This is a genomic window from Cobetia sp. SIMBA_158 (genome assembly GCF_046566945.1).
GTDB lineage: Bacteria > Pseudomonadota > Gammaproteobacteria > Pseudomonadales > Halomonadaceae > Cobetia > Cobetia amphilecti.
In genome coordinates this window covers 115344-173014 of record NZ_JAWJYL010000006.1, presented here as the reverse complement: position 1 = coordinate 173014, position 57671 = coordinate 115344, and the positions used below count along the sequence as shown (strand labels likewise).

44 protein-coding genes and 2 tRNA genes (2 of these 46 cut by a window edge) are annotated in these 57671 nt (G+C 63.9%); 22 read left to right on the top strand and 24 right to left on the bottom strand.

Features of this window, described 5'->3' with window-relative positions:
- Together R2R70_RS11510 and R2R70_RS11505 are read left to right on the top strand one after the other, a co-directional pair.
- Nucleotides 1-1179 carry the 3' portion of a YcjX family protein gene (locus R2R70_RS11510; protein ID WP_410978041.1) on the top strand. The gene continues 309 nt to the left of window position 1, outside the view, so 1179 of the gene's 1488 nt are visible here — the last part of the coding sequence; its start codon lies beyond the left edge, outside the window; the stop codon is at nucleotides 1177-1179.
- The gene (locus R2R70_RS11505; protein WP_410978040.1) at nucleotides 1176-2381 is read left to right on the top strand and encodes a TIGR01620 family protein; all 1206 of its coding nucleotides are present in this window, start codon (nucleotides 1176-1178) and stop codon (nucleotides 2379-2381) included. The genes R2R70_RS11510 and R2R70_RS11505 overlap by 4 nt, the downstream gene beginning before the upstream one ends.
- 130 nt (nucleotides 2382-2511) lie before the next feature.
- Here the strand turns inward: R2R70_RS11505 and R2R70_RS11500 are convergent, their stop codons facing one another.
- The gene (locus tag R2R70_RS11500) at nucleotides 2512-3663 is read right to left on the bottom strand and encodes an oxidoreductase (protein WP_410978039.1); all 1152 of its coding nucleotides are present in this window, start codon (nucleotides 3661-3663) and stop codon (nucleotides 2512-2514) included.
- Nucleotides 3664-3946: 283 nt separating this feature from the next.
- Here R2R70_RS11500 and R2R70_RS11495 point away from each other — a divergent pair, with 283 nt between their 5' ends.
- The 7 genes from R2R70_RS11495 to glpQ all read left to right on the top strand — a co-directional run bounded on the left by R2R70_RS11495 (nucleotide 3947) and on the right by glpQ (nucleotide 12456).
- Nucleotides 3947-4612, top strand: a complete 666-nt coding sequence (locus tag R2R70_RS11495) for an NAD(P)-binding oxidoreductase (RefSeq protein ID WP_107335508.1) — start codon at nucleotides 3947-3949, stop codon at nucleotides 4610-4612.
- A 184-nt stretch (nucleotides 4613-4796) separates the two neighbouring features.
- The gene (locus R2R70_RS11490) at nucleotides 4797-6743 is read left to right on the top strand and encodes an exoribonuclease II (RefSeq protein WP_131431296.1); all 1947 of its coding nucleotides are present in this window, start codon (nucleotides 4797-4799) and stop codon (nucleotides 6741-6743) included.
- Nucleotides 6744-7033: 290 nt separating this feature from the next.
- Nucleotides 7034-7411 (top strand): hypothetical protein, encoded by a 378-nt coding sequence (locus tag R2R70_RS11485; RefSeq protein ID WP_043333995.1) that lies wholly within the window; start codon nucleotides 7034-7036, stop codon nucleotides 7409-7411.
- Nucleotides 7412-8133: 722 nt separating this feature from the next.
- A complete protein-coding gene (locus R2R70_RS11480; protein ID WP_043333996.1) occupies nucleotides 8134-9258 on the top strand; it encodes a glycosyltransferase family 4 protein in 1125 nt (374 codons plus the stop codon).
- On the top strand, nucleotides 9251-10093 hold the full coding sequence (locus R2R70_RS11475; RefSeq protein ID WP_410978038.1) for a DUF2334 domain-containing protein: 843 nt from the start codon (nucleotides 9251-9253) through the stop codon (nucleotides 10091-10093). The genes R2R70_RS11480 and R2R70_RS11475 overlap by 8 nt, the downstream gene beginning before the upstream one ends.
- A gap of 63 nt (nucleotides 10094-10156) precedes the next feature.
- Entirely contained in the window at nucleotides 10157-11161 is a 1005-nt protein-coding gene (locus R2R70_RS11470) for a YbhN family protein (protein WP_131431293.1), read from the top strand.
- Between the two features lie 134 nt (nucleotides 11162-11295).
- Entirely contained in the window at nucleotides 11296-12456 is a 1161-nt protein-coding gene (glpQ, locus tag R2R70_RS11465) for a glycerophosphodiester phosphodiesterase (RefSeq protein ID WP_410978037.1), read from the top strand.
- Between the two features lie 160 nt (nucleotides 12457-12616).
- Here glpQ and R2R70_RS11460 read toward each other — a convergent pair whose 3' ends face one another.
- The 10 genes from R2R70_RS11460 to sdhC all read right to left on the bottom strand — a co-directional run bounded on the left by R2R70_RS11460 (nucleotide 12617) and on the right by sdhC (nucleotide 25190).
- The gene (locus tag R2R70_RS11460; protein WP_107335512.1) at nucleotides 12617-13159 is read right to left on the bottom strand and encodes a DUF302 domain-containing protein; all 543 of its coding nucleotides are present in this window, start codon (nucleotides 13157-13159) and stop codon (nucleotides 12617-12619) included.
- A gap of 278 nt (nucleotides 13160-13437) precedes the next feature.
- Nucleotides 13438-14310 (bottom strand): succinate--CoA ligase subunit alpha, encoded by an 873-nt coding sequence (sucD, locus tag R2R70_RS11455; RefSeq protein WP_043333998.1) that lies wholly within the window; start codon nucleotides 14308-14310, stop codon nucleotides 13438-13440.
- The gene (gene sucC, locus R2R70_RS11450) at nucleotides 14310-15476 is read right to left on the bottom strand and encodes an ADP-forming succinate--CoA ligase subunit beta (protein ID WP_043333999.1); all 1167 of its coding nucleotides are present in this window, start codon (nucleotides 15474-15476) and stop codon (nucleotides 14310-14312) included. The genes sucD and sucC overlap by 1 nt, the downstream gene beginning before the upstream one ends.
- Nucleotides 15477-15584: 108 nt before the next feature.
- Nucleotides 15585-17024, bottom strand: coding sequence for a dihydrolipoyl dehydrogenase (gene lpdA / locus R2R70_RS11445; protein ID WP_043334000.1), 1440 nt, complete (start codon nucleotides 17022-17024; stop codon nucleotides 15585-15587).
- 113 nt (nucleotides 17025-17137) lie between these two features.
- Nucleotides 17138-18718 (bottom strand): 2-oxoglutarate dehydrogenase complex dihydrolipoyllysine-residue succinyltransferase, encoded by a 1581-nt coding sequence (gene odhB, locus R2R70_RS11440; RefSeq protein ID WP_131431292.1) that lies wholly within the window; start codon nucleotides 18716-18718, stop codon nucleotides 17138-17140.
- Nucleotides 18719-18769: 51 nt separating this feature from the next.
- On the bottom strand, nucleotides 18770-21604 hold the full coding sequence (locus R2R70_RS11435; RefSeq protein WP_054555372.1) for a 2-oxoglutarate dehydrogenase E1 component: 2835 nt from the start codon (nucleotides 21602-21604) through the stop codon (nucleotides 18770-18772).
- Nucleotides 21605-21831: 227 nt separating this feature from the next.
- Nucleotides 21832-22536 carry a succinate dehydrogenase iron-sulfur subunit gene (locus tag R2R70_RS11430; protein ID WP_043333105.1) on the bottom strand — a complete coding sequence of 235 codons (705 nt, stop codon included), beginning with the start codon at nucleotides 22534-22536 and terminating at the stop codon, nucleotides 21832-21834.
- A gap of 159 nt (nucleotides 22537-22695) precedes the next feature.
- A complete protein-coding gene (gene sdhA / locus R2R70_RS11425) occupies nucleotides 22696-24468 on the bottom strand; it encodes a succinate dehydrogenase flavoprotein subunit (RefSeq protein ID WP_043333106.1) in 1773 nt (590 codons plus the stop codon).
- 3 nt (nucleotides 24469-24471) lie between these two features.
- Entirely contained in the window at nucleotides 24472-24819 is a 348-nt protein-coding gene (gene sdhD / locus R2R70_RS11420; RefSeq protein ID WP_043333107.1) for a succinate dehydrogenase, hydrophobic membrane anchor protein, read from the bottom strand.
- On the bottom strand, nucleotides 24813-25190 hold the full coding sequence (sdhC, locus tag R2R70_RS11415; protein ID WP_043333108.1) for a succinate dehydrogenase, cytochrome b556 subunit: 378 nt from the start codon (nucleotides 25188-25190) through the stop codon (nucleotides 24813-24815). The genes sdhD and sdhC overlap by 7 nt, the downstream gene beginning before the upstream one ends.
- Before the next feature lie 391 nt (nucleotides 25191-25581).
- Between sdhC and gltA the strand changes: the two genes are divergently transcribed.
- Nucleotides 25582-26868: a citrate synthase gene (gltA, locus tag R2R70_RS11410; RefSeq protein ID WP_043333109.1), complete on the top strand. Its 1287-nt coding sequence runs from the start codon at nucleotides 25582-25584 to the stop codon at nucleotides 26866-26868.
- Nucleotides 26869-27137: 269 nt separating this feature from the next.
- Nucleotides 27138-28025: an NAD(P)-dependent oxidoreductase gene (locus R2R70_RS11405; protein WP_216060066.1), complete on the top strand. Its 888-nt coding sequence runs from the start codon at nucleotides 27138-27140 to the stop codon at nucleotides 28023-28025.
- 530 nt (nucleotides 28026-28555) lie between these two features.
- Here R2R70_RS11405 and R2R70_RS11400 read toward each other — a convergent pair.
- The 3 genes from R2R70_RS11400 to gltX all read right to left on the bottom strand — a co-directional run bounded on the left by R2R70_RS11400 (nucleotide 28556) and on the right by gltX (nucleotide 30416).
- Nucleotides 28556-28631, bottom strand: a tRNA-Glu gene (locus R2R70_RS11400).
- 18 nt (nucleotides 28632-28649) lie between these two features.
- Nucleotides 28650-28725: transfer RNA gene (locus tag R2R70_RS11395), tRNA-Ala, on the bottom strand.
- Nucleotides 28726-28940: 215 nt separating this feature from the next.
- Nucleotides 28941-30416: a glutamate--tRNA ligase gene (gene gltX / locus R2R70_RS11390; protein WP_043333111.1), complete on the bottom strand. Its 1476-nt coding sequence runs from the start codon at nucleotides 30414-30416 to the stop codon at nucleotides 28941-28943.
- Nucleotides 30417-30673: 257 nt separating this feature from the next.
- Between gltX and cydD the strand changes: the two genes are divergently transcribed.
- The 3 genes from cydD to R2R70_RS11375 are packed head-to-tail and all read left to right on the top strand — an operon-like array spanning nucleotide 30674 to nucleotide 35221.
- Nucleotides 30674-32512, top strand: coding sequence for a thiol reductant ABC exporter subunit CydD (cydD, locus tag R2R70_RS11385; protein WP_410978036.1), 1839 nt, complete (start codon nucleotides 30674-30676; stop codon nucleotides 32510-32512).
- Nucleotides 32509-34371 (top strand): thiol reductant ABC exporter subunit CydC, encoded by a 1863-nt coding sequence (gene cydC / locus R2R70_RS11380; protein WP_410978035.1) that lies wholly within the window; start codon nucleotides 32509-32511, stop codon nucleotides 34369-34371. Before cydD ends, cydC begins: the two co-directional genes overlap by 4 nt.
- Nucleotides 34372-34408: 37 nt before the next feature.
- Nucleotides 34409-35221: an SDR family NAD(P)-dependent oxidoreductase gene (locus tag R2R70_RS11375; RefSeq protein ID WP_410978034.1), complete on the top strand. Its 813-nt coding sequence runs from the start codon at nucleotides 34409-34411 to the stop codon at nucleotides 35219-35221.
- A 19-nt stretch (nucleotides 35222-35240) separates the two neighbouring features.
- On the opposite strand, the gene R2R70_RS11370 is transcribed toward R2R70_RS11375, so the two are convergent.
- The 3 genes from R2R70_RS11370 to R2R70_RS11360 all read right to left on the bottom strand — a co-directional run bounded on the left by R2R70_RS11370 (nucleotide 35241) and on the right by R2R70_RS11360 (nucleotide 39157).
- Nucleotides 35241-36140: a LysR family transcriptional regulator gene (locus tag R2R70_RS11370; RefSeq protein ID WP_043333112.1), complete on the bottom strand. Its 900-nt coding sequence runs from the start codon at nucleotides 36138-36140 to the stop codon at nucleotides 35241-35243.
- 440 nt (nucleotides 36141-36580) lie between these two features.
- Nucleotides 36581-37642: a magnesium/cobalt transporter CorA gene (gene corA, locus R2R70_RS11365; protein ID WP_084589333.1), complete on the bottom strand. Its 1062-nt coding sequence runs from the start codon at nucleotides 37640-37642 to the stop codon at nucleotides 36581-36583.
- A 960-nt stretch (nucleotides 37643-38602) separates the two neighbouring features.
- Entirely contained in the window at nucleotides 38603-39157 is a 555-nt protein-coding gene (locus R2R70_RS11360) for a carboxymuconolactone decarboxylase family protein (protein WP_213113502.1), read from the bottom strand.
- A 297-nt stretch (nucleotides 39158-39454) separates the two neighbouring features.
- Between R2R70_RS11360 and R2R70_RS11355 the strand changes: the two genes are divergently transcribed.
- From R2R70_RS11355 to R2R70_RS11345, 3 genes are all read left to right on the top strand, one after another.
- Complete coding sequence (locus R2R70_RS11355) at nucleotides 39455-40072, top strand: TetR/AcrR family transcriptional regulator (RefSeq protein WP_410978033.1); 618 nt, start codon at nucleotides 39455-39457, stop codon at nucleotides 40070-40072.
- A 148-nt stretch (nucleotides 40073-40220) separates the two neighbouring features.
- A complete protein-coding gene (gene dusA, locus R2R70_RS11350; RefSeq protein ID WP_052384479.1) occupies nucleotides 40221-41228 on the top strand; it encodes a tRNA dihydrouridine(20/20a) synthase DusA in 1008 nt (335 codons plus the stop codon).
- Between the two features lie 455 nt (nucleotides 41229-41683).
- Nucleotides 41684-43081 (top strand): peptide MFS transporter, encoded by a 1398-nt coding sequence (locus tag R2R70_RS11345; protein WP_107335522.1) that lies wholly within the window; start codon nucleotides 41684-41686, stop codon nucleotides 43079-43081.
- A gap of 128 nt (nucleotides 43082-43209) precedes the next feature.
- On the opposite strand, the gene R2R70_RS11340 is transcribed toward R2R70_RS11345, so the two are convergent.
- On the bottom strand, nucleotides 43210-44235 hold the full coding sequence (locus tag R2R70_RS11340) for a succinylglutamate desuccinylase/aspartoacylase family protein (RefSeq protein WP_215823831.1): 1026 nt from the start codon (nucleotides 44233-44235) through the stop codon (nucleotides 43210-43212).
- Nucleotides 44236-44468: 233 nt separating this feature from the next.
- Here R2R70_RS11340 and R2R70_RS11335 point away from each other — a divergent pair, with 233 nt between their 5' ends.
- From R2R70_RS11335 to R2R70_RS11320, 4 genes are all read left to right on the top strand, one after another.
- Nucleotides 44469-45239 carry a sulfite exporter TauE/SafE family protein gene (locus R2R70_RS11335; protein ID WP_234368262.1) on the top strand — a complete coding sequence of 257 codons (771 nt, stop codon included), beginning with the start codon at nucleotides 44469-44471 and terminating at the stop codon, nucleotides 45237-45239.
- A gap of 114 nt (nucleotides 45240-45353) precedes the next feature.
- Complete coding sequence (locus R2R70_RS11330; protein ID WP_410978032.1) at nucleotides 45354-45695, top strand: DOPA 4,5-dioxygenase family protein; 342 nt, start codon at nucleotides 45354-45356, stop codon at nucleotides 45693-45695.
- A gap of 96 nt (nucleotides 45696-45791) precedes the next feature.
- Nucleotides 45792-46283 (top strand): CreA family protein, encoded by a 492-nt coding sequence (locus R2R70_RS11325; protein ID WP_410978031.1) that lies wholly within the window; start codon nucleotides 45792-45794, stop codon nucleotides 46281-46283.
- 162 nt (nucleotides 46284-46445) lie between these two features.
- Nucleotides 46446-46937, top strand: coding sequence for a pyridoxamine 5'-phosphate oxidase family protein (locus tag R2R70_RS11320; RefSeq protein ID WP_054555360.1), 492 nt, complete (start codon nucleotides 46446-46448; stop codon nucleotides 46935-46937).
- Nucleotides 46938-47111: 174 nt separating this feature from the next.
- On the opposite strand, the gene adhP is transcribed toward R2R70_RS11320, so the two are convergent.
- Both adhP and R2R70_RS11310 read right to left on the bottom strand, forming a co-directional pair.
- Nucleotides 47112-48140, bottom strand: coding sequence for an alcohol dehydrogenase AdhP (adhP, locus tag R2R70_RS11315; RefSeq protein ID WP_410978030.1), 1029 nt, complete (start codon nucleotides 48138-48140; stop codon nucleotides 47112-47114).
- A gap of 295 nt (nucleotides 48141-48435) precedes the next feature.
- Entirely contained in the window at nucleotides 48436-49956 is a 1521-nt protein-coding gene (locus R2R70_RS11310; RefSeq protein WP_043333120.1) for an aldehyde dehydrogenase family protein, read from the bottom strand.
- Between the two features lie 414 nt (nucleotides 49957-50370).
- On the opposite strand from R2R70_RS11310, the gene R2R70_RS11305 reads away from it, so the two are divergent.
- The gene (locus R2R70_RS11305) at nucleotides 50371-51174 is read left to right on the top strand and encodes a response regulator (RefSeq protein WP_410978029.1); all 804 of its coding nucleotides are present in this window, start codon (nucleotides 50371-50373) and stop codon (nucleotides 51172-51174) included.
- A gap of 89 nt (nucleotides 51175-51263) precedes the next feature.
- Here the strand turns inward: R2R70_RS11305 and R2R70_RS11300 are convergent, their stop codons facing one another.
- The 4 genes from R2R70_RS11300 to recD all read right to left on the bottom strand — a co-directional run.
- Nucleotides 51264-52580, bottom strand: a complete 1317-nt coding sequence (locus R2R70_RS11300; RefSeq protein WP_234368263.1) for an Nramp family divalent metal transporter — start codon at nucleotides 52578-52580, stop codon at nucleotides 51264-51266.
- A 275-nt stretch (nucleotides 52581-52855) separates the two neighbouring features.
- Nucleotides 52856-54364, bottom strand: a complete 1509-nt coding sequence (locus R2R70_RS11295) for a hybrid sensor histidine kinase/response regulator (protein ID WP_410978028.1) — start codon at nucleotides 54362-54364, stop codon at nucleotides 52856-52858.
- Nucleotides 54354-55544 carry a nitric oxide-sensing protein NosP gene (gene nosP, locus R2R70_RS11290; RefSeq protein ID WP_410978064.1) on the bottom strand — a complete coding sequence of 397 codons (1191 nt, stop codon included), beginning with the start codon at nucleotides 55542-55544 and terminating at the stop codon, nucleotides 54354-54356. The genes R2R70_RS11295 and nosP overlap by 11 nt, the downstream gene beginning before the upstream one ends.
- Before the next feature lie 113 nt (nucleotides 55545-55657).
- Nucleotides 55658-57671: the 3' portion of an exodeoxyribonuclease V subunit alpha gene (recD, locus tag R2R70_RS11285; protein ID WP_410978027.1), read on the bottom strand. 152 nt of this gene lie beyond the right edge of the window; the window shows 2014 of its 2166 coding nt (coding positions 153-2166); its start codon lies beyond the right edge, outside the window — the gene reads right to left on this strand; its stop codon occupies nucleotides 55658-55660.

The window sequence follows — 57671 nt, the reverse complement described above, 5'->3', positions numbered from 1 at the left end:
CATTCGCCGCATGGCCCCGAATGGCCGACGCCGACCCGCAGCATCAGCGAGCTGCGCCTCAAGATCGGCTTTCGCCCCACCTCGCGCGCAGCGCGCATGCTCGACAGCCAGCGCGCCACCCTGACGCTGGACCTGATCGACTACCCCGGCGAATGGCTGCTGGACCTGCCGATGCTGGAGCAGGACTTCAGCGGCTGGAGCAGCGAGTGCGAGACCCAGCTGGCCGACGGGCGTGGCGACTGGGCGCATGACTGGATGGAAGCCATCGAGGGCCTGACACCGGACAGCGAGGTGGATGAAGACCGCCTCGCCGAGATCGCGAGCCTCTATACCGACTATCTGCACGCCGCGCGCCGCAAGGGTGGCTTCGTCGACCTGACACCGGGCCGTTTCCTGCTGCCCGGCGAGCTGGACGAGGCGCCGGTGCTGCAGTTCTTCCCACTGCCGGGGCTCGGTGACTGGACACCCGACGCGCTGGCCGCCCTGCCGGAAGCCAGCTTGTATCGCACCCTCGCACGCCGCTTCGATCACTATCGCCGCCGCGTGGTGCGCCCCTTCTATCACGACCACTTCCGGCGCTTTGACCGCCAGATCGTACTGATCGACGTGCTGGGTGCGCTGAATGCCGGCCCGGCGCCCTTCCGCGACCTGAGCCGTGCGCTGGACAAGCTGTTCGACAGCTTCGCCTATGGCCGCCGCCACCTGCTGGCGCGCCTGATGGATCGCCGCATCGACCGCCTGGCCATCGCCGCCACCAAGGCCGACCACGTCACGCCAGAGCAGCATGGCGCGATGCGCGACCTGCTCGAGCAGCTGCTGGCGGACCCACTCAAGCGCCTGCGCTATCGCGATGTGCCGCTCAAGGCCTTCACCATCGCCGCCATCCGCGCCAGCGAGGCGCGCGAGGTAGTCGAGAATGGTCAGCGTCATCCGGCGCTGGCGGGACAGCTGCTCGCTGAGCACGAGGGAGCGGGCGACTCGGACACGCAAGGCGCAGGCCGCGAGTCCGTGCTGCTGTTCCCGGGCGAGGTGCCCTCACGGCTGCCCGACCCGAATTTCTGGGCCGAAAGTCGCTTCGACTTCCCCCACTTCGCGCCGCCGAAGATCGATGGCAATGCGCCACCTCACATTCGCATGGACGCCGTGCTCGACTGGCTGCTGGGAGACCACCTGAAATGACCACCGAATCCCGCCATCCGCGCCCGGGCAAACGCTTCACGAGCTCCGATTCGGCGCAGGCCGATGCCGCCTCTACCACTTATGCCGAGCGCCCCACCGAGAGCGCGTCAGAGAGCGCGGCAGAGGCCCTGCGCGGCGCGCGTCACTTCTCGCCGGAGATGGAAAGCCAGCCCCTGGCCGCGGCCGAGCCGGAACCCGCCACGCCGGGACTCGATGCGACGCTAAGCGCCCGGCCACGTCATCGCGGCCTAAAATGGCTGCTGCTCGGCACCCTGACACTCGGGGGTGTCGAGGCCGGTCATGCGCTCTATCAGGCGGCCATGGGCGGCGACCTGATCGCCGGTGCCTGGGGCCTGCTGGGCCTTGGCGCCATCGGACTCGGCGCCCGCGCGCTGGGCAAGGAGCTCTTCAGGCTGCGTCACCTGCGCAAGCACGTCGCGCTGCGCGCCGAGCTGGAAGAACATCAGCAGGATGACTTTGGCCAGGAGAGCTTTGGTCAAAGGGGTTTTGGCCAGAAAAGCTTTGGCCAGCGCGGTGATGCGCTGCCCACGCCTGACGAGGACTCGGGCAAGGCAGGCGGCAAAGCCGGCAGCCAGCAGGAAGACCTGCTCGAACAGCTGCGTCGCCAGATGAAGCTCGGCGATGATGATGCCGGCGTGCGCGCCTGGCGCGCCGCCTGTGAAGCGCATCACTCCCCGTCGGAGCGCCGCGAGCTGTTCGCCTTCCACGTGCTGGGGCCGCGGGACCGTGAGGCGCGGCGTCTGATCTCGCGCATGAGTGGCGAGACGGCGGTGATGGTGGCGGTCTCGCCGCTGACCTGGGTCGACATGAGTCTGGTGGCCTGGCGCGGGCTGCGCATGATGGAGCGCCTGTCGCGCCTCTACGGGCTGGAGCTGGGCTATGCCAGCCGCCTGCGGCTGTTCAAGGAGGTGCTGGCCTCGATGGCCTTCGCCGGTGCCAGCGAACTGGCCGCCGAGGCCAGCATGGACCTGTTGTCGATGAATCTGGCCGGCCGCCTCTCCACCAAGGCCGGTCAGGGGCTGGGCAGTGGCCTGATGAACGCACGTCTCGGCCTGCGAGCCATGCGCCTGCTGCGCCCCATCCCCTTCCATGCCGAGGAGGTGCCGCGCATCGGTGAGCTGCGCGCGGAGCTGTTCTCGCGCATGCGCAAGGCCGACAAGGGCGAGGACGACGCAGCCTGAGCAGGCCGCGACCTCCCCTGCCACTGCCTTGAAAACAAGACGCGCGCCTCTGATTGCTGGCCATTCGGCCTTCAGGGCGCGCGTCTTTCGTGAGTCATCTCACCTTCGATGGTTTTAGTCTTCGATGGTTTCAGCCTTCGCTGGCGATGCCGGCCTCCAGCCATTTCATCACGCGCAGCGCCTCATGGGGCGAGGTCGGATTGCCGCCCTGGCCACGAATGCAGTCGCGCAGCCCCGCATACCAAGCCGGATAGTCACCATCGCGGCCCTGATGAGTGCCGCCCACCAACACCTGCTCGCCTTCGGCGCCGTCCGGGTCGGCCTCCAGCACGGTCAGCATTCCGGGACGCGCATCCCGCCCCCACTGGCGCGCCTGGCGCTCCTGCGGGTCACGCGAGGGCCAGTCACCAGCCTTGAGGCAATCTTCCTGAGGGTCGAGCCCGAACACCACATAGCTGCCACGGGTACCGTGCGCGGCGAAGCGTGCCGTCGGCGCCGCCGTCAGTGCACTGGCGTGCAGCTCCACCACCAGACCGGGGTGCCCTGGATGGTGGGCGTAATCGAGCACGGCGTGGAAGAAATCATCGGTCACCGCGCCTTCGCGCTGGGCGCGACGCGTGAGCTGGATGGCGTTCGGTTCGCCGAACAGGCACAGCGCCTGATCCAGCAGGTGCGGGCCGAGGTCATACCACAGGCCGCTGCCGGGCAGTGCCTGCTCACGCCAGCGGTTCGGCACCGTCGGACGGAAGCGGTCGAAGTGGGATTCCAGATGCGCGATGCGCCCCAGCGTGCCGTCGTTGATCAATTCCGCCAGCGTCAGGAAGTCGGCATCGAAGCGCCGATTGTGAAATACCGCCAGCACCCGTCCGGCCTGCTCGGCCTGGCGGGTCAGGGCCTCGCCTTCTTCAAGCGTCACCGTGAAGGGCTTGTCGACGACCACATGCTTGCCCGCCGCCAGCGCCGCAGAGGCCAGCGGGGCGTGGGTCTCGTTGGGCGTCGCGATGATGATCAGATCGATGTCGTCGCGCGCAAGCAAGGCCTCAGGGGTGGCCTCCACCTCCAGCTGTGGACGCTCGGCCCTGACGACCTCGGGCCGCGAGGTGGACAGCGCCACCAACGCCAGCCCGTCCGTGGCCTCGATCAAGGGCGCGTGGAAGGTGCGCACCGCCATGCCATAACCGATCAGCCCGACCCGGATAGCACTCTCGGAGGGGAAGGCGGCGCCGTGCCATGCGGCGGTGTCGCTGTGATCATCAGTGTCGGGGTGGGCTATGCGGCTCATCGGGCATCCTTGTCGTTGGCGCAATCTTGAGGGAGTCGTGCCTGGCAGCGCCATCCTAGCAAGGCTCCCGTGCCACAGACAGAGATGACAGCCGCCTTTAATGCTTGTCCATCGCAGACTTCATCCCGCGAGCGAGTCGCCGCGTAATGTCCGCGATTGAACGGTCCCCTTGAAGTCACGTGGCTCAGCCCGCAGACCTTGCTGTACCAGGAGAGGCGTGGCAGTGAGTAGCAATATCACTCGCCAGCCGCCTCGCCATTTGATTCGCGAAGGAGCAGACAGCATGCGCAAGACGCTCATCATCGGTGCCAACGGCAAGATCGGTCGTCAACTCTGCGAGAAGGCTCAGGCCGCCGGCGAACCCGTCGTGGCGATGATCCGCTCGACCGAGCAGCAGAGCTGGTTCCATGAACGCAGCATCCCGACGGTTCTGGGCGATCTGGAAGGCGAGATGCGCCAGGCCTTCTATGGCTGCGATCAGGCGGTGTTCGTCGCGGGCTCCGGCCCGAATACCGGCCCGGACAAGACACTGACCATCGACCTGCATGGTGCGATGCGCACCGCGGAGCTGGCTGCCGAATTCGGGCTGTCGCGCGTGATCCAGGTCAGCTCGATCCGCTCCGAGACACCGCTGGCCGGTCCGGCGGCGATGCGCCCCTACTTCGCGGCCAAGAAGGCCGCTGACCTGTGTCTCGCCGAGAGTGGCCTGCGTCATGTCATCGTCAAGCCTGGCCGCCTCACCAACGAGGGCGGCAGCGGCAAGCTGACCCAGAATGCTGATGACTCCGACGAGATGCAGGTCTCGCGCGCCAATGTCGCCGAGTTCCTGCTTGGCTTGATCAAGGCCCGCGAGATCGGTGGCCGTCATCGCAAGGCGCCCATCTTCACCCTGTTCGACGGTGATACGCCGGTTTCGGGTCTGCTGAACGCCACGACGACCGCCGACTGAGTGCGCGCCTGAGCCTGTGGCAAAGTGCACAGGCAGGCCGCTTTCGCCAGGCTCGCCCACGCTTGACCTGCCACTCATCCACGCCTGCGCGCAGCCCGCGCGGGCGTTGGGCAATCTGGTAGCTTTCCCCCCATGCTCCATGTCCGTATAGTGAGCCACTGACCCCGCCAACAGAACTTCCGAAATGCTGCAGAACAATTCGCTGCTGGCGCAGCTGAAAGATCAAATCCGCCAGGAAATTCCCCGTGTCACGGGGGTGATCAAAGGCACCGACAAGGGCTTCGGCTTCCTCGAATGCGAGGACGGCGAGTCTTACTTCGTGCCGCCACCCGCCATGAAGCAGGTACTGCACGGCGATACCGTCGAAGCGACCGTCAAGGTGGAAGGTGAGAAGAAGTCCGTACAGCCGGAAGTGCTGATTGAGACGGGTGTCGATCGCTTCGTCGCTCGTGTCGGCAAGCGTGATGGCCGCCTGAACGTGATGCCGGATCACCCCTCCATCAACACGCGCATGAAAGCGCGCGTGAAGCGTGGCATCAATGAGGAAGCCCTCAATGATGGCGACTGGGTCGTGGCACGTCTGCTGCGTCACCCGATGCGCAAGGACGACCGCAGCTTCTTTGCCCAGATCGAGGAAGTCATCGCCACCGTGGACAACCCGCGTGTGCCGTGGCGCGTCACCCTGGCGCGTCACGCGCTGGAACAGGCCTCTCCGGAGGGCGGCACTGACTGGCCGCTGCTCGAGGAAGGCCTGACTCGCGAAGACATGACCCACGTGCCCTTCTTCACCATCGATGGTGAGAAGACCCGTGACATGGATGACGCCCTGCACATCGTCGAGCGCCCGGAAGGCGGCTGGACCCTGAGCATCGCCATCGCGGACCCGACCGCCTACGTGCCGGAAGGCAGCCGTGTCGACGAAGAGGCGCGCACGCGCTCCTTCACCGTCTACCTGCCGAGCCAGAACGTCACCATGCTGCCGGAAATCCTGGCCGACGACCTGTGCTCGCTGAAGGAAGGTGAAGACCGTCCGACGCTGATGTGCATCGTCGACATCGATACCGATGGCGTGATCGGCGAGCCGAAGTTCTTCGCGGCCACCATGCGCTCCCACCACCGCCTGACCTACGACAACGTCTCCGACTGGATCGAAGGCCAGCAAGGCAGCTGGAAGCCGGAAACCGAAGAGCTGGCCGAAGGTCTGCGTCAGCTGGAAGCCTTCACCCAGGCGCGTATCGCCTGGCGTGCACGCAATTCCCAGGTCTTCCGCGAGCGTCCGGACTTCGAGTTCGAGCTGGATGAGGAAGGCAATGTGCTCAACGTACGTGCCGACCACCGCCGCATCAGCAATCGCATGATCGAAGAATCCATGATCACCGCGAACCTGAGCTGCGCACGTCTGCTCTCCAAGCACATCGGTCACGGTATCTTCAACGTGCACCAGGGCTTCGCACCGGAGAAGTACGACGACACCATCGAGTTCCTGGCTGGTCAGAACATCACCGCCACGCCGGAACAGCTGGGCAGCCTGGAAGGCTACCGCCTGATCCGTCAGGAGCTGGACAGCCGCGAAGACACCTGGCTGGACGTGCGCATGCGTCGCTTCCAGGGTTACACCGTGATGTCCGCTCAGCCGGGACCGCACTTCGGCCTGGGGCTGGAAGCCTACGCGACCTGGACCTCGCCGATCCGCAAGTACGGCGACATGGTTAACCACCGCTTGATCAAGCGCGTGATTCTCGGCCAGGACGTGCCGGCGGAAGCCACCGAGCAGCTGACCGAGCACCTCAGCGAACGTCGTCGTCTCAACCGCATGGCCGAGCGCGATGTGAAGGACTGGCTCTACGTGCGCTACCTGACCAAGGCCGCCGAAGAACAGCAGGTCTTCACTGGCGAGATCATCGACATCCGTCGTGGCGGCATGCGTGTGCGTCTGGAAGAGAATGGCGCCAGCGTCTTCATTCCGGCACCGCTGATCCACAGCGATCGCAAGAAGGTCGCGATCGATGACAAGGAAGGCCGCGTGCGCATCGAAGACGAGCTGCGTTACTCACTGGGCGACATCATCAAGGTCTCCTTGACCGAAGCCCGTGAAGAGCGTCGTTCACTGGTAGGTCGTCCGGCCGAATAAGCCGCGACCCACCACTGCCGTATGTAACTGCCTTGTCATCACGGGCAATTGCCACGGCCATCTACGCCCCGGAGCGCTCTGCGCCCGGGGCGTTTTCGTTCTTGTGCATTACGTATACGCATCGTGTGCCAAGCGTGAAAAATTGTAATTTTGTGAAACAGAAGCTCACGCTATACTCCTCACATCGACACACGACATCTGCTTTCACTGCTGCAGCGTTACTGGATTGACCCAAGCGCGAATGACTGAAGCCTGTCCCTGATGAAGTTCGTCCATGCGAGGACCCGGAAATGAAAACTCATCGCTCCACTGCAGCGACTTCACTGCGTCACCTGGCCGAGCATGCCGCCATCGTTCGTCACCCGGCCATGAGCTACGCCCGTGTCGACGCCGGAGCAGACAGCAGCTCAGGCAGAAGCTCGGAAGGCAGCTCCACCTCTCCGGAGCGCCAGCGTGAGATTCAACGTGAAGCGATGGAACATGTCGCGATGCTGCTGGAACGTGATCGTCGCCGCACCCGCAACCGTCTGCTGCTGGCCGCCGGCCTGCTGCTGAGCCTTGTACTGCTCGCCAGCCAGCGCCCAGCCGAGCCGGAAGCCGCCTTCTCGCAGGAGCTTGGCCAGGCCATGCCCAGCGCCCTGCACCTGTCCCAGCACGGACTGGCGTGAAGACGCCCGATCTCCCTCCATCAGGACAGATAACGATGCCAGGACCCCATGCAACACCAGGCACGGATGCCAGACATGACTGAGTCGATCCACTGCTAGACCCTGCAATGCCCGCTCCGGCGACCCTCCCCCCTGTCGCCCCCTGTATTCCTGTAGTGCACGCACTTGCCCTGTCCGGTGGCTCCGGACAGGGTCTTTTTTTGCCTGTCGTATGGCTTCTCTTGCGCAGCACTGACCAGAGGCTAGCTGCCGCACTCCCTGCTGGACCATCGCCAGCATGGCGTGGCTTCTCTCCTCCCCTGGCAGTAAACCTGATGCCAGGAGCCTGATGCCAGGGGCGTGATGCCAGGAGCTTGATGACAAATGTCCGAGACCGGGAGCGCATCGCACCAACATTGTTCCCTGTTGTCACACAGACCAGTCATCTCCTGATGTAACGTCATTGCCAGCCGCAGTGTGGAACATCGCGTGGCGAGGCGTCTCGTCACGCGCGACACCGCATGTCATGCCTCGTGCCCTTGGTTTCACGTCGGGTTCCCCCCATGACTTGACCAGAGGCTCGTTCGTCATTGCCACTGGCTTGCTGGAATCTGCGTGCTCGATTTCGTTTTCCTCGAACATCCTGAAGCACCCTTAAGCACGACAAGGCAGCCATGGCGGGCAGTGACGTCGGGATTCATCTTCATCGCGCACGACCGGTAAAGCGGTCTTGAGGAGTCCGTGTGCATATCGCTGACATGACCATGTTCCATGCCCCCTCCAGTGGCGGGGTCAGAACCTACCTGGAAGCCAAGCGACGACGTCTGCGGACGCGGCCCGATGTTCGTCACAGCCTGCTGGTCCCCGGCGAGACCACCAGTGTCAGTGATGACCTCTACAGCGTGCCGGCACCGCCCATTCCCTTCGGCAACGGCTATCGCTTCCCCCTGCGCCGAGGCGGCTGGGTCAGCACGCTGCTGGCACTGCAGCCGGATGTCATCGAGGCCGGCGACCCCTACGTCACGGCGTGGGCGGCACTCGATGCCGGTCGCAAGCTCGATGTCCCGGTGCTGGGCTTCTATCACTCGGACCTGCCGCGCCTGATCACCAATCGCCTGGGCGAGTGGTCAGGGGCCAACGTCGATCGCTACGTCAAACGCCTCTATCGCCACTTCGATCGCGTGCTGGCCCCCAGCCAGGTGATGGCCGACCGGCTCGACCGGCTCGGCGTCGACAATGTCCATATCCAGCCACTCGGTGTCGATCTTTCCACCTTCCACCCTGACTGCCGCGATGAGAGCCTGCGCCGCGAGCTTGGCCTGGAAGACCACGTGCGCCTGCTGGCCTTCGCCGGCCGCGGCTCACGCGAGAAGAATCTGGATGAGCTGCTGGAGGCCGCTCGCCTGCTCGGCCCTGACTACCATCTGCTGTTGATCGGCTCGGGCATGCCGCGGCATCTGCCCGACAATGTCAGCGTGACCGGGCATTTCTGCAGCAGCACCGAAGTGGCGCGTCTGGTGGCCTCGGTCGATGTGCTGCTGCATGCCGGCACCCAGGAAACCTTCGGTCTGGTGGTACTGGAAGCCATGGCCTGCGGCACGCCGGTGGTGGCGGCACGCGCCGGCGCGCTGGCCGAGAATGTGCCACTGGGCTGCGGTCAGCTGTGCAACCCGCACTCGCCGCATGCCATGGCGCGTGCCGTGCAGGAAGTCTTCGCCAATGACCCCGCCGCACTGGGTCGCCAGGCGCGGCGGCATGTCGAGAAGCACCATGCCTGGGACCGTGTCGTGGATGGCTTGCTCGGGCATTATCACGCGGTCACCGGGACTCGCATGCAACCGGTACTCGAGGAGGTGACCCATGGCTGAGTCGCCGGCTGCCAAGCAGCACTTTCTGCTGGTCCTGCATGATGTCGCGCCCGAGACCTGGACCGACTACCGGGACTTCGTCGCCGAGGTGGATGCCCTCTGCCAGGCACGCCTGAACCACCCCTGCCCGATCACCTGGCTGGTGGTGCCTGACTTCCATCATCGCAGCGCCCTGGAAGACGCTCCGGAATTCATCACCCTGCTGGACTCTCGCCGCCAACAGGGGGACGAGCTTGCCCTGCATGGCTTCCATCACTGCGATGACGCGCCAGCCCCCCGCACCCCGCGTGATTACCTGATGCGCCGCGTGCTGACCTGGGAGGGCGAGTTCTACCCCCTCGATGAGGCCGAAGCCAGACGACGCCTGCTGGAAGGCGCCGCACTCTTCAAGCGTCTCGGCTGGCCACTGGACGGCTTCGTGGCCCCTGCCTGGCTGATGAGTGACGGCACTCGCAAGGCGCTGAAGTCCCTCGACTTCCGCTACACCAGCGACCCCCAGCATCTCTATCGACTACCTGACTTCACGGTCATCGATGCGCCCGGACTCGTGTGGAGCGCACGCTCAGCGCCACGCCGCCTGATGTCGCAGTGGGTGACGCAGCGCAAGCTGAGCCGCGAGCAACAGGCGCCGGTGTTGCGTCTGGGCCTGCATCCGGTCGACATGCGTCATGCACGCTCATGCCAGTATTGGCTGACGCTGGTCGAGCGCCTGCTCGATGAAGGGCGCCAGCCGATGACCAAGATCGGCTGGCTGACGCAGCAGGGGCTGCTAACCCCCGCCACGTCTGACACGACGCAACTGAACTCGCACCAGGCGGCTCACAGTGCTGCCTGATACCCACCTACCGGATGAGTCCCGTCGTATGGGCCTTGTGACAACCCGCTGCGGGAATCTGCCATGAATCGTGCCCTCTGGTTACTGGGTGCTGGCCTTGTGATGGTCATCGCGATACCGCTGGTGCTGGGTGGCAGCGGACTGGGTGGCCAGTTGCGCCAGTTCCCCCTCGACACCTTCCTCTTGATGCTGGGCATGATCGTGATGTGCTGGAACCTGAACGCCGGCCGGTTGCGTCTGCTGCTGGCCGGGCGTGGCGGTCACCTGGGGCAACGGCGCGCCGTCGGCATGGTGATGGCGACCGAGTTCGCCATCAGCGCCACCCCCGGCGGCAGTGGCGGTCCGCTTACCCTGATGGGGCTGCTGTCACGTCAGGGAGTGCGCCCGGCGCAGGCCACGGCGGTATTCGCGGTCGATCAGATCACCGACATGCTGTTCTTCCTCTCGGCACTGGCCAGCATCGGCCTCTACGCCCTCTCGCATACCATCGACCTGCGCCTGGGGTGGATGCTGGCCGTGCCGGCGCTGTTGCTGATCATCGGCTTTGGCCTGCTGGCCGCGCTGGGCAAGCACCATCGGCGCCTGCTCAAGACCAGCGGACGCCTGCTGCGCTGGCTCAAGGTACGCCATCGCTCACGCGTCAAGCTGGCGCGGGGCCTGATCCACTTCCGCCATGCGCTGGTCGAGACGCTCGCCCTGCCGCGCCTGACGCTGAGCCTGATCTTCCTGCTCTGCTGTGCCCATTGGCTGCTGCGCTACTCGATCCTCTATCTGGCCGTGTCCGGACTGGGGCAGGACATCGACTGGAGCTGGACCTTCATCGTGCAGATGCTCTCGCTGGCAGCGGGCCAGCTGACGCTGCTGCCCGGCGGTGCCGGAGGCGCGGAGCTGTCCTCCACTGCCCTGCTCAGCCCGATGATCGGCGCCGCCAGTGCCGCGGCGGCAGTAGTGATCTGGCGAGCGGTGACCTTCTATTTCTACCTGATCGCCGGCGCCCCGGTGTTCTTCGTGATGGCGGGACGCAGCATGCTGGGAAGCTTGCTCAAGCGTCGCTCGGCAGCCACATGACGGGGCAACCGAGCAGCGCTGCAGGCTTCATCATGAAAAACACTTGATCATCGCCATATGAATAAGACTTTGTTATGTTGGCAGGCGGCTTTATTGAACGGCCATACAATAACCACAGCTCAAGGTGATCTCACATGCCGCATCCTTCCCAGCGTCACCCGACTTCCGCCCGCATTCGCCGTCCGCTGGCCATGATGGGCGTGGTCGGCTCGCTGCTGGCCACCTCGACCTCAGCGGCACTCGCTGATGACAGGCCCCTGCGCAGCATCGACCCCGGCCATGGCACCGACAAGGTCGTGGTCGCCCACCGAGGTGCCTCTGGCTACCTGCCGGAGCACACCCTCGCGGCCAAGGCGATGGCCTACGCCCAAGGCGCTGACTTCCTCGAGCAGGATGTGGTGATGAGCAAGGATGACCAGCTGGTGGTGCTGCACGACCGCTTCCTGGACCGTGTGACCAATGTCGCCGAGGTCTTCCCCGAGCGTGCGCGTGATGATGGCCGCTACTATGCCATCGACTTCACGCTGGACGAGCTGCGCCAGCTGTCGTTCAGCGAGGGGTTCACCGTCAAGGATGGCGAGCAGGTCGCCGACTACCCTGAGCGCTTCCCGCTGGGCAAGTCGCACTTCGGACTGCACACCCTGAGTGAAGAGATCGAGATGGTTCAGGGCCTGAATCACTCCACCGGACGCGATGTCGGCCTGTATGTGGAGATCAAGGCGCCCTGGTTCCACCAGTCGGAAGGCAAGCAGGTCTCGCGAGCCGTGCTCGAGACCCTCAAGCACTACGGCTACGTCGCGCAGAATGACAATGCCGTCGTGCAGGTCTTCGATCCCAATGGCCTCAAGCGCATCCACGACACGCTGCAGCCCGAACTGGAGATGGACCTGCGTCTGGTGCAGCTGATGGGCGAGACCAGCTGGGACATGACCTTCCAGCCGGATGCGGAGGGCAAGCTTGAGCCCTACGACTATGACTGGATGTATCAGGAAGGCGGCATGCAGCGCATCGCCACCTACGCCGATGGCATCGGGCCGTGGAAGCCGATGGTGATCGAGGACAGCTCGACCCGGGGCGACATCAAGGTCACACCAATGGTCGAGGAAGCCCATGCGCAGGGCCTGATCGTGATGCCCTACACCTTCCGCCTCGATGAAGGCCGCATCCCCGACTGGGCCAGCGATTACGATGACATGCTGCGCGCCTTCTTCGTCGACGCCAGGGTCGATGGTGTCTTCACTGACTACCCTGACCGCGCCGTGCAGTGGCTGAAGCAGCACGGTGATGCTCTGTAAGCGGCCCTTCAAGCCAGGCAGTCCTTGGCAGGGGAACATCAAAAAGCCGGACTCCGTGAGGAGTCCGGCTTTCTCGTCCTGCCTGTTTCTCGTCCTGCCTGATCGTCAGCGCTCGCTGTCAGTTCACGATATCAGCATCGACACGTGATGAGCGCTGCCTTCATTGACCCGCCGCTTCGGCGGCCAGCCCCTTGAGCAGCCCGGCGATCTTGTCCAGCGGCAGCTTGCAGTCGCCCAGATCATGACGATTGGCCATGTACTGCGGGTCATTCCACTCGATCACGCTGCCGCCCTCCACGGCGCGAATCAGCATCTTCTGCGGCAGGTCCAGGGCGGCCGCCCCGTTGCACTGCATCAACAGGGTCCCCACCTTGGGATTGCCGAAGATGACGGTATGCGTCGCGGGCAGCTCCATGCCGACCTTCTCGGCACCTGCCTCATGATCGATGACGCTGAACAGCGTCAGCCCCTTGGCCTTGAGCGCCGTCTCGAGACGCGCCTGAACGGAGGCGACATCATCACGACTGGTCACCGACTCGATGCCCTTGGCAGGCACCTGCATGCTCGCTGAAGCTTCAGGGGCGGAGGCTGCCGCCGCGCCGGAATCTGCACTGGCAGACAGCGGCATGCCAGCAGCCAACGGCAGGGACAGCAACGCCAGCAGGCGCGCGGAGCGCGTAAGGGCGGGGAATGACTTGAGCATGGAACATCCTTATCAGTGAGTCGTGTTGCGCCGTGGGGCATCTGCACGTGTCGCTTGGTCAGGTGCCAATGAACAGTCATCAGATTAGCAACTGCTTGATATGAACGCACCTGCCCCGCCTGCATCAGCCGAAACACCTCTCCCCTCGCCTACGCCACCGGCTGCGCTTGGGAGTGACTGGTGGCGGCCAGAAACGAAAAAAGGGCAGGCCCTGTGGGCCTGCCCTTTCGGTGACATGCGATCCGCTTGACGCCGATCGCTGTCAGGAGATCAATGGCTTACCAGCCAGTGACTTCCTTGATGGCATCGCCGATCTGCGCGAGTGAACGCACAGTCTTGACGCCAGCTGCTTCCAGAGCCGCGAACTTCTCGTCGGCAGTACCCTTGCCGCCGGAGATGATGGCGCCTGCATGGCCCATGCGCTTGCCCGGAGGCGCAGTCACACCAGCGATGTAGGAGACGACCGGCTTGGTGACGTTCGCCTTGATGTAGGCAGCGGCTTCTTCTTCAGCAGAACCGCCGATCTCGCCGATCATGACGATGGCTTCGGTCTTCGGGTCCTTCTCGAACATCTCGAGGATGTCGATGAAGTTGGAACCCGGGATCGGGTCGCCGCCGATGCCGACACAGCTGGACTGACCGAAACCGTGGTCAGTGGTCTGCTTGACGGCTTCGTAGGTCAGGGTGCCGGAACGAGACACGATACCGACCTTGCCCGGCTGGTGGATGTGACCCGGCATGATACCGATCTTGCACTCACCCGGAGTGATGACACCCGGGCAGTTCGGACCGATGACGCGCGCGCCCAGCTCGTCGCACTTGACCTTGACTTCCAGCATGTCGAGAGTCGGCACGCCTTCGGTGATGCAGACGATCAGCTTGATGCCTGCATTGGCCGCTTCAAGGATGGAATCCTTGCAGAACGGTGCCGGCACGTAGATGACGGACGCTTCAGCGCCAGTCTCGGCAACGGCTTCGGCGACGGTGTTGAACACCGGCAGGCCCAGGTGAGTCTGACCACCCTTGCCCGGCGTCACGCCACCGACCATCTTGGTGCCGTAGGCGATGGCTTGTTCAGAGTGGAAGGTACCCTGGCCGCCAGTGAAGCCCTGGCAGATCACCTTGGTGTTCTTGTCGATCAAAATGCTCATTACTTGCCCTCCGCAGCTTTGACAACCTGCTGCGCCGCGTCAGTCAGGCTGGTAGCAGCGATGATGTTCAGACCGCTTTCGGCCAGCTTCTTGGCGCCGAGTTCAGCGTTGTTACCTTCCAGACGCACCACGACCGGCACGTTGACACCGACCTGCTCGACGGCACCGATGATGCCTTCGGCGATCATGTCACAACGCACTATGCCGCCGAAGATGTTCACCAGAACAGCTTTGACGTTGTCGTCGGACAGGATGATCTTGAATGCTTCTGCAACGCGTTCCTTGGTAGCACCGCCACCCACGTCGAGGAAGTTGGCCGGCTTGCCGCCAGACAGGTTGACGATGTCCATGGTGCCCATCGCCAGGCCTGCGCCGTTGACCATGCAGCCGATGTTGCCGTCGAGGGCAACGTAGTTCAGTTCGAACTTGGCAGCATGCGCTTCACGCTCGTCTTCCTGAGACGGATCGTGCATCGCCTGCAGGTCCGGGTGACGGTAGACGGCGTTGGCGTCGATGTTGATCTTGCCGTCGAGGCAGTGGAGGTTGCCTTCGTCGGTGATGACCAGCGGGTTGATTTCCAGCAGCGCGAAATCCTTGTCGGCGAACATCTTCGCCAGACCCAGGAAGATCTTGGTGAACTGCTTGATCTGGGTCGGGTTCAGACCCAGCTTGAAGGCCAGTTCACGCGCCTGGTACGGCTGAGCGCCGACCAGCGGATCGATCTCGGCTTTCAGGATCTTTTCCGGCGTCTCTTCAGCAACCTTCTCGATTTCCACGCCGCCTTCGGTGGAAGCCATGAAGACGATGCGACGAGTGGTGCGGTCAACGACGGCGCCCAGGTACAGCTCTTCGGCGATGTCGGTGCAGTTCTCGACGAGAATCTTGGTGACCGGCTGACCGTTTTCGTCAGTCTGGTAGGTCACCAGGTTCTTGCCCAGCCACTGGGTCGCGAAGTCGGAAGCGGCTTGTGCGCTGTCGACCAGCTTGACGCCGCCAGCCTTGCCGCGGCCACCTGCGTGGACCTGTGCCTTGACGACCCACTTGTCGCCGCCAATCTTCTTGCACGCTTCAGCAGCGTCTTCCGGGGTGTCAACGGCAAAGCCCTTGGACACCGGCAGGCCATAGTCGGCAAAAAGTTGTTTTGCCTGATATTCGTGAAGGTTCATCGTGTCATGCCATTGGTTGCATTAGACTCGAACGGCAGTCGCAAGATGCCACTGCCACCGTTCGCCCCGGCCTGGCCGGGGCGACGCGCCTCTTGTTCGGAAGGACGCTTACTTGCGCTTCTTGCGGTTTGCGATGTGAATCGCATGCCCGTCAACGGCCAGCGCGGCTTCGTGCACGGCTTCCGACAGCGTCGGGTGAGCCGTGCAGATCAGTGCGAGGTCTTCGGCGCTTGCGCCGAACTCGAGGGCAGTCACACCCTGTGCGATCAGCTCACCGGCATGCTGGCCGATGATGTGAACGCCCAGGACGCGATCAGTCTCAGCGTCGGCAATGATCTTGGCCAGACCTTCAGTGGCATTGTTGGCCATGGCACGACCGCTTGCCGCGAACGGGAAGCTGCCGGTCTTGACTTCGATGCCTTCGGACTTGGCTTGCTGTTCGGTCTTGCCGACCCACGCCACTTCCGGGAAGGTGTAGATGATGCTCGGGATGGCGTCGTAGTTCATCTCGGCCTTGTGGCCGGCGATGATGTCGGCAACCATCACGCCCTCTTCAGAGGCCTTGTGCGCCAGCATCGGGCCACGCACCACGTCGCCGATGGCGTAGACGCCCGGCACGCTGGTCGCGCACTGGTCGTCGACGTGGATGAAGCCACGCTCGTCCAGATTGATGCCGACATCGCTGTCGAGCAGGCTCTGGGTGTACGGACGACGGCCGACCGCGACGATGATCTTGTCGAAGGTCTGTTCCTGTTCGCCGTTGGCGTCGGTGTACTTGACGACGACTTCGCTGTCCTTGATGTCGGAACCGGTCACACGGGCGCCGAGCTTGATGTCCAGACCCTGCTTCTTGAGCAGCTTCTGGGCTTCCTTGGCGACGGCCGCATCGACCATCGGCAGGAAGCTGTCGACCGCTTCCAGCACGGTGACTTCAGAACCGCAACGGCTCCACACGCTACCGAGCTCGAGACCGATGACACCGGCACCGATGACACCCAGACGCTTCGGCGCTTCGTCGAACTCGAGCGCGCCGGTGGAATCGACGATCAGACCTTCGGTCAGCGGCGTCGGCGGAATCTCGACCGGCACGGAGCCCGACGCGATGACGATGTTCTCGGCTTCATAGGTCGCCTTGCCACCGTCGTGATCGGTCACTTCGACCTGCTTGTTCGGCAGCACCTTGCCGGTACCTTCCAGCGCAGTGACACCGTTGGCCTTGAACAGACCGGAGATACCGCCGGTCAGGTTCTTCACGATCTGCGCCTTGCGCTCGATCATCTTGGCCACGTCGATCTCGACGCCGTCGGCCTTGATGCCCAGTTCGGCGAATTCATCACGCGCTTCGACGTACTTGTGCGAGGTTTCCAGCAATGCCTTGGACGGAATACAGCCGACGTTCAGGCAGGTACCGCCGTGAACGACCTTGCCTTCCTTGTTGACCCACTTCTCGACGCAGGCGGTCTTCAGACCCAGCTGAGCAGCGCGGATAGCGGCAACATAGCCACCAGGGCCAGCGCCAATGACGATCACATCAAATTTATCGGCCATGTCTCTTCCTGTTGGTGCAGTTCGATTCGGGTTGGCAACCCGGCGAGTGTCAGTGCCACCCGCCGGGGCCGCTCACGCCCTCGAGATCCTCAAGGGCGTGAGACATTGCGGTCTCAGACGTCGAGCAGGAAACGAGCCGGATCTTCCAGCAGGTCCTTGATGGCGACGAGGAACTGGACTGCATCCTTGCCATCGATCATGCGGTGATCGTAGGACAGTGCCAGATACATCATCGGACGGATGACGACCTGACCGTTCACGGCCATCGGACGCTCCTGGATCTTGTGCATGCCCAGGATGGCGGTCTGCGGCGGATTCAGGATCGGGGTGGACATCAGGGAACCGAAGATGCCGCCGTTGGTGATCGTGAAGGTACCGCCCTGCATCTCATCGATGCCCAGCTTGCCGGCACGGGCACGCTGACCGAAGTCGACGATGGTCTTTTCGACATCGGCGAGCTTCATGCTGTCGGTATCACGCAGCACCGGCACGACCAGACCGCGGTCGGAAGACACGGCCACACCGATGTCCTGGTAACCGTGGTAGACGATGTCGGTGCCGTCGATGGAGGCGTTGACGTCCGGGAAGCGCTTGAGCGCTTCGGTGGCCGCCTTGACGAAGAAGCCCATGAAGCCGAGCTTGGTGTCGTGCACCTTCTGGAAGGTGTCCTTGTACTGCTTGCGCAGTTCCATCACCGCGCTCATGTCCACTTCGTTGTAAGTGGTGAGCATGGCGGCAGTCTGCTGGGCATTGACCAGACGCTTGGCGATGGTCTGACGCATGCGGCTCATCGGCACGCGCTTCTCGGGACGCTCGCCCTCGAAGGTCGGTGCAGATTTCGGCGCGGCCTTGGCATCAGACTTGGAAGCGCCGGACTTGGCAGCCGGCTTGGCAGCGGACTTGGCCGCAGTGCCTTCCTTGACGGCCTTGGCCACGTCTTCCTTCAGCACGCGACCGCCCTTGCCGGTACCGACCAGCTTGCTGACGTCCAGATCGTGCTCGGCGACCATCTTGCGTGCTGCCGGGGCGAGGATCTTGTCGCCGACCTTCTCGTCCTGACCTTCGTCAGACCCGGACTTGTCGTCGCTTGCCTCAGCGGCCGGCGCGGCGCCACCGGAAGCACCAGCGCTGAACAGTGCCAGCACGGCTTCGGTCTCGCAGGTATCGCCTTCCTCGACCTTGATCTCGCTCAGGGCGCCGTCGGCCGGAGCCACGACTTCCAGCACGACCTTGTCGGTTTCGATCTCGACGATCAGCTCGTCGCGCTCGCAGGCTTCACCGACCTTCTTGTGCCAGGTGGCGACGGTGCCTTCGGCAACGGATTCCGGGAAGCTCGGTGCCTTGACTTCCAGCGTCTTGCCTTCGCCACCGGCGGCCGGCTTGCTGTCGGCCTTGGCGTCGTCCTTGCTCTCTTCAGCGGCGGAGTCGTCCTTGGCGTCAGAAGACGCAGCGGCGTCTGCATCACCGATGGAGCCCAGCACTTGCTCGGACTCGCAGGTGTCGCCTTCCTGAACCTTGATCTCGCCCAGGGTGCCGTCCTGCGGTGCGACGACTTCCAGCACGACCTTGTCAGTCTCGATCTCGACGATCAGCTCGTCACGCTCGACGCTGTCGCCGGGCTGCTTGTGCCAGGTCGCCACAGTGCCTTCGGCGACGGATTCCGGAAAAGACGGCGCTTTGATATCGATAGCCATTGGAGTTCCTTAACTCAATTCTCTCTCGGTGCCCTTGCGGGTCGCGAGCCTTTACTTGTTGAAGGCGTCGTCGACCAGCTGGCGCTGCTGCTCGTTATGAACGGACATGTAGCCCGCGGCAGGTGCCGCAGAGGCCGGGCGTCCGGCGAAGTCCAGGCTCATGCCAAGCCCCTGACGGTGCTGCTCAGCGACCTGACGCATATGGTGCTGACTCTGATACCAGGCACCCTGGTTGAGCGGCTCTTCCTGGCACCACATCACCTGCTCGAGATTCTCGTAGTCGGCGATGGCGGCCTGGAGCTCTTCCTTCGGGAAGGGATAGAGCTGCTCGACACGGATGATGGCAACATCTTCACGGCCCTGCTCGGCGCGATAGGCGGCCAGGTCATAGTAGACCTTGCCCGCACACAGCACGACGCGCTTGACCTTGGAAGCTTCCAGGTTGCCCTTGTCGGACAGCACCATCTCGAAGCGGCCATCGGCCAGCTCGTCGAGGGTGGAAGTCGCTTCCTTGTGACGCAGCAGAGACTTGGGTGACAGCACGACCAGCGGCTTGCGCAGCGAGCGGATGACCTGACGACGCAGCAGATGGTAGATCTGCGCCGGCGTGGTCGGCATGCATACCTGCATGTTGTGCTCGGCACACAGCTGGAGGTAACGCTCGAGGCGTGCGGAGCTGTGCTCCGGGCCCTGGCCCTCGTAGCCGTGCGGCAGCAGCATGGTCAGACCACACAGGCGGCCCCACTTGCTCTCGCCGGAGGAGATGAACTGGTCCATCACCACCTGGGCGCCGTTGGCGAAGTCACCGAACTGGGCTTCCCACACGACCAATGCCTTGGGCATGGTGGTGGCGTAGCCATATTCAAAGGCCAGCACCGCTTCCTCGGAGAGGTAGGAGTCATGGATGGTGAAGGTCGCCTGACCATCCTTGATGTGCTGCAGCGGCACGTAGGTGTCGCCATCCTTCTGGTTGTGCACCACCGCATGACGGTGGGAGAAGGTACCGCGACCCACGTCCTGACCGGTGATACGCACCGGGTGGTCGGCATCGACCAGGGTGGCGTAGGCCAGTGTCTCGGCGAAGCCCCAGTTCAGCGGCATGCCACCAGCGGCCATCTTGCGACGGTCTTCGTAGATCTTGTTGACCTGACGCTGGACCGAGATGCCGTCCGGCACTTCGCACATCTTGTTGGCGAGGGCCTGCAGCTGCTTCATGTCCATCGAGGTATCGGCAACGCCGGTCCACTCGTGGCCCAGGTACGGCGTCCAATCGACGAACAGACCGGTGTTGGGCTGCTTTACCAGCGCATTGGCAACGTGGTTGCCGGCATCCAGGTCAGCACGGTACTGATCGACCAGGTGCTTGGTCTCTTCCGCGCTGAGCACGCCTTCCTCGACCAGACGGTCCGCATACTTCTCGCGGGCAGTCTTCTGGGACTTGATCTTGGCGTACATCAGCGGCTGGGTGCCGGACGGCTCGTCGGCTTCGTTGTGACCGCGCTTGCGGTAACACACGAGGTCGAGCACGACGTCACGCTTGAACTGCTGACGGTAGTCGATGGCGACCTGAGCGGCGTGCAGCACGGCGTCCGGATCATCTCCATTGACGTGGATGATCGGCGCCTGAACCATCTTGGCGATGTCGGTGCAGTATTCGGTCGAGCGAGCGTCATCGGCACGCGAGGTGGTGAAGCCCACCTGGTTGTTGATGACGACATGCACGGTACCGCCCGTCTTGTAGGCACGGGTCTGCGACATCTGGAAGGTTTCCATGACCACGCCCTGACCGGCGAATGCCGCGTCACCGTGGATGGAGATCGGCAGTACGCTGTCGCCTTCGCTGTCTTCGCGACGGTCCTGACGGGCACGCACGGAGCCTTCCACCACCGGAGAGACGATTTCCAGATGCGACGGGTTGAACGCCAGCGCCAGGTGGACTTCGCCGCCCGGGGTCATGACATTCGAGCTGAAGCCCTGGTGGTACTTCACGTCGCCGGAACCCTTGGCAATCTGCTTCTTGCCATCGAATTCCTCGATCAGCTCTGACGGGCTCTTGCCCAGCAGGTTGACCAGCAGGTTGAGACGGCCACGGTGGGCCATGCCGATCACGACTTCCTTGGTACCATACTTGCCGCTGCGCTGGATCAGCTCATCCATCATCGGAATGAAGGATTCGCCGCCTTCCAGACCAAAGCGCTTGGTGCCCGGGTACTTGCTGGCGAGATAGCTCTCGAGGCCTTCGGCGGCGGTCAGACGTTCCAGCACGTGATGACGGACATCGCGTGAGAAGTTCGGCTTGGAACGTACGGACTCGAAACGCTGCTGCAGCCAGCGCTTCTCTTCCGTGTTGACGATGTGCATGAACTCGGCGCCGATGCTGCGGCAGTAGGTCTGCTCCAGCGCGGCGTGGATTTCCTTGAGCGGTGCAACATCCTTGCCGAGGAACAGCGAGCCGGTCTGGAACTCGACGTCCATGTCAGCGGCGGACAGCTGATGGAAGGACAGTTCGAGGTCCGGTACCGGAGCCGGCTTGCGCAGACCAAGGGGATCGATATCCGCCTTCTGGTGGCCACGGAAGCGGTAGGCGTTGATCAGCTGGAGAACACGAACCTGCTTCTTGTTCTCGCTGCTTTCGCCCGCAGAGACAGCCACCGGGCGGCGACTGTTGCGACCCATCTCGTAGAACTGATCACGGATCGGCGCTAGCGGAACATCCTGGGAGGGGCTGCCGTCATGACGCGGCAGAGTATCAAAGTAGTTGCGCCACTCGTCGGGAACCTCATTCGGGTCGACAAGATAACGCTCGTAGAGATCTTCTACGTAGTGGACATTCCCCCCGCTCATATGGGAAGTGCGCCACATCAACTCCATTGTGCCTTCTTGCATCTCTCGGTCACCCTGACTGATGGGGTGGGGTAGGCGCCTGACAAGCGCTGTCGGCGTCACTCGATTATGCCCTGTATGGCGAAACCATGGAGGCCTTCACCATCTGAGTCTTCTTTTATCGTCAAAAGCCGGTGCACAAGGCACCGGCTTCAGCAAGCTGTGCGCTGCGACAAGGTGTGACACCCTGCCGCAGCTGACGTGCATCATAGCAAGCTAAGGCGCGGCTTTTAAGTGGCGTTTGCCAGCAAAAGCTCACGAATCTTGCCGATGGCACGTGTCGGGTTCAGACCCTTGGGGCAAACCGCGACACAATTCATGATTCCGCGACAACGGAATACGGCAAACGGGTCGTCCAGCTCGCTCAAACGCTCCTTGGTGGCGGTGTCACGCGAGTCCGCCAGGAAGCGATAGGCCTGCAGCAGACCGCTCGGACCGACGAACTTGTCCGGGTTCCACCAGAAGGACGGGCAGGCAGTCGAGCAGCAGGCACACAGGATGCACTCGTAGAGACCGTCGAGCTTGTCACGGTCTTCCGGCGACTGCAGACGCTCGATGGCCGGCGCCGGCGTGTCGTTGAGCAGGTACGGCTGGATGCGCTCGTACTGCTTGTAGAAGATGCTCATGTCGACGACCAGGTCACGCACGACCGGCAGGCCCGGCAGCGGACGCAGCACCAGCTTGTTGTCCTTGACGACTTCGGACAGCGCGGTGACACAGGTCAGGCCGTTCTTGCCGTTCATGTTCATGCCGTCCGAACCACAGACGCCTTCACGGCAGCTGCGACGATAGGCCAGCGAGCTGTCCTGTTCCTTGAGCATTTCCATCACGTTCAACACCATCAGGTCACGACCCTGGGTGTCGACCTGAAACTCCTGCATGTACGGCGCAGTATCGGTTTCAGGGTTGTAGCGGTATATGGATACCTGAAGCATGGTTTCCCCTCCGGGCAAACGGGTCAGGTGCGTGCGGTGACCTGCACGCACCTCGATCACGGCGAACTCAAGCGAGAGTGAACTCGAGCGAGTGCGAACTTGGTCTGAAGCAAGGCGCGGCGTCCCGACCGGATCGCGACGCGCGCCTTGGGTTCAGACTCAGTAGGTACGAATCTTCGGCTCGAAACGCTCGACGGTCTTCGGCGCGAAGTTCACATCACGCTTGCCGACACGCTTCTCGTTCGGGAAGAACAGAGAATGCTTGAGCCAGTTCTCGTCATCACGGTCCGGGAAGTCGTAACGGGAGTGAGCACCACGGCTTTCCTTGCGGGTCAGGGCCGCAATGGCAGTGGCTTCCGCCACTTCCATCAGGTTGTCCAGCTCGAGAGCTTCGATACGCGCGGTATTGAAGACCTGAGACTTGTCGGACAGACCCGCCTTGGCGATACGCTCACGCAGATCGGACAGCTGCTTGACGCCCTCTTCCATCTTGTCTTCCTGACGGAAGACACCGAAGGAGTTCTGCATGATCTGCTGCAGTTCACGCTTGAGTTCCGGCACGGACTCGCCGCTTTCGGACTCGTTCCAGCGGTTCAGGCGCACCAGGGCAGCATCGATGTCGCTCTGCGTCGGCTCGAGGTACTCGACACCTTCGTTGAGCGCGCTTTCGATGTACTTGCCCGCGGCGCGGCCGAAGACGACCAGATCCAGCAGCGAGTTGCCGCCCAGACGGTTGGCACCGTGAACGGACACACAGGCCACTTCACCCACGGCATAGAGGCCGTTGACGATGCGGTCGCTGCCGTCTTCGTTCTGTGCGATGGCCTGACCGTGCACGTTGGTGGCGATGCCGCCCATCATGTAGTGGCAGGTCGGCACGACCGGGATCGGCGCGTTGGTCGGATCGACGTGCGCGAAGGTCTTGGACAGCTCGGAGATACCCGGCAGGCGCTTGTTCAGCACTTCCTCGCCCAGGTGATCCAACTTCAGGAAGACGTGGTCGCCATTCTCGCCACAGCCACGGCCTTCGAGGATTTCCAGCACCATGGAGCGCGCGACGACGTCACGGCCCGCGAGGTCCTTGGCGTTCGGCGCATAACGCTCCATGAAGCGCTCGCCGTCCTTGTTGACCAGGTAGCCACCTTCACCGCGGCAACCTTCGGTGACCAGCACGCCCGCACCGTGAATCCCGGTCGGGTGGAACTGCCACATTTCCATGTCCTGGACCGGCAGGCCGGCACGCAGTGCCATGCCGATACCGTCGCCGGTGTTGATCAGGGCATTGGTGGTGGAGGCGTAGATACGGCCCGCACCGCCAGTGGCCAGAACGGTGGCCTTGGACTTCACGACCACGGTCTCGCCGGTCTCGATGCACAGGGCAATCACGCCGACGATATCGCCGTTGGCATTCTTGACCAGATCGATGGCGTACCACTCGTCGAGGAAGACGGTGCCGTTCTTCAGGTTGGCCTGATACAGAGTGTGCAGCAGGGCGTGACCGGTACGGTCAGCCGCGGCGCAGGTACGAGCCGCCTGGCCGCCCTTGCCGAAGTCCTTGGACTGGCCACCGAACGGACGCTGGTAGATGCGGCCGTTGTCGAAACGGGAGAACGGCAGACCCATGTGCTCAAGCTCGAAGACCGCTTTCGGGCCTTCGGTACACATATATTCCGCAGCGTCCTGATCAGCGATGTAATCGCCACCCTTGACGGTGTCATACATGTGCCAGCGCCAATCATCATTCGGATCAGCAGAAGCGATGGCACAGGTGATACCGCCCTGGGCAGAGACAGTATGCGAGCGGGTCGGGAAGACCTTGGACAGCACGGCGGTCTTCTTGCCGGACTGGGACAGTTCGAGACCGGCACGCAGGCCAGCGCCGCCGCCGCCGATGATGATCGCGTCGAATGTCAGGCTACGCATGGTGGACATGTATCAGGCTCCCCACAGGACTTGAACGCCCCAGACCAAGAAGATGAACAACGCAAGGATGACGAAGACCTGGAAACCGAAACGCAGTGCGGTCGGCTTCATGTAATCGGTCGCCACGGTCCACAGACCGATCCAGGCGTGTGCGGCAATCGAGATGAATGCCATCAGAGAGAAGATGCGCATCGCCGTGTTCTCGAACAGACCACTCCAGGTGGTGTAGTCGAGGTTCGGATGGAGCAGCAGGTAGCCGACCATGAACACGGAATAGACTGCCAGAATCACGGCAGAAACACGCTGCAGCACCCAGTCGGACAGACCGCTGCGGCTGAAATTGGTGATGTTGTTTACCATACCCAGACTCCCGCCAGGACCACGAGAACAGCACTGATCACGACAGTGACCTGCGCCTTGCGATTAGCACTTTCCAGTTCGACACCAATATCCATGTCCATCAGCAGGTGCTTGATGCCAGCCACGAAGTGGAAACCGAGGGCAGACAGCAGGCCCCAGGCCACGATCTTGGCCAGGAAGTTGGTCGCCAGGGTGTCGCGCACTGCCTCGAACCCTTCCGGGGAGGACAGCGAGGCATCGAGTGCCCACAGCGCAAATACCAGGCCCACGAACAGAATCACGCCGGTAATACGGTGGGTGATTGAAGTCAGCGCAGGGAGAGGGAACTTTATCGTCGTCAGATCGAGATTTACGGGTCGTTTGCTATTCACGGCTCTTACACACTCTCTTGGCCCAACACGGACGCAAGCCCGCAGGGGCGGTGGTTTGAGGAAGGGTCTCGGGCGCAGGCCATCCACGGTACCGAGCCGAATTTCCCGCCAGTCGCGCGACGGTGGATTATAGGGGTTGGCCATTGGCATGACAAATGGCATGACGTCGCAGGGCCGCAACCACGGATTGCACAAAATGCAGTGAACAGGACGCGACCTGACGCCACGGGATACGTAAACGTCGGGGAACTGACGCACAGCAGCATGGCGCGCGTCTCTACGCCGTGTGGCGAATTGACAATCTTTCGCGGGCTTCTATAGTGGGCGGGATTGATGCAAGCCCGGCATGGCAAGCAAGTCAAAGAGTTACGCGAATAATGAGGAGGTCGGCATGACTGACAAGAAAGCGACATTGACAGTAGACGGTATCGACAAGAGCATCGAGTTCCCGGTCTATTCCGGCACGCTCGGCCAGGACGTCATCGACGTTCGCGGCCTGACCGCCGAAGGCATGTTCACCTACGACCCGGGCTTCGTCTCCACTGCCGCCTGCGAATCATCCATCACCTTCATCGATGGCCAGAAAGGCGTGCTGCTGCATCGCGGCTATCCCATCGACCAGCTGGCCAAGAGCTCCAACTACATCGAGCTGTGCTACCTGCTGCTGTTCGGAGAGCTGCCGAGCGACGAGGAATACGACAAGTTCGCCCAGCTGATCAGCAACCACACCATGGTGCATGAGCAGATCGTCAACTTCTTCAAGGGCTTCCGTCGCGACGCACACCCGATGGCGATCCTGTGCGGCGTGGTCGGTGGCCTCGCTGCCTTCTATCACGACAACCTGAACATCACCAACGAGAAGGAACGCTACGTCAGCGCCGTGCGCCTGATCGCCAAGATGCCGACCCTGGCGGCCATGTGCCACAAGTACAACATCGGTCAGCCGTTCATGTACCCGCGCAATGACCTCTCCTACGGCGAGAACTTCCTGTACATGATGTTCGGCAACCCGTGCGAGGAGTACAAGATCAACCCGGTGTTCGCCAAGGCGATGGACACCATCTTCATGCTGCACGCCGACCACGAGCAGAACGCCTCGACCTCTACCGTGCGTCTGGCCGGCTCCACCGGTGCCAACCCGTTCGCCTGCATCAGCGCCGGTATCGCGGCACTGTGGGGCCCGGCACACGGCGGCGCCAACGAAGCCGTGCTGGCCATGCTCGACGAGATCGGTGAAGAGTCCGAGGAGAACATCCAGCGCTTCATCGACAAGGCCAAGGACAAGGAAGACCCGTTCAAGCTGATGGGCTTCGGTCACCGCGTCTATCGCAACTTCGATCCGCGCGCCAAGGTCATGAAAGAGACCTGCGACGAAGTGCTGGAGCAGCTGGGCATGGCGGACGACCCGCAGCTCAAGATCGCCAAGCGTCTGGAACAGATCGCGCTGGAAGACGAGTACTTCATCGAGCGCAAGCTGTACCCGAATGTCGACTTCTATTCCGGCATCATCCTCAAGGCGATCGGCATCCCGACCAACATGTTCACGGTCATCTTCGCCATGTCGCGCACCATCGGCTGGATCTCCCACTGGAACGAGATGATCGCCGGCGGCCACCGCATCGGCCGTCCGCGTCAGCTCTACACCGGCCACCCGCAGCGCGACTATCCGGCCAAGTAACCCAGCACCAGGCAACCAGGCACCCGGCAACATCGGGTCATGCGCCTGCAGGACAGACCGCCTCTTCGGAGGCGGTTTTTTTTGGCCTATTACCTCTCATGCGCGCAGCCCCTGCCTGACAGCAAGCCATAAAGCCGCCCCGTCCCCGCCCCGGACGTGCTAGCGTGCTGATGTACCGGCCTCTTCACGTCCTGTGCGCGCCGGCACGCCATGCGCCCCATCGCGAGCGGCGCAACCTCATTCCTGATTGATGGCAAGGAGCCCCCAGCATGTCAGACACACACACAACGCCACGTACCGCCGCCTTCATCGGACTCGGCGTCATGGGTCACCCCATGGCCGGCCATCTGAAACGCGCAGGCCTTGAGGTGCGGGTCTACAACCGCACACGTGCACGCGCCGAGCAGTGGAGCGAGGAGTATGGCGGCAGCCATCACGCCACCCCGCGAGAAGCCGCCGAGGGCGCCGATATCGTGCTGATGTGCGTGGGCAATGATGATGACGTGCGCAGCGTCACCTATGGCGACGACGGTGTGCTGGCCAGCATGGCGAGCGGCAGCCTGCTGGTGGACCACACCACCGCCAGTGCCGACCTGGCACGCGAGTTGGCCGCCGCCGCGGGCGAGGCCGGCATCGGCTTCGTCGACGCACCGGTGTCCGGCGGCCAGCAAGGCGCCGTGAATGGCGTGCTGACCATTATGTGTGGCGGCAGCGAGGTGGATTACGCGCGTGCCGAGCCGGTGCTGACGCACTACGGTCGCATGGTGAAGCGCATCGGCGAGACCGGTGCCGGTCAGACCACCAAGATGGTCAACCAGATCTGCATTGCCGGGCTGGTGCAGGCGCTTTCCGAGGGCCTGCACTTCGCCGAGCAGGCCGGACTGGATCGCGAGGCGGTGATCGAAGTGATCTCCAAGGGCGCCGCCGGCTCCTGGCAGATGGAGAACCGCCACGCCACCATGATCAAGGACGAGTACGATCACGGCTTTGCCGTCGACTGGATGCGCAAGGACCTCGACATCTGTCTGGCGGAAGCACGCCGCATCGATGCCAGCCTGCCGGTGACCGCGCTGGTCGATCAGTTCTATGCCGACGTGCAGGCCATGGGTGGCAATCGCTGGGACACCTCCTCGCTGCTCAAGCGCCTCTCCAGATGAAGCGGGTCTGAATACACGCGAGCGAGCTGAATCGCATCACACGGCCTCGCACTGAAAACGCCTCATTCCAACGCCATATGGACGCGGGAATGAGGCGTTTTTTCGTGCCGCAGCGCAACATCCCAGACAGCAGCGGCGCTCGGCAGGTTTTTCCACACTATCTGTGGATAACCTCGTTGATAACCCCTAGACAAGCGCGGCGAACCAGCATGACAGCGGGCTTACCAACAGATTGCACAAAATTTAACCAGCGTATAAGCCATTGATATAAAAGAAATTTTTGGTAACACGACGTAAGCGCCAGCCGCAGGGGCCGCACTTTGGGAAGAGATGCAGGGGGAGATGTGACAGCGCGCGAACAGTGGACAAGACACGGGGTCTGTCAAGGGCGACTTGGGGATAACATGCTTTTCTGCCGACACACAGGCTGTGCATAAGCCAGAATCAGGGACAAAAAAAACACACCCCGCAAGGTGTGCTTTTTTGTTGACTTCACGAGACCTGAAAGGTGACTCGAGATGTCTGAAGAGTGGCGTCCCATAGGGGGTTCGAACCCCTGTTACCGCCGTGAAAGGGCGGTGTCCTGGACCACTAGACGAATGGGACGCAGTCGCTTGAGAAACTTGGTGGAGCCTAGCGGGATCGAACCGCTGACCTCAACACTGCCAGTGTTGCGCTCTCCCAGCTGAGCTAAGGCCCCGTCTCTCAAGAACGAGGCGTATCTTACTGATAACCCTCGGGGACGTCAACTTCTTTTTCACACAATTCTCATCGTGCTGCTGATCAGCACTGAAAGCGCTGTTCAGCGCCCTGCTGCAAGATATGGCCCCCATGACGACATACGTCACGGGGGCCATCATCTGCACATCGCAGACACCCTTGCAGGTCGCGATATTCTTGCAGGTCGCGATATTCTTACAGGTCGCGATATTCCTTCTCGAAGCGCTTGGCGGCCTTCTTGGAGACGCCACCCAGCACGGCCACGGCGTGACGCAGACGCGCGCGCGTCATGTCGGAGCCCAGAATGACCATCGCGTCCATCACCGAGGTGGAAGTCGCCGAGCCAGTCACCGCCACGAACACCGGTGCCAGGAAGTCCTTCATCTTGAGCCCGAAGTGCTCGGAAAGCAGCTTCACTTCCGCCAGCAGATGCTCCTTGTCCCAGCGGCTCACGGCTTCAAGCTTCCAGGTCAGGAACTGCATCTGACGCACCAGGTCTTCGCCTTCCAGCTTCGCCTTGGCGAAGTCGTCCGGCGTGATGGCCGGCAGACCGGAGAAGAAGTGGCCGGCCAGCGGAATCGCCTCGGACAGCGTCTCGATGCGCGGCTTCACTTCCGGCAGGATCTGCTTGACGTAGGACTCGTTGAAGGCCCACTGACGCAGTTCGCTCAGCAGCTCGTCCTCGGACAGATCGCGGATGTAGAGACCGTTCAGCCAGCTGAGCTTCTCGACATCGAACACCGGGCCACCCAGTGAGACACGCTGGATATCAAAGTGCTCCTGCATCTCGCTCAGGGTGAACTTCTCGCGCTCGTCCGGCATGGACCAGCCGAGACGACCGAGATAGTTGATCACCGCCGCCGGCAGGTAACCCATGCGACGGTAGTAGAGGATCGAGGTCGGGTTCTTGCGCTTGGACAGCTTGGTCTTGTCCGGGTTGCGCAGCAGCGGCATGTGGCACAGTTCCGGCATCTGCCAGCCGAAGTATTCATACAGCAGCTGATGCTTGGGCGCCGAGTTGATCCACTCCTCGCCACGCAGCACGTGGGTGATCTCCATCAGGTGATCATCCACCACGTTGGCCAGGTGGTAGGTCGGCATGCCATCGGACTTGAGCAGAATCTGCGCATCGACCTGGGCCCACTCGACCTCGATCTCGCCGCGCAGCATGTCCTTGACCACACAGGTACCGCTTTCCGGCACGTTCATGCGGATGACGAAGGGCGCGCCCGCCGCTTCACGACGTGCCACTTCTTCTGCCGGCAGCGCGAGATCGGACGGCTTGAGCGCCATGTGCAGACCTTCGGCCTTGCGCGACTCGCGCAGCTCGTCCAGCTCTTCACTGGTGCGATAGCACTTGAAGGCATGGCCGGCATCGATCAGCTGCTGGCAGTGTCTGGCGTAGATGTCGCCACGCTCACTCTGACGGTACGGGCCGTGCGGACCGCCGACATCCGGGCCTTCGGCCCATTCGATGCCCAGCCAGCGCAGCGAGTCGAGGATCATCTGCTCGGATTCGCCGGTGGAACGCGTCTGATCGGTATCCTCGATACGCAGAATGAACTCGCCACCGTGCTGACGAGCGAAGCACTGGTTGAACAGGGCGATGTAGGCGGTGCCGACGTGGGGATCACCAGTCGGCGACGGTGCGATGCGCGTACGAACGGTCATGTGGAGTCCAGTAGTTCGAGAAGAGAGGGCAACAAGCGTCTCGGCAATGACTGACTGCCGGGGCGTGAAATCACGCTGCTGTCTCAGCAGCAAGTGCTGGGGCATATTATACGCAAGGTGAAGATGTGCGACAGTGCGTCGCCGTGTACCAACGCTCTCTCGGCGGTAAGCTTGCGCCAGATGCGTCATTCTCTGCCTTGAGACGTGACGCCAGCGCCTCCCTGCAACTATCTCTGCCACCACCGGCAGGAGCATGAATGCCCCGAACTGCCGCTGCACCCGATGTTTCACCCTCCCCCACCGATGCCACTGCATCGGCAGAATTCGTGCCACGCCCCTGGCTGGAGACACTGGCACGTGCCGGTGGCCGCTGGCCCCAGCTCGCCATCCTGTGCGCCCTGCTCTCGACACTGGTGCTGCTCGCCCAGGCCTGGGCCATCGCCCGTCTGGCCCAGGGCGTGGCGATTGACCGCGAAGGCCTGGCGACACTATGGCCGGCCATCGCGGTGCTCGCCGCCAGTCTCTCGCTGCGCGGCGCGCTCACTGGCCTGCGTGGCTATGCCGGCACGCGCGCCAGCCAGCAGATCCGCCGTCGCCTGCGCGAGCGTCTGCTGCAGCGCTTCGCCGAACTCGGCCCGCTGTGGGTGCGTCGCCAGCATCGCGCCAGTCTCGCCAACCGCGTCTGGGACCAGGTCGAGTCACTGCACGGCTACTACGCCGACTTCCGCCCACAGACACGCCTCGCGGGGCTGATTCCGCTGATGCTGCTAGGCGTGGTGTTTCCGCTCAACTGGGCGGCCGGCCTGATTCTGGCCACCACCGCACCGCTGGTGCCGATCTTCATGATTCTGGTCGGCATCGCGGCGCGCAAGCGCTCGCAGGAGCAGTTCCGGGAGATGGACCGCATGGGCCGCCACTTCATGGACCTGCTCACCGGCCTCAAGACCCTGAAGCTGTTCGGCAGCGCCAGACGCGGCCCCCAGGTCGAGGCGGTCAGCCATGCCTTTCGCAAGCGCACCATGCGCGTGCTGCGCCTGGCCTTCCTGTCCTCCACGGTGCTGGAATTCTTCACCGCGGTGTCCATCGCGCTGCTGGCGGTCTACCTCGGCTTCCATTTCCTCGGCCATCTGCAATTCGGTACCTGGGGCGACTCACCGCTGACCCTGCAGACCGCACTCTTCATTCTGGTACTGGCGCCCGAGTTCTATCAGCCGCTGCGCGAGCTGGGCGTGCACTACCACGCCAAGGCCGAGGCCGAGGCTGCCGCCAGCGACCTCGCCCCCATCGTCGGCAGTGCCCCCTTCACGCAAGAGGCCGAGGCTGGCACACAGACGCACAATGCCATCAGCGACCTGCCCGCGGCGCGCCCTCAGACCCGCAAGCTGCACTCGCTGATGCTGGAAGAGGTCTGTGTGCGCTATCCCAATCAGTGGAACCGCCAGACCAGCACGCTGACTCCGCCGGCACTCGGCCCACTGACCCTGCGGATCACCCAGGGCGAACGCGTCGCGCTGACCGGTGCCTCCGGCTCCGGCAAGTCGACGCTGCTCAATCTGCTGCTCGGCTTCGTCGAGGCCAGCGACGGCCTGCTGTATCTCAACGGCCATCCGCTGAGCCACGGCCTGCCGCCGGGTATGGCGACCTGGGTCGGTCAGGAGACGGTGGTCCTGTCCGGCACGCTGGCCGACAACCTGCGTCTGGCCAGGCCTCAGGCCAGCGACGCACAGCTCGAAGCGGCGCTGGGCAATGCCGACCTGCTTGACTGGTACCAGCACCTACCGCGTGGGCTCGAGACGCGCATTGGCGAGGGCGGCCAGGCGCTGTCCGGCGGTCAGGCACGCCGCCTGTCACTGGCCCGCGCCTTCTTGCATGACGCGCCGCTGGTGCTGCTGGATGAACCCACCGCCAGCCTGGATGCCGACAGCGAAGCGCGCGTGATCGCCGCGCTCAAGCGTCTCGGCGAGGGTCGCACCCTGCTGCTGCTGACCCACCGACCAGAGCTGCTGACGCTATGCCAGCGCCTGATTCACCTCGACGATGGCCAGCTGGTGCAGGACCGCCCACTCCCCCTCCCGACGCCGCGAGGTGACGCATGAGCCGCGCCATCCGCAAGCCCGCGCCTGACACGCCCGCGGCTGTTACAGCAAGCGCGCCAGCACTGGGCAAAGCGCGTAGCGAACAGCGCCCACGTCTGCGCGAACTGACGCCCTATCTGGCCTTGATGCGCGAGCATCGCGGCTGGCTGGGCATCGGCGCGCTGCTGGCGCTGATCACCCTGCTGGCCGCCACCGGTCTGCTGGCGCTGTCGGGTTGGTTTCTCTCCGCCACCGCCGTGGCCGGCTTGAGCGTCGCCGCCACTCAGGCCTTCAACTTCTTCACTCCGGCGGCAGGCGTGCGCGGTCTGGCGCTGGCGCGCACCGCCGGACGCTATGGCGAGCGCGTCACCACCCACGAAGGCACGCTGCGTCTGTTGGCGAGCCTGCGCCGCCGCCTGTTCGAGGCCATCGAGCCGCTCTCCCCCGCCGCCCTGCAGCATGCCGGCCAGGGAGAGTTGATGACCCGCCTGGGCGCGGATGTCGACGCCCTCGACAGCCTCTACGTGCGCGTATTGATTCCCTCGCTGGTGGCGGTCTGCGCCATCCTCGCCGCCGGCACGCTGATCGGCATCTTCGCGCCGACACTGGCGCTGGTGGCGGTGATCGGACTGGTGCTGACCGGCGGACTGGTGCCGTGGCTGGCCTGGTGGCGTGGCAGCCGTGACGCCATGCGGCATCAGTCCTCGGCCAGCCGCCTGCGCGCGCGCCTGCTGGAGCGCCTGCAGGGGCTGGGCGAGCTGGTGATCTATGGTCGCTGGAATGAGGAGCTTGAGCGCCTGGCCGAGCAACAGGCCGAGCGGGATAGCATCGAGCGCGCCCAGGCACGCCGTCAGGCACTGGCCAGCTGGCTGAGCCACACTCTGCTGGGGCTGACACTGGCCGGGGTGGCGCTACTCGGCGTCATGCAGATGGCGCCATATGCGAACAACGACATGACGACGCATTCTGGCGAGCTGCTCGATGGTCGCCTGCTGGCACTGTTCCTGCTGGCCGTGCTCGGCGCCTTCGAGGCACTGGCGCCACTGCCGCTGGCCTGGCAGGGGCTCGGTCGCTGTCTGGCGGCGGCCGCGCGTCTCAACAGCGTGCAGGCCAATACGCCGGCGGCCCAGTTCCCCAGTGACTCCGAAGCTGCCACGCCGGTGGGTCATGCATTGGAGATCGAGCAGTTGAGCGTCACCCACGGCGACACGCCGGTGCTCACAGAGCTTTCCCTGACACTGGCCGCAGGCGAGCATCTGGCACTGCTCGGCCCGTCCGGCAGCGGCAAGAGCACCCTGCTGGACGTGCTAAGTCGCTTCCATATTCCCAGCGCCGGACGCATCACGCTGGGCGGCGTGGCGCTGGAATCACTCGACGAGGCCACGCTGCGCGCAAGCTTCGCGGTCTGCCCGCAGGACACGCATCTGTTCTGTGCCAGCTACGCCGACAACCTGCGCCTGGCCGCTCCCGAGGCCAGCGATGAGGCACTGACGCGCATGCTGGAAAGCCTTGGCCTCGGCGACTGGCTGGCCCGCCAGCCACAGGGACTGGCCGGCTTCCCGGATGAAGGGGGGCGCTCGTTGTCCGGTGGCCAGCTGCGCCGCTTCGGCGTGGCACGTGCGCTGCTGTCACCGGCGCCGATCGTGCTGCTCGATGAGCCTTGCGAAGGACTGGACCGCACCAGCGCCGTGCAGGTGATGAGCGCGATTCTCGCCGCCTGCGAGGGCCGCAGCCTGATCATGATCACCCACCAGCCGCTGGGGCTGGAGCGCTTTGCGCGCCTGGCGCTGCTGGAAGCGGGCCGCCTGCAGGAAGACGCCACCCCGACCACGCTCAGCAGCGATTCCCGTCTCGCCAGGCTGATGGAGCGCACTGCCTGACGACAGTCACATTCAGCCACTACAGAGGGAGACATGCATGGCAGACAGCAGACTGGAAGATCAGCCATTGGCGACGGACACCTTCGCGCGCCTGCCACAGGGCTTCTGCGCACTGGTCACCGGTGCCAGCGGCGGGATCGGGCGGGCGCTGATCGCTGAGCTGCTTGCCCATCCGCACTGTGGAAAAGTGCTGGCGGTGAGTCGCGATGTCTCATGCCTGGCGGCGCATCCCGAGCTCGAGACGCTGGAGGCCGACCTGACCACCGAGCAAGGCACCGCAAGCCTCGAGCAGTGGCTGGCACAGCAACTGGATGGCGAGAGCGAGGCGGGACAGCCACCGGCGCTGATACTCAACGCACTGGGCCTGCTGCATGACGAGCGTGAGCAGCTATGGCCGGAGAAGCGCCTAGAGGATTTGAGTCTGGCAGCCCTGACGCGCCTGCATCAGGTCAACGCCTTCGCCCCGGCCCTGCTGCTGGGAATGCTGGCGCCACGCCTGCGCCGACGCACGCCGGTGATCTTCGCCTCGCTGTCGGCGCGGGTCGGCTCGATCTCCGACAACCGCAGCGGCGGCTGGTATGCCTATCGCGCCAGCAAGGCCAGCCACAACATGCTGCTCAAGACCGCCGCCATCGAGATCGCGCGTCGCAACCCCGAGGCGCTGCTGGTCGCGCTGCATCCCGGCACCACCGACACCGGCCTGTCGACGCCCTTCCAGGCCCGCGTGCCCGAGGGCAAACTGTTCACCACGGGCTTCGTGGCGCACCGTCTGCTGCGCGTCGCCTCTGAACTCCCGCCCACCGCCAGCGGCGGATTCTACGACTGGGCCGGCCAGGCCATCGAGTGGTAACCCCTCAGGAGAGGAGACGTCAGAGCTGCAGATGCTCCTGGAACCACTCGGTGATGAAGTCGAGGTAGGCGCGGGTCTTGTCGGGCAGGTACTTGCGTGAGCGGAACAGCACCACCATCGAGCCATGCTCGTTCCAGTAGGGCTGCAGCAGCGGCACCAGCTCACCGCTTTCCACTGCCGCGCGGGCCGAGAAGGTCGGCAGATAGGCGAGACCGAAGCCGGCCTTGGCCGCCTCCACCACGCCGAGCAGATTGTTGATCACCAGCCGCGACTCCGGCTCCACATCGAAGGGCTGACCATTGAGCGTGAAGCGCCAATGCGCCCCCAGATCGTAATTGCCGTAGAAGATGGTATCGAAGGCGCGGATGTCCTGGGGCTGCACCGGCGGTGCATTTACGCGCGCCAGATAGTCCGGCGCCGCATACAAGCCATAGACCACCTTGCACAACGGCCGCGAGACCATCGAGGAATCCGGCAGCGGCCCCATGCGAATCGCCAGATCCACCGACTCATCGATGGGCTCGAAGCGCTGATCCTCGAGCAGAATCTCGACGCTGACATCCGGGTAGCGACGCATGAAGGCGGTGGTCGGCGCGGCCAGATACATGAAACCGAACGACACCTGTGCCGACACCTTGAGCTGGCCCATCGGCTGCGAGGTGACGGACTGCACGCGAGCCTCGGCGGATTCCAGCTCCTCGCGGATGCGCAGGCCGTGCTCGTAGTAGATGCGCCCCGCCTCGGTGAGATGCAGCTTGCGGGTCGAGCGATTGATCAGGCTGACGCCCAGCTGCTCTTCCAGTGCCGCCACCCGCTTGGACGCCAGCGACTTGGAAATCCCCAGTCGCCGTGCCGCCGCCGTGAAACTGGCCGCGCGCACGACCTCGACGAATACGCGCAATGCATCAAGTGTCGCCATGTGTCTCCCTCACCCTCGCTGTGCAACCGCCATGGCCCTCTGAATACGGCCAGACACCCCATCACTCCTTCAGGTTTCCAATATGGAAACCCTAGTTTTCGATTGTACGCGCTTATTCTCCAAAGCGTGGCACCCTATACTGTGCGCCACGAACATGCGGGAGCAGGCGCGTCGCGGCATCGGCCGCCTGCTCCCGGACTAGACCGACGACGGCCGGGCCTGCGTGGCGCAGCCCGACCGTCCAGGTTCGCGCTCAGGTAGTTGCACTGCTCATCCCACCGATTCCCGGTGACTGGTCTGCATGGCGACGCCCCCACGCGCGGTTTCGCTGTCGGCCCATCCCGGGCCTCGGTGGCGATCTTCAGTGTTGTAATGCAAGTTTCTTGTGCGCCTGCCGTCTCACGACGCCAGGCGCTTTTTTTATGCCTGTCTTCAGCGACTTACAGCCACTTCTTCCACTTGAAGAACAGATAGGTCGAGAGCGCCGACACCCCCATCAGACACAGCGCGAAGGGATAGCCCCAGTCCTCGTCCAGCTCCGGCATCCAGTGGAAGTTCATGCCGTAGATGCTGGCGATCAATGTCGGCGGCATGAAGACCACCGCCGCCACCGAGAAGATCTTGATGATGCGGCTCTGATCAAGGTTGGTGAAACCGATCGAGGCATCGAGCAGGAAGTTGACCTTGTCGAAGATGAAGGTGGTGTGCGGATTGAGCGAGTCGATGTCGCGCAGCATGTCGCGAATCTCCTGACGTCGCGACTTCTGGCGTGGCGCCGAGGGCAGATGGCGCGTCAGCTGGCGCAGCAGGCGCTGACTGTCCAGCAGCGACTGGCGCACCTTGTCGTTGTAGCGCTCCTGCAACAGGATGCCGTGCAGGGTGTCTTCCAGCGCCTCAGGGTGCACCGCCTGCTTGCCCAGCGCTTCCAGTGCCCGGTAGATATCCTCGATCTCATCGGCCAGGTAATCGACCTTCATCGCCAGCAGCGCCAGCAGCACCTCCCAGCCATCCTCCGGACTCAGTCGCTGGCGACGCAGGTGATTGCGGAACAGTCGCAGCAGGCCGATATCCTCGTGGCGCATGCTGATCAGCTGGCGCCCATGCAGATGGAAGGCGACGTTGGCCGTCTGTGGCTCGCGCCCCTTGCGATGCGGAAACAGCGAGACGACGTGGATGCCATCGCCTTCCAGATAGAAGCGCGACGACGACTCGATCTCCTCCAGCTCCTCGACATCAGGCAGTTCCACCGTGAACTGCTCACTCACCCAGCGCTTTTCCTGCTCATCCGGCTCACAGAGATCGATCCACAGCACATCACTTCGCACCAGAATCGGTGGCGCCAGCTCATCATCGGCCAGCAACCCGGCATGCAGGGCAGCCGCTTCTTCAGCGCTATCCGCCAGGCGCGGCGGCGCATCGGGCTGGCCGGGCTGCGGGTCGGGCAACACGATATGTTCGCCGCGCAGGCGGCCATCATCGTGCAGTCGATAGAGTGTGATCATGATGACTTCCTCGAAAAGCCCCGCGGGTCGCGCCTGTGCACTGACTGATGACAATGACTGGCCACTATGGCCAACCGTCTGAAAAGGCAGCGAAACCCGGGCGCCTTGGCGGCGTGGGAATAGGATGTCGTCATTCTAAACGAGATGGCGCGCCAGCGGAGGCCGAGCGACGGGGCGTTATCAAGCACGAGGGCGTGAGCGCGAGGCCGTGAGCGAGAGATCGCCCGAGGGAGTGATTGAGCGAGTGATCGAGCGAGTGAGGGAGGTAGCGCGCCAGAGCAGCGCCTGACGGCCAGACACGAAAAAAGGCGACCCGTGAGAGTCGCCCTAAGACCGTGACTAGCTTGATGAGGAGAAACCCGAACAGGGGCCTGACTCCGCTGTTCTGGCTACCGCATTCCATGGCGGGAAGCGATGAATCCAGATTATGCTCTCCGGCAGACGCCGTCAACACTAATGAGAAATATTTTCATTAACATTGAGTCAGCGTTTATCTCACGCGCCGCTGGCCTCCCCTCACCGGCTGACGTATCATGGCGCCAGAATATCAAGGTCGTGACTGGCCTGATGAGACGCTTGCCAGGGACCTGACATCCAAATCTGGTGAGCACGAAGCACCGCTCGACTCGCAAGCCTTCCTCCCTGTCATTGGCAGACGGAAAGCGAGTGAATCGAGAAGCGCTTCCGGACGCCTCCCTCGTGCAAGCGAAGGAGGCGTCTTTTTTTGCGCATAAAAAAGCGGCCCACCCCGTAGGATGAGCCGCTGGCAAGGACCGTAAAACTGTCTGATGAGAAGCCTCCCGGACAGGGGCCTGACTCCGCTGGCCGGGACACCGCTACCCATGGCGGGGAAGCGATGACCCCAGAATATGACCCGCGGGCTCAGACGTCAACACTAATGAGAAATATTTTCATTAGCATTGGTGGCTCAGGCACTTGCCGTGCCCTCTTACCTCAGCTTCAGCCCTGCTTGTGCCACTCGAACTTCTTGAACGGCTCGTCGATCGGCGTCTCGGCCAGGTGATTGGTGTAGTTGCTCATCACCTTCTGGGACAGGCCCAGAATCACTTCCAGCACATTGCGCTTGGTGTAACCGGCATCGAGGAAGGTCTGCACGGTGGCGTCATCGACGAAGCCACGCTCACGCACCACGGCCAGCGTGAAGGTACGCAGGGCTTCCAGACGCTCGGTCGGCAGCGGCGTCTCGTTGCGCAGCGCCTCGATGATGGCGTCATCCACTTTCATCGACTTGGCGATACCGGTATGCGCCGGCACACAGTAGTGGCAGTTGTGCTCGACGTTGATGGTCTGCCACACGACGGTGGTCTCTTCATCATCGAAGCTGCTGTCGAGGAACAGCTGGTGCAGCACCTGGTAGCCTTCCAGCAGGCCCGGGGCTTCGGCCATCACGGCGTGCAGGCCCGGCACCATGCCGAAGGCTTCGACGGACTTGCCGAGCAGCGGCTTGCTTTCCTGCGGGGCATTGTCGGCGGTATAGAGTGTGAAATCAGTCATGAGAACTCCTTCGGAATGATGAGCGAGATGCGCGGAGTCTTAGGGGCGGGCTGCCAGTCAGTGACATGAAGCCTTGAGCAGCGCCCCTGAGGATGCAGGGCAAGATATGAGCAAACGCTCAAAATAACGCCTGACCATCCGCTGCACTGCGTTGTCGGGGAACACACTAGCTGGATTTGAGCGATCATTCAAGTTAAACTTGAGTACTCACTCAATACCTTGCTCCTTGCAGACTGCCCGCTTCGCCAAGCCGCGCGAAGACAGGCGTCACTCGCGAGCCCCATCGTCAGGACAGCCATGCCACGCGCGACCTTGCACAACCGCCAGGATTCCCTCGAACGGGCGCTCAATCTCTTCTGGCAGAAGGGCTTTCATGCCACTTCGCTGAAGGATATCGAGCACGCGCTCGACATGCGTCCCGGCAGCATCTACGCCACCTTCGGCAGCAAGGATGGCCTCTTCCAGGAAGCGCTGGACTGCTACTCCGCGCGCAGCCTGCGCGAGATGGAAAACCTGATGGCCAGGCACGACTCGCCATTGACCGCTCTCGCCACCTATATCCGCAAGCTCGGCGGGCTGCGCGACTGCGAGGTGCCGTCCCGCGCCTGCATGCTGGCCAAGAGCCTGCTGGAACTCGGCGAGCGTGAACAGGCCGCCCGCGACAAGGTCGAGATGCTGCTCGCCAACATGGAAGCCCGCTTCCGCCAGGCCTTCGCGGACGCCCGCGACGCCGGTGAACTCATCGACCCCGAGCGCCCCGCACACCAGCCGGAACGCCTCGGCCGCCGCCTGCAAGCCGAAGTCATGGGCCTGCGCGCCTACGCCCAGCGTGAAGGCGAAAGCGAAGCCGTCCGCCAGCTCGCCGAAGACATCGCTCAGGATATCGAGGCGCTGAAGGTCAACAACACGCATTGAGCCATGAGCGGCGCATTGGCTCGCGGCTCCCTCTGACTCGGCGCTTCGCATCACAAGCTGCTAGAATCACCGCCCGCTTGTCTCGACAGCGCCTGCACCTGATGCTCCGATCCCTGCTCCCACACCAGCCGATATGACTGCCATGCCGATGACACCGATTGACCGCACCTTTTCCGTTGCGCCGATGATGGAATGGACGACCCGTGACTACCGAGCCTTCGCGCGCGTGTTGAGCCGTCGTACGCTGCTGTACACGGAGATGGTGACCACCGGGGCATTGCTGTTCAATCCGGACCGCGAGCGCTTCCTCGGTCACGACGAGACGGAGCATCCGCTGGCGTTGCAGCTGGGTGGCAGCGACCCGCAGGCGCTGGCCGAGTGTGCGGCGATCGCCGAGAGCTGGGGCTATGACGAGGTGAACCTGAATGTCGGCTGCCCGAGCGATCGCGTGCAGAACAACATGATCGGTGCCTGTCTGATGGGCCATCCGGAGCTGGTGGCCAAGTGCGTGGCGGCGATGCAGGCGCAGGTGAAGATTCCGGTGACGGTGAAGTGTCGCATCGGGATCGATGATCAGGATGAGGACGCCGATCTCGAGCGCTTCATCACCACCGTGGCCGATGCCGGCTGCGACACCTTCAGCGTGCATGCGCGCAAGGCATGGCTGCAGGGCCTGTCGCCGAAGGAGAACCGCGATGTGCCGCCGCTGAACTATGGCCGCGTGCACCGCCTCAAGCAGGCGCACCCGTCCTTGCATATCGGCATCAATGGTGGCCTGAAGCTGATGGACGAGCTGCACGAGCAGCTGGAGCACGTCGATAGCGTGATGGTCGGCCGTGAGGCGTACCACAACCCCTGGTTGCTGGCGACGGTGGACAGCGAGCTGTACGGCGAGGCCGAGAATCCGCACACCAGCCGCCACGATGCGCTGCGTGCCTTCCGGCCCTACATCGAGAAGCGTCTCGCCGAGGGCGTGCGCCTCAACCACATCAGCCGCCATCTGCTGGGGCTGTTCCAGGGGCAGCCGGGTGGCCGACAGTTCCGCCGTCATGTCTCCGAGAACGCCCACAAGCCGGGCGCAGGCATCGAGGTCATCGATGACGCCATGGCACGCGTGCCGGAGCACCGGCCCGAGGCACAGGTCGAACAGGCCTGATCGAGCTGGCCTGTTCGCGCCGCTTCTGCTCTCTCTTCTGCGCTCTCTCTTCTGCGCTCTCTTGAGAGCAGCGCTTTCAAGAGACAGTCCCCCGACACCCGGCCCTCGCGCCGGGTGTCGTCGTCTCGGCAGTCAGCAAAGTGACGGCACAGCACTGTCAGGCGTGACACCAGGCGCAACCCTGCGTCGCCATCTAAGCTAATAACCCCTTAAATACCAACAACATGCATGACTTTCGTTTGATTGTCTGACAAAGCCATCTCACGCAGAATGGCTGACCATACGGACAACAACAGGTCTCGACATCGTCACGCCATGCTCGCGTGATGTCAGCCACACAACTGCTCCGTCATCGGCGATTCCTCCACAGTCCTCCTCTGCAGACCTGTGGGCCGGTCCATGCAGTCCCGTCATCCGGGCTGCGCTGCTTCTGCTGACACTTCCTTCGAGGTTCCATGTCCACACACTCCCCTACCGGAGCCAACAGCCGTGAGCTGTTCGGGCATCCGGCCGGACTCTATCTGCTGTTCTCCACGGAACTGTGGGAACGCTTCTCCTACTACGCCATGCGTGCCCTGCTGGTGCTCTATCTCACCGATGCCGTCACCAGTGGCGGTCTGGGCTGGAATCAGGGCGACGCCCTGCAGCTGTACGGCATCTTCACGGGCCTGGTGTACATCACGCCGATGTTCGGCGGAGCACTGGCCGACAACTGGCTGGGCGCCCGCCGTGCGATCCTGATCGGGGGTCTGATCATGGCGGCCGGGCAATTCGTGCTCGCCGTGCCGCCGGCCATGAGCGGCCTCGACCCCGAGATGCTGCTGTATATCGGTCTCGGCCTGCTGATCGTCGGCAACGGCCTGTTCAAGCCCAACATCTCCACGATGGTCGGCGACCTCTATCAACAGGGCGATCACCGCCGTGATGGTGCCTTCACCATCTTCTACATGGGCATCAACATCGGTGCGCTGCTGTCGGGCATCGTCGCGGGCTCCATGGCCGAAGGCTATGGCTGGAACGCCGGCTTCCTGGTGGCCGGTATCGGCATGCTGCTGGCGGTCGCCATCCAGCTCATCTTCGCCCCGCGCCATCTGGGTGACCTGGGGGTCGAACCCAGCGCCCGCCGTGAGGCACGCCTGAGCAAGAGCAGCAACCGCAAGACACCGCTGAGCCGCGAAGAGCGTGACCGCATCAAGGTCATCATGGTGCTGGGCCTGTTCACCATTCTGTTCTGGGCTGGTTTCGAGCAGGGCGGCGGCCTGATGGCGCTGTATGCGCAGGACTACACCGACCGCATGTTGATGGGCTTTGAAGTGCCGGCGGCCTGGTTTCAGTCGCTCAATCCGCTGTTCATCATCCTGCTCTCGCCGCTGCTGGCGGGTCTGTGGACACGCATGGACAACCGCGAGCCCAGCTCGCCGGTCAAGTTCGCCTTCGGCCTGATCGCCCTCGGCATCGGCTTCGTGTGCATGATCGGCGCGGTGCTGGAGCAGAAGGCCGCAGGCAGCGCCTCGATGATCTGGCTGGTCGGCGCCTTCTTCTTCCACACACTCGGCGAGCTGTGCCTGTCGCCGGTGGGGCTGTCGATGGTCACCAAGCTGTCACCGGTGCGCATGGGCGCGCTGATGATGGGCGCCTGGTTCGCCTTCGTGGCGCTGGCCAACTACCTGGCCGGCATGATCGGCTCGCTGGTCGGCGAAGCCGGAGCCATGAGCGTGTTCGGCGGCATCGCCATCACCGGCGTGCTCGGCGGCCTGCTGTTGCTGGTGTTTGCCGGCAAACTGGTGGACTGGATGCACGGCGCGGAAGCGCGTCATGACGGCCCGCTCGAGACCCAGACCAGCCACGGCTGAGTGCTCTGTGACGGTGACTATCGCTGTCGACCAGACGACAGACTGCTGCAACGCAAACGCCCCGCTCAATGAGCGGGGCGTTTGCGTGATCACTGCCAGCAACAGGGCAGTAAAGGGGCGTGAAGCGCCTAGATGGAGTCGGGCTCGAACAGCTGCTGGAAGTTGTCGACGGCGCTCTCGGCATCGTCGATCGCATGGAAGCGCGCCACGTGATAGAGCGCCTCGCCCTCGTTGGCCAGCGGCAGGTTGGCCATGCCGATGATGATGCCATCCGCGGGTGACAGCACCTCGCTTTCGCTGTTGCCGAAGGGGTCGGCGACGATGCCCAGCACCTGATGCTTCTCGACGCGGTCCCCCAGGCCCACGCGGCTCTGGACGATGCCATCGATGGAGGCCCGCGCCCAGCTGGAGCCGTTGGACATCTCCACCGCGCGCGAGCTGGGCTTGCGGTCGCGGTCCTTGGCCAGCATGCCGATGGAGCGCATCACGCGCTTCACGCCGCTGACGCCGGGGCGAATCGCCCACTCATCGAAGCGCAGCGCCTCACCGGCCTCATAGGTGATGACCGGTACGCCGCGCTCGCTGGCATAGGCGCGCAGACTGCCCTCGCGCAACTCGGCATTCAGCAGCACCGGCGCACCGAAGGCATCCGCCATCTGACGCGTGGCGTCACTGCCGGTCATGGTGGCGCGGATCTGCGGCAGGTTGGTGCGATGAATCGCGCCGGTGTGCAGGTCGATGATGTGGGTGGCCTGATCGGCGATCTGCTCACGGAACAGCGCCGCCACCCGCGAGCCCAGCGAGCCGCTCTCGCTGCCCGGGAAGCAGCGGTTGAGGTCACGGCGGTCCGGCAGGTAGCGCGTGTGCTGCACGAAACCGAACACGTTGACGATGGGCACCGCGATCAGGGTGCCGCGCAGCCGCGAAAGGCTGGAACTCTTGAGCAGCCGCCGCACGATCTCGACGCCGTTGATCTCGTCACCGTGGATGGCACCGCACACCAGCAGCACCGGGCCGGGCTGGCGACCATGCACCACCTCGACGGGGATGTGCAGCGGCGCATGGGTGTAGAGCTTGGCGACAGGCACATCGACCTGGGCCCGCGTTCCCGGCGCGATGCGGGTACCGCTGATTTCAAATGGAGCGCGTGACATCGCCACCTCAGAGATTGTTCGACCAACGAGCGGCAGGCACTGCGACATGCCCGCCAGATCAGGCTACTCGCCCAGTGTCTCGAAAGAAAACACTGTGCGACATGCGCCTTTTAGCGCATTGGTGCGCCAAGGGAAAGACTTCATTGCAGCGTGTCGGGATGAAGCGCGGGCAGAATTGTTCAACAATGGGCCTTTACGACTCACCTTGCCCGCCCTCTCGACATGAGATGCCCGTGACCGATTCTCTCGACGCCCTGCTGACACTGCCCGATTACTCTGCGCTGGCCTGGAGCGCGATCATCTTCTCGACCTACCTGACCGGCATCTCCAAGGGCGGCTTCGCCGGTGGCTTCGGCTCGCTCTCGGTGCCGCTGATGGCGCTGGCCATCGGGCCGCTGGAAGCCGCCGGTATCCTGCTGCCGCTGTTGCTGGTGATGGACTTCCTGAGCTCTCGCGCCTGGTGGGGCAAGCAGCTGTGGTCGGAGGTGCGCATCATCCTGCCCAGCGCCGCCATCGGCATCGCGGTGGGCGTGGTGCTGTTCGACGAGCTGGACGAGAACATGATTCGCGGCCTGCTGGGCGTCATCTCGCTGCTGTTCGCCGCCTATATGCTGTTCAAACCGACAGCCAGGAAACCGCTGCCCCGCTGGCTGGCCATTCCTGCCGGGGCCACCGCCGGTTTCACCAGCTTCTTCGCCCACGCCGGCGCCCCGCCCTACAACCTGTACATGATTCCGCGCCAGCACCCCAAGGAGACCTTCATCGCCACCACGGTGATCATCTTCGCTGGCATGAACCTGATGAAACTGGGCCCCTACGTGGCGCTGGGTGAGATCAACCTCACCAGCCTCTCCACCTCGCTGCTGCTGGTGCCGGTGGCCTGGGCAGGCGTCAGAAGCGGCCTGTGGCTGCAATCCCGCGTCAACGAGAAGCTGTTCTTCCGCCTGATCATCATCGCGATGGCGTTGGTGGGTGTGCAGCTGATCTACAAGGCCTGGGGCTGATGGCCACAAGGCCCATCACGCCCTGACGACCACTGCCATCAGCCATTGAAAACTCCCGGTACGGCCCTTGAGACCGAGCGCTGGAAGACCCTTGAGAACGATCGAGACAACGCCATGACACACCACATCAGCTACTACCACGCCCATCTCTATTACACCGATGAGCAGAGCCTGGCCGCCGCTCGCGAACTGGCAGCCCAGGCCGAGCAGCGCTTCACGCTGCGCGTCGGCCGCTTCCACCAGCAGCCGGTCGGCCCGCACCCGCAGTGGAGCTGTCAGCTGTCCTTCCTGCCTGAGGAATTCGGGCGCATCATCCCGTGGCTGGCACTCAACCGTGGCTCGCTGGACATCTTCGTGCACGCCGGCACCGGCGATGACCTCTTCGATCACACCCAGGGCGTGATGTGGCTGGGCAACTCGCATACGCTGAATCTCGCTGCCTTCGCCAGCGAGTGAGGCTGCGGCAAGCATTGAAGCCAGGGCAATGGTTGACGCCCACCGCGGGTCTGACACGCTATCATCGCCTGACACCACTGACTCAAGGATGCCCCCATGACGCGACTGCGCCGCCTTTCCCCTCGTGCTGCCCTGCTGGGTGTGATGGCCTCAGGCCTGCTGCTGGCCGGCTGTGATGACAACGAGGTCGGGGATGTCTCGCTGGGCCTGTTCACCACCAAGGACATCAAGATCGAGAGCCTGATCGACCCCAAGGTGCCGGGCGTGACCTGCCATCTGAGCAACATCGAGGCGGACCTCGACTTCTCCGATCCCTCCGACATGAGCATCGCCTGCCGCCAGACCGGCCCGATCACGGCGGAGATGATCGCCGACATCGACACCTCCAAGAGTGGCGAGGAGGTCTATCGCAAGTCCAAGAGCGTGCTGCTCAAGAGCCTCAAGATTCGCCGCATTCTGGATCGCGACTCCCAGAGCCTGCTCTATATCGCCTACAGCACCAAGGAAACCAGCGGCAGCTTCAAGCATGCACTGAGCAGCGTGCCGCTGTGGGGCAGCGAAGCCTGGCAGGCACCGGCAGCGCAGTGAGTCGCCTCGGCGCCTGAATCAAGCCCCTGACTGATCAAGGAATGGCTCATCAAGCGAAAGCTTCACCATCATCCCTTGAAGTTGGGGGGTGTCGCTCCAAGGTCTTGTGCAACGGCTAGCCAGCCGGATTTTCATTCGCATGACGCAAAGGAGTGACACACGATGTCGAGCCCGGAGCACAAGCAGAAGATCTGGAAGCTGATCAAGGATGTGAAGGTCGGCATGTTGGTGACGCAAGGCGACGGCATGCCCCACGCCCGCCCGATGCATCTGGTGCAGGATGACTACGACGGCACCCTTTGGTTCTTCACCCGCGCCAGCGCCGAGAAGGTGTTTGAGGCCAAGAAGGACAGCGAGGTCTGCCTGAGCTTTTCCGATCAGGATGATGGTGTCTACGTGTCGCTGAGCGGTCATGCCAATCTGCACCGCGATCAGGGCCTGATCGACAAGTTCTGGAATCCGTTCGTGGCTGCCTGGTTCCCGGAAGGCAAGGATGACCCCGACGTCACCCTGCTGGAGATCTCGGTGCAATCCGGTGAGCACTGGAAGGCCAAGGAGAGCAAGGCCTATCAGCTCTACGAGGTGGCGCGCGCCAACCTCGACAAGGACCACACCCCGGACATGGGCGAGAACGAGAAATTCGGCACGGTGTAAGCAGAAGCCCGAGCTCGTCATGGAGAGCTCTTTGCAGTACCCGCGTGAGAGTCAACGCACACGGCCATGCCAGACACGACAACGCCAGCCCTCGGGCTGGCGTTGTCGTGTCTGGCAGCCTGCCGTTTCCAGCAGACCTGTCATCGGTGGTGAGGATTCCGGCCAACGAACGCCTCAGGCCTTCATGTCGAGCACGATGCGCCCCTCGATCTTGCCGTCGATCATGCGTCCGAAGATGTCATTGATGTCCTCGAGCCTGCCGGTCTGCACGGTGGCGGCGACCTTGCCTTCCGCGGCGAAGTCCAGCGCCTCCTGCAGGTCCTGACGCGTGCCGACGATGGAGCCACGCACCGTGATGCCATTGAGCACGGTGGAGAAGATCGGCAGCGGGAAGTCCCCCGGCGGCAGGCCGTTGAGCACCAGGGTGCCGCCACGGCGCAGCATGTTCTGGGCCTGGTCGAAGGCCTTGGGCGATACCGCCGTCACCAGCGCGCCATGCGCGCCGCCGATCTCGCGCTTGATGACGCTCGCCGGGTCTTCCTTCATGGCATTGACGGTCACGGTCGCGCCCAGACGGCGAGCCAGTTCCAGCTTGGCATCATCCACATCCACCGCCGCCACGTTCAGGCCCATGGCGCGTGCATACTGCACCGCCATGTGTCCCAGCCCGCCGATGCCCGAGATCACCACCCACTGGCCGGGGCGGGTGTCGGTCATCTTGAGCCCCTTGTAGACCGTGACCCCGGCGCACAGCACCGGCGCGATCTCCACGAAGCCCAAGCTGTCCGGCAGGCGGCCGACGTAGCCTGCGTCCGCCAGCGTGAACTGGGCAAAGCCACCATTCACCGAATAGCCGGTATTCTGCTGGCTCTCGCACAGCGTCTCCCAGCCGCCCAGGCAATGCTCGCAGTGGCCGCAGGCCGAGTAGAGCCAAGGCACCCCGACACGGTCGCCTTCCTTGACGTGAGTGACGCCCTCGCCCACCGCCGCGATGGTGCCGACGCCCTCATGGCCGGGAATGAACGGCGGATTGGGTTTCACCGGCCAGTCGCCATGCGCGGCGTGCAGGTCGGTATGACAGACCCCGGAGGCGGCGACCTCGACCAGAATCTCGCCACGCCCCGGACGCGGTACCGCGACCTCCTCGATCACCAGCGGTGCACCGAATTCACGTACCACGGCGGCTTTCATGCTGCTATCCATGACGTACTCCTCATCCATTGAAGACTGACGAACATTCAAGAAAGACGGACATTCAAGACAGACGAACCAGCAGAGTTGCGGCGGAGCGTTGCGCCGGAGAGTGTGGGCTTGCGCCTGCATGCGCCAGCGCCGAGCCAGTGCAAAGCTTGCCTCTCCATTGAAACTAGACGCAGCGCTCCCTGCCCTGCGCCAGATCAAGCAATCGGATCTGGCGCGGGCATCGTTGTCATTTTCTCAAGCAAGAATCGCGGGAGGCATGCAGCACCACCGGTCGCGGTGGCGCTGCCAGACAGGCCTAGAAGAAGCCGAGCGGATTGATGTCGTAGCTGACCAGCAGGTTCTTGGTCTGCTGGTAGTGCTCCAGTGCCATCTTGTGGGTCTCGCGACCGACACCGGATTTCTTGTAGCCACCGAAGGCGGCATGGGCGGGATACTGGTGGTAGCAGTTGGTCCACACGCGACCGGCCTGGATGCCACGCCCCATGCGGAAGGCGACGTTCATGTCGCGGCTCCAGACGCCGGCGCCGAGACCGAATTCGGTGTCATTGGCGATGGCCAGCGCCTCGGCCTCGTCACGGAAGGTGGTGACGGCCACCACCGGCCCGAAGATCTCTTCCTGGAAGACACGCATCGAGTTGTTGCCCTTGAGCAGGGTCGGCTGGATGTAATAGCCGTTGGCCAGCTCGTTCTCCAGCTGCTCGCTGCTGCCGCCGGTGAGCACCTCGGCGCCTTCCTCGCGGGCGACATCCATGTAAGACATGATCTTGTCGAACTGCTCGCGGGAAGCCTGGGCGCCGACCTGTACGTCGGTGTCCAGCGGGTTGCCGCGCTTGATGGTCTTCACGCGCTCCATCACCCGGGCCATGAAGTCGTCGTAGATGCTTTCCTGGATCAGGGCGCGTGACGGGCAGGTGCACACCTCGCCCTGATTGAAGAACGCCAGCACCAGGCCTTCGGCGGCCTTGTCGATGAACTCGGGTTCGGCATTCATGATGTCGGCGAAGTAGATGTTGGGCGACTTGCCGCCCAGCTCCACCGTGGAGGGGATGATGCTGTCGGCGGCGCACTTGAGAATGTGCGAGCCCACGGGAGTGGAGCCGGTGAAGGCGATCTTGGCGATGCGCTTGCTGGTCGCCAGCGCCTGACCGGCCTCGGCCCCATAGCCGTTGACGATATTGAGCACGCCCGCCGGCAGCAGGTCATTGATCAGCTCCGCGAGCACCAGAATCGAGGCCGGGGTCTGTTCCGCCGGCTTGAGCACCACGCAGTTGCCAGCCGCCAGCGCCGGGCCGAGCTTCCAGGCTGCCATCAGGATCGGGAAGTTCCACGGGATGATCTGCCCGACCACACCCAGCGGCTCATGGAAGTGATAGGAGACGGTATTGGCGTCGATATCCGCCGCGGTGCCTTCCTGGGAGCGCAGGCAACCGGCGAAGTAACGGAAGTGGTCCGCCGCCAGCGGAATATCGGCGTTCAGCGTCTCGCGCACCGCCTTGCCGTTGTCCCAGGTCTCGGCGACGGCCAGCATCTCGAGGTTCTGCTCGATGCGATCCGCGATCTTGAGCAGGATGTTGGAGCGCTCCTGCACCGAGGTCTTGCCCCAGGCAGCGGCTGCCTTGTGGGCGGCGTCCAGCGCGAGGTCGATGTCCTCCGCACTCGAACGCGGGATACGGCAGAAGGCCTCGCCCGTCACCGGGCTGACATTGTCGAAGTACTCACCCTTCACCGGCTCGACGAAGCGACCGCCGATATAGTTGCCGTAGATATCCTTGAACGTGACCAGCGCATCGGCGCTGCCCGGGGAGGCGTAGATCATGGCGAACTCCTGTTGGCCGGATTCACGAGTGGCGCTCGTGATCGACGGCCTGTTGTTGTCGTTGCTGCGCAGTTGTTGTCGTTACTGAAAAGTCGTTGTCGTTACTGAAAAATCGTTGTCGTTGCTGAAAAGTCTTTGTCGTGTCAGCGAAACGCCTGTGTTGGCCCTTCTGCAGTGGCGCCGTTGGCGCTGACCCGCTGCCCGCTCTATCAAGCGGTACTTGATCAGGCGACTCTCACAGTCTTGACCACCGACGCCAATCGCGACATGCCCCCATGGGCGGAGACCGTCTCATCCCTTGGGAGGAGAAAAGGAAGGAGAAACGAACGCCGCCATACCGCGAAGGCCGCAAGGCACGACACCACGCCATGACGTTATGCTCAGGATATCGCCCGCCACCGGCCAGGAGCCTCCATGTACCGTCTGTTGATCGCGGATGACCATCCGCTGTTCCGTGATGCCATCAGTCGTACCCTGAGTCTGAGCGTCGCTGACGCGCCGGCACCGCCCTACGAGCTGCTGCAGGCCGCCAGTCTCGCCGAGACGCTCAGCCTCATCGACGCGCACGCCGATAGCCTCGACCTGCTGCTGCTGGATCTCGACCTGCCCGACAGCCACGGCCTGGAAGGCCTGGCGCGTTTGCGCCAGGAGGCAGACTGGCTACCGGTGGCGATTCTCTCCGCCCACGAGGCGCGCGAGACGGTGCTGGAGGCGTTGGCACTCGGCGCGGTGGGCTATCTCTCCAAGTCGAGCTCGGCGGAGGTATTACGCGAGGCGCTCGCGCGCATGCTGACCGGTGAGGTCTATGTACCCGCCCGGCTGATGCGCGCAGCCCCGCGTCCGGCGCTGGCGAGCCAGGCGGCTTCCTCACCCTCATCAGCCTCAGCCTCAGCACCAGTGCCACCGCCAGCACCTCAACTCGCGCCGAGCCTCAGCGAGGCGGAATTCGCGCAGCGCTGGCAGACCCTCACCACCAAGCAGCGCGGCGTGCTGGAGCGCATGGTGCTGGGCGAATCCAACAAGATGATCGCCTGGCAGCTGGGCGTGGCGGAAACCACCATCAAGTCGCATGTCTCCGCCATCCTGCACAAGCTGGGGGTCGCCAGCCGGGTACAGGCGATCCTGCTGGCAAGCCACGCCCTGCCTGCCGTATCTGGCGCGAGTGCGCCCCCTGCCTCTCCACAACGCGCAACGCCCCGCCGGGGCGCTCACGAATGAGGCACACAGCGGGGCGTTGCGAGGGCCTGCCACCGGCAGGGCTTTTACCTCTCACAAGGGCATAGGAACTGGGGCATAAAGCATGGAGCCTACATCAGCTCGCCGACCAGCACATAGCCATTGAGCAGGATGATGATCGCCGCGACCAGCACCCCGATGGCCGTCACCCAGTGACGATTGACCAGATCCCCCATCAGGCGGCGGTTGGCGGTGAACATCAACAGCGGCACCAGCGCGAAGGGAATCCCGAAGCTGAGTACCACCTGGCTTGCGACCAGCACCTGCTGCTCCGGCAGCTCCATCAGGATGATGGCGATGGCCGGCGCCATGGTGATCACGCGGCGCAGCCACATCGGAATCCGGAAGTTGACGAAGCCCTGCATCACCACCTGACCGGACAGGGTGCCGACGATGGACGAGGACAGCCCCGCCAGCAACAGCGTGAAGCCGAAGATGAGACTCGCCGCATCCTGACCCATCAACGGCGACAGCAGCTTGTAGCTCTCGGTGATGGAGGCCACACCGGTCTCGCCGTTGCCGTGGAAGACCTTGGCGGCCAGCACCAGCATCGCCATGTTGATCAAGCCGGCCAGCGCCATGCCGATGATGACATCCAGACGGTAGTAGCCCATCACGCGACGGCGCTGACCGCTGTCACGCACCCGAATGCGATTCTGGGACAGCGCGGAATGCAGGTAGATGACGTGGGGCATCACGGTGGCACCGAGGATGCCCGCCGCCAGGAAGATGGCGTGGCTATCCGGGAAGTTCGGGGTCAGCAGACCGTAGATGATCGGCTCCACCGGCGGGCGGCTGAGAATGATCTCGAGCAGGAAGCCCGCCGAGACCGCCAGAATCATCGCGCCGATGATCATTTCCATCATGCGGAAGCCGAAACGCTGCATCACCAGCACCGCATAGGTGATGGCGCCGGTCAGCAGCGCCCCTTCCAGCATGCTGAGCCCGAACAGCAGATTGAAGGCCAGCGCCGCCCCCAGGAATTCGGCCAGATCGGTCGCGATGGCGACGATCTCCGCCTGCACCCAGAAGGCCCATACCACCGGACGCGGGAAGCGTTCACGGATGACCTCGGCCAGATTCTTGCCGGTCGCCAGCCCCAGCCGCGCGGACAGGGTCTGGATCAGCATCGCCATCAGGTTGGCCCACAGCACCACCCACAGCAGGGTGTAGCCATAGCGGGAGCCGGCCTCGATGTTGGTCGCGAAGTTGCCCGGGTCAATATAGGCGACGGCGGCGATCATCGCCGGACCGAGGAACGGCAAGGCGCGGCGCAGGCGGCCAGCGAGACGGACAGGGGAAGCTGTGTGCGCACCACCGGCAGCAGAGGCGTCGCCTTCGCTACCCAGTGACATGCTTGCGGCATGACGTACGGATTTATCGGACATGACATTCAGCATGGGGGGAAAACCTGCCAGATCAATGACCCGCGAACAGATAAAGAAATATGCGGGAGGCTATGGGACCAGCATACACGCCAAATACGACTAATTCTCATTAAAAATAAGCGTGGTACCCGATAGGCTCCTTCAATCACCCCCGTGGCGGACGCCTATTTGCCACTGTCTTTGCCTTCTCCCCTTTCCAGTCTCTTCTTGAGGCCCTTTTCCAGCTCCTTTTCCCTCCCCCTTTGCAGCATCACTTCCAGCACCTCTGCGCGCGGCTAGCGACAATTGACCAGCAACTGGCGCAGGCGCAGTGGCTTGACCGGCTTGAGCAGAAACCCGAACCCGAGCGCACGCGCCCTGGCCTTGAGCGGCGCCGAGTGGTCTGCGCTGATCACCACCACCGGCAAGCCCGGCCAGCGTTGCCGCAGGCGTTGCGCCTGCTTGAGGCCATCGGGCTGCCCTTCGCCAAGCTGATGATCGACGATCAAGACCTGCGGCGCGGCCACGGCCTGCTGCAACAGCACCTCGGCATCATCGGCGCAGTAAACACTCGCGCCCCAGCCCCCGAGCAATGACTGCATGCCGGCACACACCTCCCGATCATCCTCGACCACCCAGATAACGGTATCGAGCAGCGGCTGCGCGAGCGGTGACGCGCAAGGCTGGCCGGGAGAAGTCGCGTCAGCCGCTGGCCCCTCCACACTGGCAGGCTGACGAATCGGCACGCGGACCGCGAAGGCAGCGCCGCGCCCCGGCGTACTGGTCAGCGACAAGGGGTGCTCCAGCAGGCCGGTGATGCGCTTGACGATCGCCAGCCCCAGCCCGAGGCCGCGTTGCTCGTTGTCCTGGCGCGGCGCCAGGCGTCGGAATTCCTGGAAGACCACCTCGCGCTGATGCTCGGCGATACCGGGGCCGTTGTCGGCCACGGTGATCTCCAGCCAGTCACCGCGACGCCGACACCCCAGCAGCACCCGCCCGCGCGTCGAGCCATCCGGCACATGGCGCAGCGCATTGCTCAGGAAGTTGCGCACCACTCGCGCCAGCAATTGCAGGTCCGACTCGATACTCAGATGACTGGCCACGTAATGCAGCTCGAGCCCACGGGCAGCGCCCAGTTGGCGATATTCCTCGGCGAGCACATCCAGCAGTTCACGCACCGGGAAGACGGCGACATCCGCCGTCAGCACTCCGGCATCCAGCCGCGAGATATCGACCAGCGTGCCCAGCAGACTCTCGACATCTGACAGCGAGCGCCCCAGCCGCGCCACCAGCTCGCTGGGCGTAGCGTCACCAGACATATCACCCGGCAGGGAAGCATCCAGCGCCAGCCGCGCCAGTTGCTCTTCCAGGGCGCTGGCGAACAGCCGGGCGGCATTCAGGGGTTGCAGCAGGTCATGGCTGATGGCGGCGAGAAAGCGGGTCTTGGAGTGGTTGGCCGCCTCAGCGGCGGCCTTGGCGGCGGTGAGGCGTCGATTGAGTGCCCCCAGCTCATCGAGGGTGCGATGCAGGGCATCGGTACGCTCGCGCACCTGATCCGCCAGCAGTACCGCATGTTCGAAGGCGGCGTAGGGCGCGCTCGGTGAAGGGCTGCTGGATTCGACCCGCTCGATCAGGGCGGCGTTGATCTTCTCCAGCTGGCGATTGCGCGCCCTGAGGGCGGCGAGTTCGGTGCTTTGAGCGTCCGTCTGAGTCAGAGCGTCCGGCTCAGTCTGGGCATCCGGCTCGGTCAGGGGGTCTGTCCTGATCAGAAAGCCCTGCTCGGTCAGCGGCGTATCAGGCGACATCCTCTCCTCCCGTGCCGTCGGCAACCGAGCGGTGCTGGCCGATCACCACACCCGTGAAGGTCTGGTTGATGTGCATGCCGTGGTGCTGCTCACCGTAGGTATTGAAGCCGATCACCCGGTGCCGCCTGAGCATGCGCGAGGCCTCATCCTCCAGCGCCAGCGCCTCGATCTCCATGCGCCGCAGGAAGCAGTCGCAGCCGATGGCCAGCGCGGGCGGTCCCAGACGCGCCTCCACCTCGGCCAGGCGCTGCTCGAGCTGCTCGAGAATCGGCGTGGCCTGCATGGCGGTGAGCACGATGCCGGTCTCCACCGCGCAGTAGAAACTCAGGCTGGCATCATCATTCACGCGCTGGATGGAGCGCACGTAATGCGCCTCGCCGATGCGTACCGCCAGCGGACAACGCGCGAAGACCGCCTCCTCCAGCGCCTCGGGCGCGACGCCTGCCAGCCTGGCGTACTCCTCGGCGGCGGGCTCGGCATTCAGCTCCAGCACGCGGCGCGAATCACGATCCACCGCCGTCACCACCAGCTTGTCGGCCAGCGGCGTGAGGTGATGGGTGCTGATGACCTCGAACGGCAGCCGCGTATTGACCACCACCACGACCGCCGCCTGATCATGGAAGACGCCGTCGGCGTAGACATAGGTGTGCGACAGGCGATTGTCATCCCCGGCGGAGCCACCGAAGGCGGGAATGCTGCCCAGCGCCGCATCCAGCGTCGCCAGCACCTGCTCCTCGCTGCTCGAGAGCCCGTCGAGCAGCGTCAGCGCGAAGCTGTTGCCCATCACCGGCGCCACGGCCTGCTCGCGACAGCGCGCCAGCAGCTCATCACTCAGCGCCTGGGCCCGCGGAAGATCGAAGCCGCTCAGGTCATCGATCAGCACCTGCGCCAGTGCGAAGTCACTGCGCGCAAGGCCGATGGCGGTGATGGAACCGCGCGCATAGCCCGCGGGCGTGATCTCGCCGGCGGTGGTGCAGCCGCTCACCGGCACCTCAGCGAAGGTGGCGGCCAGCGCCTGGCCCAGTGCCGCCAGCGGATAATCCGCCGAGCAGAAGAACAGCACACCGCCGAGCCGCTCACGACTTCCCAGCGCCAGATCAAGCGTTCGGGCAAGCTCGGCCACCGCCGCCTGCGGGTCCTTGAGCTGACTGGCCGCCGTGGCCAGCGCCACGGCATGCATCTCGCTCTGTGGCCGCGCCCTTTCCTTCACGCGGCTGCTGACATCCGTCATGTCCCCTCCTCCCGTCGAGCGCGGCGGAGCCGGAGATGACGATCATCCGTCGGTGTCCGGGCCTAGAGCACCAGCCCGCTGGCTCTCACCACGCGTCGTTCAATGGCGCCTTCCAGCGTCTCGCGGCGGGTACCCGCCAGCGTGACCCGCGACTTGGCCCGCGTGATGCCGGTGTAGACCAGCTCACGGGTCAGAATCGGATTGGCGCCCTCAGGCAACACGAATAACACATGGCGGAACTCGGAACCCTGCGACTTGTGGACCGTCATCGCGAAGACGGTCTCCACCGCCTCGAGGCGTGACGGCAATACCGCGCGCACGCCACGGTGGAAGCGCTGGATGTCGGTGTCCTGCCCATCACGCTCGGTGTCTGGCGTCGCCTCCTCCTCGACCGGGAAGAACACGCGCAGACGCCCGCCGGCGGCGGGATCCGGCAGGGTGATGCCAACATCGCCGTTGTAGAGCCCCAGCGCGCGGTCGTTGCGCGTCACCATCACCGGGCGACCGGCGTACCAGCCGCGCTCGTCGGCGATCAGGCCGCGCCGCATCAGCACCCGCGCCACACGCTGGTTGAGGCCATCGACGCCGTAGGGGCCACGGCGCAACGCGCACAGCAGCTGGAACTCGAGCAGCAGGTCGATCACCTCACGCGCCGGACGCCGCTCACGCACGGCATCCAGCCCCGGGCGGTAGCCATTGACCACCAGCTTCTCGAGATCGCGGTCCTCCGGGCCACTGAGCTTGAGCCAGGCGATGTCGCGATAACCGGCCTTCCAGACATCGCGCAGCGCCTGACGATCCCCGGCGTTGCTGGCGCGTGCCAGCGCGCCGATGCCACTGTCGGCAGAGAAGCGATAGCTCTTCTGCAGCACCACCACGTGATCGGCGAGGCGGCCACGTGTCGCTGATGTTTCCTCCAAGTCCTGGCCATCAGGCACGGCGATGGCCTGCTCCAGCGTTTCGCCGGTCAGGCGGGTGAGATCTTCACACAGCGCCGGCGAGTAGCGCGGCGGCAGCGCATGCTCGCAGAGATCGCCCAGCACGGCGCCGGCTTCCACCGAGGCCAGCTGGTCCTTGTCGCCGAGCAGAATCAGGCGGGCGTGGGCGGGCAGCGCGCCGAGCAGTGCGGCCATCAGGTCGAGATCGACCATCGAGGCCTCGTCCACCACCAGCAGATCCAGCGCCAGCGGGTTGCCGGCGTGATGGCGGAAGTGGCGCGAATCCGGCCGTGCGCCCAGCAGACGGTGCACGGTGCTTGCCTCGCGCGGGATGGCGGCGCGTACCGCGTCTGGCACCTCGAGCTTCGCCACCGCCCCCCGGATCGACTCCGACAGCCGCGCCGCCGCCTTGCCGGTCGGGGCGACCAGGCGGATATCCAGCGCCCGCCGCTCGTGCGGTTGGGCTGTCTCATCACTCGCTCCGCTCTCTGCACTATCCTCTGCACTGCCCTCTACACCGTCAGCGCCACCCGCCAGCGCCTGAGCCTGCAACAGCGCCAACAGGCGCGTGACGGTGGTGGTCTTGCCGGTGCCGGGGCCGCCGGAAATCACCGTCAGGCGCTGACGCAGCGCCAGGGCACAGGCCAGCTTCTGCCAGTCCGGCTCGCCGTGTGGGTCCGGCTGATTGCTGGCGAACAGCTCGCGCAGACGCTCGCCCAGCGCATCGCTGACCCGTGTCTCGCCCTCCTCGCTCGGCCCCATCCGTGCACGCAGCCCCGCCGCGACTTCACGCTCGGCCTGCCAGTAACGGCGCAGATAGAGACGCTCGCCCACCAGCACCAGCGGGCGCAGCGGCAGATGGCCTGCCGGGGAATCGGCCTGCGCCAGCACGCTGACCAGCCGCGATGCCGCCAGCTGCTCGGCCCAGCGCCCGGCATCGAGATCCGCCAGAAAGGCTTCCGGCAGGGCCACGCTGACCTCGGCCAGATGCGCCTCGGATTGCTCCAGCGGCGGCAGTGACAGGGTCGCGCGTGGTTCGGCCAGCGCCCGCGACAGCGACAGGCACACATGCCCGCGCCCCAGCTGGTGGCTGGCCAGCGCGGCCGCCAGCAGCACGCTGGCCGGGGCCTCCGGCACA

Bases quoted from the DNA above. Each gene is read 5' to 3' on its own strand.
- R2R70_RS11305 (WP_410978029.1), top strand. From the start codon at position 50,371: ATGTACCGTCTGTTGATCGCGGATGACCATCCGCTGTTCCGTGATGCC.
- sucC (WP_043333999.1), bottom strand. From the start codon at position 15,476: ATGAACCTTCACGAATATCAGGCAAAACAACTTTTTGCCGACTATGGC.
- dusA (WP_052384479.1), top strand. From the start codon at position 40,221: ATGACACCGATTGACCGCACCTTTTCCGTTGCGCCGATGATGGAATGG.
- cydC (WP_410978035.1), top strand. From the start codon at position 32,509: ATGAGCCGCGCCATCCGCAAGCCCGCGCCTGACACGCCCGCGGCTGTT.
- R2R70_RS11430 (WP_043333105.1), bottom strand. From the start codon at position 22,536: ATGCTTCAGGTATCCATATACCGCTACAACCCTGAAACCGATACTGCG.
- R2R70_RS11375 (WP_410978034.1), top strand. From the start codon at position 34,409: ATGGCAGACAGCAGACTGGAAGATCAGCCATTGGCGACGGACACCTTC.
- R2R70_RS11345 (WP_107335522.1), top strand. From the start codon at position 41,684: ATGTCCACACACTCCCCTACCGGAGCCAACAGCCGTGAGCTGTTCGGG.
- corA (WP_084589333.1), bottom strand. From the start codon at position 37,642: ATGATCACACTCTATCGACTGCACGATGATGGCCGCCTGCGCGGCGAA.
- odhB (WP_131431292.1), bottom strand. From the start codon at position 18,718: ATGGCTATCGATATCAAAGCGCCGTCTTTTCCGGAATCCGTCGCCGAA.
- nosP (WP_410978064.1), bottom strand. From the start codon at position 55,544: ATGCATGCCGTGGCGCTGGCCACGGCGGCCAGTCAGCTCAAGGACCCG.
- sdhA (WP_043333106.1), bottom strand. From the start codon at position 24,468: ATGTCCACCATGCGTAGCCTGACATTCGACGCGATCATCATCGGCGGC.
- R2R70_RS11475 (WP_410978038.1), top strand. From the start codon at position 9,251: ATGGCTGAGTCGCCGGCTGCCAAGCAGCACTTTCTGCTGGTCCTGCAT.
- R2R70_RS11310 (WP_043333120.1), bottom strand. From the start codon at position 49,956: ATGATCTACGCCTCCCCGGGCAGCGCCGATGCGCTGGTCACGTTCAAG.
- R2R70_RS11435 (WP_054555372.1), bottom strand. From the start codon at position 21,604: ATGCAAGAAGGCACAATGGAGTTGATGTGGCGCACTTCCCATATGAGC.
- sdhD (WP_043333107.1), bottom strand. From the start codon at position 24,819: ATGGTAAACAACATCACCAATTTCAGCCGCAGCGGTCTGTCCGACTGG.
- R2R70_RS11485 (WP_043333995.1), top strand. From the start codon at position 7,034: ATGAAAACTCATCGCTCCACTGCAGCGACTTCACTGCGTCACCTGGCC.
- R2R70_RS11495 (WP_107335508.1), top strand. From the start codon at position 3,947: ATGCGCAAGACGCTCATCATCGGTGCCAACGGCAAGATCGGTCGTCAA.
- lpdA (WP_043334000.1), bottom strand. From the start codon at position 17,024: ATGGCCGATAAATTTGATGTGATCGTCATTGGCGCTGGCCCTGGTGGC.
- adhP (WP_410978030.1), bottom strand. From the start codon at position 48,140: ATGGATAGCAGCATGAAAGCCGCCGTGGTACGTGAATTCGGTGCACCG.
- R2R70_RS11500 (WP_410978039.1), bottom strand. From the start codon at position 3,663: ATGAGCCGCATAGCCCACCCCGACACTGATGATCACAGCGACACCGCC.
- R2R70_RS11340 (WP_215823831.1), bottom strand. From the start codon at position 44,235: ATGTCACGCGCTCCATTTGAAATCAGCGGTACCCGCATCGCGCCGGGA.
- glpQ (WP_410978037.1), top strand. From the start codon at position 11,296: ATGCCGCATCCTTCCCAGCGTCACCCGACTTCCGCCCGCATTCGCCGT.
- R2R70_RS11325 (WP_410978031.1), top strand. From the start codon at position 45,792: ATGACGCGACTGCGCCGCCTTTCCCCTCGTGCTGCCCTGCTGGGTGTG.
- R2R70_RS11320 (WP_054555360.1), top strand. From the start codon at position 46,446: ATGTCGAGCCCGGAGCACAAGCAGAAGATCTGGAAGCTGATCAAGGAT.
- R2R70_RS11470 (WP_131431293.1), top strand. From the start codon at position 10,157: ATGAATCGTGCCCTCTGGTTACTGGGTGCTGGCCTTGTGATGGTCATC.
- R2R70_RS11360 (WP_213113502.1), bottom strand. From the start codon at position 39,157: ATGACTGATTTCACACTCTATACCGCCGACAATGCCCCGCAGGAAAGC.
- R2R70_RS11355 (WP_410978033.1), top strand. From the start codon at position 39,455: ATGCCACGCGCGACCTTGCACAACCGCCAGGATTCCCTCGAACGGGCG.
- R2R70_RS11460 (WP_107335512.1), bottom strand. From the start codon at position 13,159: ATGCTCAAGTCATTCCCCGCCCTTACGCGCTCCGCGCGCCTGCTGGCG.
- gltX (WP_043333111.1), bottom strand. From the start codon at position 30,416: ATGACCGTTCGTACGCGCATCGCACCGTCGCCGACTGGTGATCCCCAC.
- R2R70_RS11295 (WP_410978028.1), bottom strand. From the start codon at position 54,364: ATGTCGCCTGATACGCCGCTGACCGAGCAGGGCTTTCTGATCAGGACA.
- R2R70_RS11300 (WP_234368263.1), bottom strand. From the start codon at position 52,580: ATGTCCGATAAATCCGTACGTCATGCCGCAAGCATGTCACTGGGTAGC.
- R2R70_RS11405 (WP_216060066.1), top strand. From the start codon at position 27,138: ATGTCAGACACACACACAACGCCACGTACCGCCGCCTTCATCGGACTC.
- R2R70_RS11370 (WP_043333112.1), bottom strand. From the start codon at position 36,140: ATGGCGACACTTGATGCATTGCGCGTATTCGTCGAGGTCGTGCGCGCG.
- cydD (WP_410978036.1), top strand. From the start codon at position 30,674: ATGCCCCGAACTGCCGCTGCACCCGATGTTTCACCCTCCCCCACCGAT.
- gltA (WP_043333109.1), top strand. From the start codon at position 25,582: ATGACTGACAAGAAAGCGACATTGACAGTAGACGGTATCGACAAGAGC.
- R2R70_RS11330 (WP_410978032.1), top strand. From the start codon at position 45,354: ATGACACACCACATCAGCTACTACCACGCCCATCTCTATTACACCGAT.
- R2R70_RS11505 (WP_410978040.1), top strand. From the start codon at position 1,176: ATGACCACCGAATCCCGCCATCCGCGCCCGGGCAAACGCTTCACGAGC.
- sucD (WP_043333998.1), bottom strand. From the start codon at position 14,310: ATGAGCATTTTGATCGACAAGAACACCAAGGTGATCTGCCAGGGCTTC.
- R2R70_RS11490 (WP_131431296.1), top strand. From the start codon at position 4,797: ATGCTGCAGAACAATTCGCTGCTGGCGCAGCTGAAAGATCAAATCCGC.